Raw genomic sequence first — 45,731 nt, 5'->3', positions numbered from 1 at the left:
GGATAAGAGACAGGTCTGATGGCGGGCGTCGTCGAACGCGACGGCCTGTGGCGGGCCCAGACGCCTCAGGCCTTCCGGCGCGATACGATAGAGGCCGCTTACGCCGCCTGGACCGGAACCGAGGCACCGACCGACGAAGCCGCGGTCGTCCAACGCCACGGCGGCCGCGTCGCCCTGGTCGAGGGCGATCCCCGCCTGATGAAACTGACCTATCCCGAGGATTTCGCCATGGCCGAGGCCCTGTTGTCGCAACAGACCCGCTACCAGACCCGGATCGGCTCCGGCTATGACGTCCACCGCTGGGGTCCGGGCGGTTCGGTCTGGCTCTGCGGGATCGAGGTGCCGCATGACCAGACACTGATCGGCCATTCCGACGCGGACGCCGGTCTGCACGCCCTGACCGACGCGCTTCTCGGCGCCATCGCCGAGGGCGACATCGGCGATCACTTCCCGCCGACCGATCCGAAGTGGAAGGGCGCGTCTTCCGACCTCTTCCTGCTGCACGCCGCCCAGCTTGTCGCCGCGCGCGGCGGTCGGATCGTCAATGTTGACGTCACCCTGATCTGCGAACGCCCCAAGGTGAAGCCGCACCGCCAGGCCATGCGCGAACGGATCGCCGGCCTTTTGGCGCTCCCGCTGGACGCCGTCAGCGTCAAGGCCACCACGACCGAGGGTCTGGGCTTCACCGGCCGGGGGGAAGGCCTGGCCGCCCAGGCGGTTGCGACGGTCGAGACGCCCGTTTCCGCCTGAACTACCGGACCGCGTACTGCATCTGGCGGACCAGGGCTCCGAACAGATTGACATAGTCGTCGGTCCACGGCCGCACCCCGGTCGCCTCCAGAGTGCGCCAGCGCGGATCCTGGCGATAGGGCGCCAGGGCCGCCTCGCTCTTGCCGACGATCAGCGCCTCGGTCGAGGATTCAGACATGGAGGCGGCGTCCCGCCGTTCGATATAGATCTGATGCAGGGCCGGCGCCTCCAGGGCCGCCGCCGCCGCCTCGGCCGGCAGGGTGATCTCCAGGTTCCGGTTCGACAGGTGCAACACCACCACCCCCTCGGGCTTCAGCAGTCGCAGATAGCCGGCGATGGCCTCGACTGTCAGCAAATGGGTCGGCACCGCATCGGACGAAAAGGCGTCGATGATCAGCAGGTCATAACTGCCCGGCGCTTCCCGTCCCATCGTCAGCCGCGCGTCCCCCAAAACCGTCCGGACCGGTCCCTCGGCGCAGCCGTTGATGAAACTGAACCAGCGGGGGTCGCGCGACAGGCGGTCCACCATCGGATCAATCTCGAAGAAGCTCATTCGGTCCTGGGCCCGCTTGTAGGCGGCCATGGCCCCGGATCCCTGCCCCACCACGCCGATGACGGCCCCATCCGGCCGTCCGGCCTGGGTCATCAGGGCCGCCTGACCCAGTGGGGTGGAGGTGGCGTAATAGAGGGTCGGCATGCAGCGATACCGCGCCGCCTGCGCCTGGGCGCCGTGCAGGGTGGTGCCGTGCATCAGCACATGGACCGGTCCATCCAGGCCTTCGATCGGCGTGCTGGCCACCCGCATCACCCCGAAGAAGCTCCGCTCGGTCAGCACCCAGTCATAACCGCGCGCCACATGATAGCCGGACCAGACCATGGCCCCGATGACCACGGTGAACATCATCGCCCGATCCCTCAAAAGGAAGGCGAACAGGGCCGCCACGCCCAGCACCGCCTGGGCGATCCGCACCAGCTCATGGTCCGGCACGACAGCGCGGATGTCAGGCGCATAGCGGACCAGGGCCAGGCCCAGCGGCCCCGCCACGGCGATCAGCACGCCGACGACGCAACAGATGATCTCCCACGATCGCATCTCGCGCCGCCCCCAGGGCCGCAACAGGCCTACGGCCACCAGGATCAGTGGATATTCCCACACCATGTCGAACACGACGGGCGCGATCAGGGCGTTGAACACCCCGCCCAGCACGCCCCCCAGCGACAGCAGCAGATAGAATTCCGTCAGCCGGCCCGGCGCGGGACGACGCTCAGCCATCCGTTGGTGGCACATCAGGGCCGTGAAGAAGAAGGCCGTAAGATTGACCCCGAAGACGAACAGCCACTCCGTCGTCCGGAACGCCGCCAGGGCGGCGCAGGCCGCCAGGGTCCCCGCCTGGATCGCCAGGGTCAGATGCAACGGGATGATCGGCCGCGCCTGGAAGGCGATGACGAAGGTCAGCAGATAGAGCGCCAGCGGAATGACCCACAGGAAGGGCGCAGAGGCCACGTCGGTCGACAGGTGCGCCGTCACTCCCAGCATCAGGCTGGACGGCGCCGCCGCCAGCAGGATCAGCAGCCCCTTCTCGCGCCAGGCGATGCGCGGTCCGGCCGCCAGCGGGGCGGGCTCGGCCGCAACAGTCTCCCGCCGACGCCAGACGACAAGGCCCAGCCCCACAACCATCAGCACGAACAGACCGTAGCCGAGACTCCACCCCCACCGCTGCGCCGACAGGCTGACCAGGGGCTCGATCAGGACCGGATAGGCCAGCAGGGCCAGAAAACTGCCCAGGTTCGAGGCGGCGTAGAGCACATAGGGATCGCTGCGCCCCGCCCGCCCGGCGCTGGCCCGCGCATACCAGGCCTGCAACAGCGGGGCGGTCGCCGACAGCACGGCGAACGGCGCCCCGAGCGACAGGGTCAGGGTCGCCAGCATCCACAGGGTCGGCGCCGAGGGATCAGGATCGCCCAGCAGGCCGCTGATCCGCAGCGGCAGGAACAAGGCCGCGATCAGCAGCAGACCCAGATGGACCGCCACCTGTCGCTGCATCGATCCGATTCGTTGCAGCAGATGGGCGTAGCCATAGCCGGCCAGCAGCGCCGTCTGAAAAAAGACCATGGCCGCATTCCACACCGACGGCGATCCCCCCAGGGTCGGCAGGATCAGCTTGGTCGCCATCGGCTGCACCACGAAGACCAGACAGGCAGAGGTGAAGACGGCGACGGCGACGGCGAACAGGATCGCGGTCGCGCGGGCGGGCCGGTCGAGGGGGAGAACAGGAGCCTCGGCGACATTGGTCATGGCTCTGGTTAGAGCGGGACTCGCGGCCTATGAAAAGATCATGTTCCCCGAAGACATTCAGCGCCTGGCGCAACAGATCGTCGCAACCGCATCCACGCGGGGGCTGATGCTGGCCACAGCCGAAAGCTGCACCGGCGGTCTGGTCGCCGCCGCCCTGACCGCCGTTCCCGGCTCGTCCGCCGCCCTGGACCGGGGCTTCGTCACCTACAGCAACGACGCCAAACAGCAGATGCTGGGCGTGCCCGAGGCCACGCTGATCGCCCACGGCGCCGTGTCCGAACCGACCGCGCGGGCCATGGCCCAGGGCGCCGTCGCCCATTCGCGCGCCGCCGTCAGCGTGGCCGTCACCGGGATCGCCGGCCCCGGCGGCGGCTCGGACGACAAGCCGGTCGGACTGGTCCATTTCGCCGCTCAGGGACCCGGCGGCCTGATCCATCGCCAGGAACGATTCGGCGACATCGGCCGCGACGCGATCCGTCTGGCCAGCGTCCGGATCGCCCTGTCCCTGCTGGCCGACCGCCTGGCGTCGTGACCGACCTCCAAGAGGTTGAAGCCTCCGTCGTCGATGCGCGCGGCCACGTCTGCCCGACGCCCAGCCTTCGATTGATGAAGGCGATGGAGGGCGCTGCGCCGGGGCGTCGCTTCATCCTGCTGGCCACCGACCCGATGGCGCGGATCGACGTGCCCTTTCTGATGACCCAGAAGAACGGCCGCGTGATCGCCGCGGACGAGGTGGACGGCGTGATTCGCCTTACGGTCGAGGCGGGTTAGGAGCGCGACCGGCGACTGGCCCGCCCCTCCGCCAGATCGACCACATCGGCGGGAACCGTCGGGGTTTGAGCCTTGGCGGCTGCATCGGCCTTGGCCGCAATCTCCATCTCGGTGGCGAAGGCGCCGCCGTAGAAGATGGCGTTGACGTTCCACGACAGCCAGATCAGCAGCACCACCACCGCGCCCACAGACCCGTAGGTCGCTCCCAGGGGCGCGATCTGCTCCACATAGATGGCGCAAAGCCAGGACGAGATCACCGACATCAGGGTGGCCACCAGCCCGCCGGTGATCGCCGGCAGCCAGGCGACGGGCGACCTGTGGCTCATGGCGTAGCGGTACAAAAGGGTCAGGCCGACCGCGAGGCCAAGCGCCGGCAGGAAGGCGTCCAGCGGCAGCAAACCGCCATCGAACTGGTCCGTCATCGGCGACGCCGTATGGGCCAGGATTCGGGCCGTCACCACAGCGCCTGACACGACCGTGAAAAGCGCGAAGGCGAAGACGGCGACGAAGAAGGCCAGAAGGTTGAACTTGAAGAAGCCGTGCGGCTCGGTTTCATCATGAATGAGATTAAGGCCCGCCAGCAAGGCCTTGAATCCACGATGGGCAGCATAGGCGCCGACGAACAATGCAAAGGCGCTCTGGGTCGAGATCGTCCGCGCAGAAGCATTGCTCAACCGGGCGATCTCATCGCGGAATATCGTCTGGGCCGCCCGAGGCAACAGGTCCGAAAGGGCGGCGGCCTGAGCGCTGACCTCATTGATCGACAGACCCAGCTTGTAGAAACCGATCAGAATGGCGATGGCGGGAAACACGGCCAGAAGGGCGAAGAATGACACGCCGCCGGTGTAGAGCATGACGTCACGCCCCCAGCTGCGGGTGAAGGCGCGCACCGAAAGACCGCCCCAGAATCCAGGCGCCTTCAGTACCGATCGGGTCAGGTGATCACTCAAGCCGGTTCCCACAACCGTTGAACAGGCGGCGAAACCTAGACCATTCCATCGGCAAGGAAAACACCATCCGCGCGAGCCCCACTTTTCCCCGTCGCCCCACGCCAAGACATTGCTTCGTTAAGGGACGCATCGCTATGGTCCCGCGGCCTTCAAGGGGCTATGGGCGCTGCGACGTCCGGGGGAGACGACCAACTTGGCTTTCGATGCGCGTGTATTGATCCTGGCGGCCCAGGACGGTCGGCTCGGGCCGCTGGTGGCTGGGCTGGACGCCCTCGGCTGGACCACCGTCACCGCTCGCGACCTGACGTCGGCCGAGGCTGTCTTGCAGGACTTCCCGCTGGACGCCGCCGTGGTCGATTTCGATTCGCTCACCGACGACGTCGTGGCGCGGCTGCGGTCTGCGGCCGAGCCGCGCAGTCTGCCGATCATGGTTGTCGGCGCGCCGCGCGGTTCCGTCATGGACGCGGATCTGGCCGTGACGCTGCCGCCCCACCCCGCCCAGGCGGCGCTGAGGCTGGAGCAGATGACCCGCGCCGCGATAGCCGAAGAAGAATTCCATCTGCGCCGCGCCACCTTCGCCGCTCGCGGCATTGATCTTGAGGCCGGCGGCGACGAACGGGCGCCGCTGCGCGTCCTGGCCGCCGGCGTGGCCGAGCGCCGGTTTCTGGCCCTGTCCAACGCCCTCACCGCCTCCGGCGTCGAGGTCGTCGCTGCGCCCACCCCCTACACCGCTTTCGACTATCTGCACGAAAGTCCGTTCGACGCCGCCGTCCTGTGGGGCGCCAAGGACAACGCCCCGGCCTTGTCCATCGCCTCGGGCCTGAAGCCCAACCCCCGCCTCTACCACATTCCCCTGATGCTCTATCTCCGGGACGGCAACGAGATCGGTCTCGACGAACTGTTCAATCGGGGCTTCGCCGACGTCGCCACCGCCGACACGCCCGAGGATGAGACGGCCGAGCGGCTTCTGGCCCTGGCGGGGTCTCACCGACGTCATCTGACCATTCGCAAGGCTCTGGATTCGGTCCGGGCGCTGGCGGAAATGGACGCCTCGACCGGCCTGTTCACGCCTGAATTGTTCGCCGCCCATCTGGCGCGCGTCGCCGACGCCTCACGCGCCCGTCGCCGCCCCCTGTCGGTCTGCGTGCTGCGCGTGAAGGAGAACGAGGCCGTGGCCGGGGCGCGGCAGGGCGGCTGGCTGGATCGGGCCATGCCTCAGATCGGCGCCATGGTCTCGCGGCTGGTCCGGGTCGAGGACACGCCCGCCCGCCTGGCCAAGGAAGTCTTCGCCCTGGCCCTGCCGGCGACCCGGGGCGAGGCCGCACGCCTGGCGGCGGAGCGCATCGCCGCCGTCATCGGCTGCACCGCCTTCGACGCCGGTCCCGACCGCTCCCCCTTCGTCGCCGAATTCGACGTGGGCGCCGCCGAGATGCAGCCGAACGAAAGCGCCGCCGCCCTGCTGGAACGCGCCTCCGCCGATCTGTTCGACAAGACGCGGTAGGAGTCGACTGTATGCCTGATGTTCCGACGATGTGCGGAATGCTAGCTGTTTACCGCCAGACAAAATAGAATAAGCGCCCCGCACCTGCCTAGAAGAGAGAAGTCATGATAGCAGCAGCTGCACTAGCAATCCTACTTCAGGCACATCCCGCGAGCGAAGCCCCTACTTCGTTTGCTGAACTCGGACATCTCCGAGGCTGGTTTAGTACCTGTGCGGCCTATGGATGGCGATTGAATGAGCAGCAGTTGCAGCGTTGGCAATCGGCTCTCATCCTGCAAGACACCATAGCAATCCCACAAGGTGAAGATCCTATAGCAGTCATGGAAGCGAGCACTGATCAGTTCGAGGCGGACCTCATCCGCTCATTCCGAGCTAGCGCAAAGTCTAGAACCGAACTGCGTGCATGGGCCGACCGCATTCGCAGCGGGTGCGATAGTGCGGCAGAGAATTTCTCATCTGTGTTGTCCCGGACGCCACAAACTGACGCCAAATGGAACGAGTTTGTCCAAACGGCTGAAAGCAAAATCCCACAACGCTGAACGCCGACGTCCGGTTGATAGAACGCACTGCGGCGGGGCCTACGCCCCCGCCACCCGCGCCAGATCGGCCGTGATCCGCTCCGCCACCTTCAGCCGCTCTTCCGCCGTCGGCCAGTCGCCCGACACCACGATCTTCTGATCTGGCCGGATCTTCCAGAAGGCCTGGTTCTTCTGAATCAGTCCAACCAATCCAATGGGATTGGGGAAGCTGTTGTCGCGCAGGGTCAGCACCGCGCCCCTCGGCCCGATGTCGATCTTTTCGATACAGGCCCGACGGCAGTTCGACTTGATGCCGACGATCTTCAGAAGCTGCTGCGCCTCGTCCGGCAGGGGGCCGAACCGGTCGATCAGTTCGGCGGCCAGGGCTTCGCGATCCTCGGCCTGTTCCGCGTCGGACAGGCGGCGATACAGGCTGAGACGGACGTTCAGGTCCGGGACGTATTCCTCTGGAATCAGGACGGAAGCCCCGACGTTGATCGACGGCGACCAGCCACGATCCACATTGGCCCCCTCGCCCTTCTCGCGCAGCTCGGCGACCGCGTCTTCCAGCATCTGCTGGTACAGTTCGACGCCGACCTCGCGGATATGGCCCGACTGTTCGTCGCCCAGAAGATTGCCGCCGCCGCGCTGGTCCAGGTCGTGGCTGGCCAGCTGGAAGCCGGCGCCTAGATTGTCCAGCGACTGCAAGACCTGCAACCGCCGCTCGGCCGACAGGGTCATCGGCTTCACCGCGTCCGTGGTCAGATAGGCGAAGGCCCGCGCCTTGGAGCGGCCGACCCGGCCCCGGATCTGATACAGCTGCGCCAGGCCGAACATGTCGGCGCGGTGCACGACCAGCGTATTGGCCGTCGGAATATCCAGCCCGCTCTCGACGATGGTGGTCGAGACCAGCACGTCGTACTCCCCCTCGTAGAAGGCGCTCATCACCTCCTCCAGCTGGGTCGCCGACATCTGGCCGTGGCCGACGACGAACTTCACCTCGGGCACCTGCTCGCGCAGGAATTTCTCGATGGCTGGCAGGTCCTTCAGGCGCGGCGCGACATAATAGGCCTGACCCCCGCGATATTTCTCGCGCAGCAGGGCCTCGCGCACCAGCACCGGATCCCACGGCGTCACATAGGTCCGCACCGCCAGACGATCGACCGGCGGGGTGGCGATGATCGACATCTCGCGAATGCCCGACAGGGCCATTTGCAGAGTGCGCGGGATCGGCGTGGCGGTCAGGGTCAGCAGGTGAACGTCGGCGCGCAGCGACTTCAGCTTCTCCTTGTGCTTGACGCCGAAATGCTGCTCCTCGTCGACGATGACCAGGCCCAGGTCGCGGAAGCCGACCTGTTCGGACAGCACCGCATGGGTGCCGACGACGATCTCCACCGAGCCGTCCTTCAGCCCCGCCCGCGTCTCTGACGCCTCCTTGGACCCGACCATCCGCGACAGCTGCCGCACCTTGACCGGCCAGCCGGCGAACCGTTCGGTGAAGGTCTTGTAGTGCTGACGCGCCAACAGGGTCGTCGGCGCCACAATGGCCACCTGCTGCCCCGTCATGGCCACGACGAAGGCGGCCCGCAGCGCCACCTCCGTCTTGCCGAAGCCGACGTCGCCGCAGATCAGACGATCCATCGGCGTGCCCTTGCCCAGATCCTCCAGCACGTCGCCGATGGCGTTCAGCTGGTCGTCCGTCTCCTCATAGGGGAAGCGGGCGCAGAATTCGGCGAACAGGCCCGGCGGCGGCACGACCGCGTCGGTCTCGCGCAGCGCCCGCTTGGCGGCGAGCGCAATAAGCCCCTCGGCCATGGCCCGCAGGCGCTCCTTGGCCTTTGACTTGCGCGCCTGCCAGCCGGCGCCGCCCAGCTTGTCCAGCTGCACCCCATCGGCGTCCGTGCCGTACCGGGTCAGAAGATCAATGTTTTCAACCGGCAGATAGAGTTTGCTCTCACCGGCGTACAACAGCTCCAGGCAGTCGTGCGGCGCCTGCTGGATCTCCAGCGTCTTCAACCCCTCATACCGCCCGATACCGTGATCCAGGTGCACCACCAGGTCGCCAGTGGTCAGGGCCGAGGCCTCGGCCAGGAAGTTCGAGGCCCGCCGCTTCTTGCGCGGCCGCGCCAGTCGGTCGCCCAGGATGTCGGTCTCGGAAATGACCGCGACATCATCCGTCGCAAACCCATGCTCGACCGGCAGGACGCCGCGCAGATACAGATCCTTCGGCGCGGCCAGCGCGTCAGCCCAGTCGCGCACGGCGACGATATGATCCAGGCCGTGGTCGGCCAGCATGGTCGCCAGCCGCTCAGACGAGCCTTCGGTCCACGAGGCGAACAGCACCCGCTTGCCGTCGGCCTTCAGCGCCGCCGCATGGGCCGCCACCGCCTCGAACAGGTTGACGCTGTCCTGCGACCGCTCGGCCGCAAAGGTCCGGCCCAGCCGGCCGCCGGCGTCCTCGCCGCCGCCCGAGAACGGCGTAAACCGCCGCACGGCCCGCCCCGCCAGGGCCTGGTTCCAGTCGCCGGCGTCCAGATACAGCGACCGGGGCGGCAGGGCGCGATTGGCCGCCGCGTGCCCTTTGGTTTTCGACGCTTCCGTCCGCCCCTCATAGGCGTCAGCGATCAGGTCCCACCGCTCGGCCCGCGCGCTCTCGGCCTGATTGTCGAGGAAGATCTGCGCCTGATCCGGCAGATAGTCGAACAGCGAATCCAGCGTCTCGTAGAACAGCGGCAGCCACTGCTCCATCCCCTGACGCCGCGCGCCCTCGCTGATGGTCGCATACAGGGGATCGTCGCCCGGCGCCCCGAACAGCTTCAGATAGCCAGTGCGGAAGCGCGAAATCGCCTCCGCATCCAGCAACGCCTCCGACACGGGCGCCAGCGACACCGCCGTCATCTGACCCGTCGATCTCTGGGTCTCGGGATCGAAGGTGCGGATCGACTCAAGTTCCGATCCGAACATGTCCAGCCGCACCGGCTCCTCGAAGCCCGGCGGGTACACATCCACCACCCCGCCCCGCACGGCGAACTCGCCCCGCTCCGACACGGTCGAGGCCCGGACATAGCCGTTGGCGGCGAAATACCGCTCCAGCGCCTGGATATCCAGATCGCGCCCCACCTTGGTCTCGAACCCCGCCTGGGTCGTCACCGACCTGGGCGGCGTCCTCTGCATGGCCGCGCCGACGGTCGTGACCACCAGAACCGGCGCGTCCCCCGTCTTGCGCTGGGCCAGCCGCGTCAGGGTCGCCATCCGCTGGGCGGCGATCCCCGCCGTCGGGCTCAGCCGGTCATAGGGCAGGCAGTCCCAGGCCGGATATTCAAGAATTTCGATATCTTGCGAGAAGAAGCGGAACGCCTGAACAAACCCGCCCGACCGCTGATAATCGCGCGCCACGAAGACGCCGACCCCGCCGCTGGCCTTGATCCGCTCGGCGACGACCAGGGCGTCCAGCCCCTCGGGCGCCCCGCCCAGATCAGCGTCGGTGCGGTGCTGCACAGTGACCTGTTGATCCATCAGCCGATGCCCTTGCCGACCTCTGCGGCCACATGCTCGCGCATGAAGGCGCGGACCTTGGCCATCACCGGCGTCTCGAACTCGGGCGGCGTCGGGTCACGTTCGATGATCCAGCCGTAGAGCCACTGATCCTCCTCGTCGATCAGCAGCTCGAGCTGGTCCAGTTCAGCGTCCGTCAGGGTCGGCGCCACCTGGTCCGAGAAGGGGCCCAGCACCATATCGGCCTCGCGGAAGCCGCGCCGCCAGGACCGGAACTGGATTCGGCCCAGCCGCTGTTTGCGCTCCAGGGCCGCCTGGTCGCCACTGTCGTCTTGGGGATGCGCGTCGATGTCGGTCACAAGGATCCTTGCCCGTTGAATATGCCAGGTGCGCTCAAGCAGAGAGCCGCCGCGCGGCGCGCGATCGCGCACCCGGAATGGAAGAAGCGCAGATAGCCTTCCTGAACGGACTTCGCCACCCGTCATGGTCACGCTATGTTCCCGGCGATGCGTCCGCAGATTCTCTTTCCCCTGTTCGCCGAGGTCTCCAGCCTGAAGGGCGTGGGCCCCCGCATCCTGCCCCTGGTGCATAAGGTGGCGGGGCCGCTGGTGCGCGATCTGGTCTTCCTCAGCCCCTCGGGCGTCATCGTGCGCCGGCCCATGGAGGCCGCGACCGCCGTGGACGGCGAGGTCGGGATCTTCGAGATCGTCATCGACCGCCTGTTCGTCCCCAGCCGCCCCGGCGCCCCGCTGAAGGTCCGCGCCAGCGACGCGACCGGCTTCGTTCACCTGGTCTGGTTCGGCGGCTCGCCCCAGCATATCGACCGGCTGCTGCCGCGCGGCGAGACCCGGCTGGTCTCGGGCAAGGTCGAACGCTTCAACGGCGAGGTCCAGATCGTCCACCCGGACATCGTCACCCTGGACAAGGCCGCCGACATCCCGGCCTCCGAACCCGTCTATCCGGCGACCCAGGGCTTGACCTCGCGCCAGCTGCGCAAACTGGTCCAGGCCGCCCTGCCCGCCGCCCCCGACCTGCCGGAATGGCAGGACCCCGCCTGGCTGAAGAAGCAGAACTGGCTGTCCTGGCGCGCCGCCCTGGACGCCCTGCACGCCCCGGCGGGCGAGCTGGACCTGACGCCCGACGCCCCCGCCCGCCAGCGCCTGGCCTATGACGAATTCCTGGCCCATCAGCTGGCCCTGGCCCGCCGCCGTCGCGCCCGCGAGATCAAGCCCTCGCCCGTCATCGCCCCCGGCTCCGCCTCAGACCACCTGCTCCAGGCCCTGCCCTTCACCCTGACCAACGCCCAGGCCCAGGCCGTCGCCGAAATCCGCCGCGACCTGGCCTCCGGCAAACAGATGGGCCGGCTGCTTCAGGGCGACGTCGGCTCGGGCAAGACCGCCGTCGCAGCCCTGGCCCTGGCCGACGCGGCCTCCAGCGGCTTCCAGTCCGCTTTGATGGCCCCGACCGAAATCCTGGCCCGCCAGCACTACGAGAAACTCGGCCCCCTGCTGGAGGCGGCCGGCGTCGCCTCCGTCCTGCTCACCGGCCGCGACACCAACGGCCAGCGGCGCGAGAAACTGGCAGCCCTGGCCTCCGGTCACGCCCAGGTCGCCATCGGCACCCACGCCCTGTTCCAGGACGCCGTCCGCTTCGACCGCCTGGCCCTGGCCGTCATCGACGAACAGCACCGGTTCGGCGTCAGCGAGCGCCAGCGGCTCCAGGCCAAGGGTGATCCGCGCCTCGGCGCCGTCCACCTGCTGACCATGTCGGCCACCCCCATCCCCCGCACGCTTGAGCTGACCCAGTACGGCGAGCTGGAGGTCAGTCGCCTGATGGAGAACCCGCCCGGCCGCACCCCCGTCACCCCCGCCGTCGTCCCCCTGGCCCGCATCGGCGAGGTCGCCGCCCGGCTGAAGACGGCGCTGGACGCCGGCGCCCAGGCCTATTGGATCTGCCCCCTGGTCGCCGAATCCGAAGCCATCGACCTCGCCGCCGCCGTCGACCGCGCCGACGACCTGCGCCGCCTGCTGGGGGTCGAGGTCGGCCTGGCCCACGGCCAGATGCCCGGCGCCGAGCGCGAAGCCGTCATGGCCGACTTCGCCGACGGCCGCCTCCCCCTGCTGGTCGCCACCACCGTGGTCGAGGTCGGGGTGGACGTGCCCAACGCCTCCATCATGGTCATCGAACACGCCGACCGCTTCGGCCTGGCCCAGTTGCACCAGCTGCGCGGCCGCGTCGGTCGCGGCTCGAAGGCCAGTTCCTGCATCCTGCTGTACGGCGGCCAGGACGGCGCTCTCGGAGAAACCGCCAAGGAACGCCTCGAGACCCTGCGCCGCACCGAGGACGGCTTCGTCATCGCCGAGGAAGACTTCCGCCTGCGCGGCGGCGGCGACCCCCTGGGCCTGAAACAGAGCGGCTTCCCCGCCTACCGTTTCGCCGACCCGATCCGCCACCGGTCCCTGATGCTGGCCGCCGCCGACGACGCCCGCCTGATCCTCAACCGCGACCCCGACCTGGCGTCCGAACGCGGTCAGGCGGTTCAGGTGCTGGAGGAGTTGTTCGACTGGAAGGGCCACAAGTCGGGAGCGGATTGAAGGGGACGCCCACGCCCACGTCCGTCATCCTGGGCCTTGCGCCTAGGATCCAAAGACTCGACCGGCTAGAACGCCCCGGATGTTGCGCCTGTCAGAACTCAAACTGCCCCTCGACCACCCGCCGGAGGCCTTGCCCGCCGCGATCGCCGCCCGCCTGGGCGTGCCGCCGCACGATCTTATCTCCTGGTCGATATGGAAGCGGGCGCACGACGCCCGCAGAAAATCCGCGATTCTGAAAGTCTACATCCTCGACGTCGAGGTGAGGGATGAAGCGGCGGTGCTGACCCGCCTTGCGGACGACGTCCACGTGGCGCCGACGCCGGACGTCGCCTATCGCCCGGTCGCGGTTGCGCCCAGGACCGAGCGCCTGCGGCCGGTCGTAATCGGGGCCGGGCCGTGCGGCCTGTTCGCCGGGCTGATCCTGGCCGAGATGGGGTTTAAGCCGATCATCCTCGACCGCGGCAAGGTGGTTCGGCAGCGGACCAAGGACACCTGGGGCCTGTGGCGGAGCAGCAAGTTGGACCCGGAATCCAACGTGCAGTTCGGCGAGGGCGGCGCGGGCACCTTCTCCGACGGCAAGCTCTACAGCCAGATCAAGGATCCGCGTTTCCTGGCCCGCAAGGTGTTGACCGAATTCGTCGCGGCCGGGGCGCCGGAGGAAATCCTCACCGAGGCCCACCCGCACATCGGCACCTTCCGCCTGGTGACCATGGTCGAGGCCATGCGCGAGAAGATCGAACGGCTGGGCGGCGAGTACCGCTTCGAGCACCGGGTCACGGACATCGATCTCGACAAGGGCGCCCTCCGGGGCGTGCGCCTGCACACCGGCGAGACGCTGGAGGCCGACCACGTCGTCTTCGCCATCGGCCATTCGTCGCGCGACACCTTCCAGACCCTCTACGACCGCGGCGTCCATATCGAGGCCAAGCCGTTCTCGATCGGCTTCCGCATCGAGCATCCGCAGTCGTGGATCGACCGGGCCATGTTCGGCCCCTGCGCCGGCCACCCTGATCTGGGCGCGGCGGCCTATACGCTCTCGCACCACTGCTCGAACGGCCGCACCGTCTACAGCTTCTGCATGTGCCCGGGCGGCACCGTGGTCGCGGCCACCAGCGAGCCCGGCCGCGTCGTGACCAACGGCATGAGCCAGTATTCGCGCAACGAGCGCAACGCCAACTCCGGCTTCGTGGTCGGCATCTCGCCCGAGGATTACGGGAGCGACCACCCGCTGGCCGGCATCGAACTGCAACGGGATCTGGAGACCCGCGCCTATGCGGCCGGCGGCGGGGACTATTTCGCGCCGGGCCAGCTGGTCGGCGACTTCCTGGCGGGCCGCCCCTCGACCGCGCTGGGCGAGGTCGTCCCCAGCTACAAACCGGGCGTCCGCCCGACCGACCTGGCGCCCCTGATGCCCGACTATGTGATCGCCGCCATGCGCGAGGCCCTGCCCGTCTTCGGCCGCAAGATCGCCCGCTACGACGACGCCCAGGCGGTTCTGACGGGGGTCGAAACCCGCAGTTCATCCCCGATCCGAATGACCCGCGGCGCCGACTTCCAGAGCCTGAACGTGCGCGGCCTCTTCCCTGCCGGCGAAGGCGCCGGCTACGCCGGCGGCATCCTGTCGGCCGCCGTCGACGGCATCAAGGTGGCCGAAGCCGTCGCCCGGTCGATGGTGGCGGAGGGGACGGCGTAGGCAAAAGGCGGCGCATCGCCGCAATCATGCGACAATCCGGACCTCGCCCGAGGGAGCTGATCGGCTTTCCGGCCGCTAGCCTAAGACAGTTCCCGACCCAAGTCGGAAGTTTGCAAGTCAGAACCTCCCGTAGCAACCTTATCGGGCGAATGATCAAAGGCAGGCGTATGAAGCGCGGAACTTGGAGGGCGAGATGGCGAGACAACCCGCGCATGATCCGGCGGAGGCAGTAGATCGACTACGCCACTCCACGCGGCGGATAATGAACGCGGTACGTTGGGCCCGAGCGGTCAACGCGGTCTGGCGCACTTTCAATCGCCATGAAGCTCGGCAAGAAATAGCTGATAGCCCCGCATCCCCTGCGGCGCACGTGTATGAGCGGACAACGCTCGATGCCCAGATTATGATGATAGCCCGCGTGTTTGACACGCCAGGCCGTCCCAATATCCTAACCCAAAATCGGATGAGTTTTCCGGTTTGCCGGACGCTCATGGAGCAGCCCGGCGTAATGGAGTTCTTGCTGGGCCAATCGGAGGATTGGAACGAACTCGGAGCAGCCAATCGAGATCGCCTCACTGCAAGACATGAGGCGTTTATCGAGGTGCTGACGACGCTCAACAATGAGGAGCCGAACCGTGTCAATCTGGTCCGGGCGTTCCGAGACGAGAATATAGCTCATGAGCTGCGATTCGACGTTCTGCCGCAGCGTCCGCAGTATGATCACATCCACGGGCTGGTGGATGAAGCCTCCGTGCTTATCAGCCACCTCGTGCTCATCGTGGAGGGTGCGACTATTCGTTGGCAGGACGGCGACGTGGACGGAAGCGTCACGTGGTTATGGAACGCAGTCGCTGATGCGAGCCGACGCTCCGACTAGTGGAGAAAGTTCCGATATCGACGTCCGCGTCCCACCCTCTGCCGAACTCAGGAGCGCCCGCTCGTCGGCCGCACTTTGAAAGTCCGGTTTCGGCGCTGAAGCCCATGATGCAAACTGACCATTGCGGACTCTGAACCCCGATAAGCTTAACGAGCAGCGAATCGCCGCCGAACTCGCGAAGGCAGTATCTTCAGCCAACTGACCAAGCCTGCGAACAACCCGTACTTAGTGACCTCCCACTCCCGCTTGAGCAAAGTCTGAGCCGTCGACAAGGCGTCATCGATCTTTCCGATATATTCGTCGTGACTCCCAACTCTCACAAGATCGTCCAGCTTCCCTTTTAGGCTTAAGTGCAAAGACTCTGACGGATTTAGCCGCAAGAGAACTCTCCGATGCGCCGCCATCGATAGATGGGCCTGTTCTGTCAGATCCGCCGCGCCCGCAAGCGTAGTGCCTGTGTCTCGCACTAATTTGGCGATCCGATCGGACGTCGCGAAGACTTCTGCCAGATCGTCTCTCAGGGCATTTATCCAAGCTTGGCGAAGCTGGGCTATAGCAACGCCGCGAGCGATCAACGCAGCGACAATAGATCCAATGCCGAACACGGCAAGAAAAGCTGTCCAAGTCGAGTTCATCTTCCCCCCAGCCGATAGGCCGCTACGCGTTGGCGTTGTCGCCGCTCCCTGACAAGCCGTCTAGCTATACCGTGGACTCCAGTAAGCTTCGCGGGGTGAAACCGCAAAAATATGCGTGTCCGCTACCCACCCCGAACAGACAGCCAGCACGTCCGCTTTCCAGCGCGGCCCTACTGAAAGCAAATGTTAGGAGAGCGGTTCGCATAGATGAACCAAGAACGGCAAACGAAGCTCTCCCCTCCTAATTTCCCGAACTGAACCTAATACTTTCAACACCCTAACGCGCCCCAACCGCCATCGACCAACCACGCATCCAGACTGTGTTAGCCTCGTCGTCCGGTCTTTGACATCGGGCGCGCGCCGCAGTCCGCCTGCGCCGTCCGCTCCCCATCAACGCCACAATCGTCGCCCCTGGCGCCTTTGGCGCCTTTGGCACGGTTGTCACCCTGTTTTCGCGCCAAACCGACCGGCCTCAGCCGATCCTAACGCCACAGCAGTCGCCCCATGGCGCATTTGGCGGTTTGGCGGTTTGTCACCCTGTTTTTACGACAAACCGACTGGCCTCAGCCGATCATGCAGCGCCAGCCGTCGAACCCGACCTCGACATTCGCCGGAACAATCGCCGACAGTTCCTTGTAATCCATGTCGATATGCAGGTTCGTCAGCACGGCCCGCTCGACATCCGCCGCCGCAATCCACTCCAGCGTCCGGTCCAGATGGGCATGGGTCGGATGGGGGGTGTAGCGCAGGGCGTCGACGATCCAGACCTGACACCCCGCCACCGCGCGGATCGCCGCCTCGTCCAGGTCCGACACGTCGCTGGAATAGGCCATGTCGCCCAGCCGATAGCCGACCGACCGGATCGGCCCGTGCCCCTGGTCGAAGGTCACGACCGGGATCGCGCCCCCCGGCCCCTCCACCGACCAGGCCGTCCCGTGCGGCGGAATGACCTGGGCGTCCAGCAGCGGCGGATAGCCGAACTTGCTCTCGAAGATATAATCGAACCGGTGCGACAGGGACGTCAGGGTCGCCTCGTCCATCCAGGCCGGGATCCGCTTGCGCGCCCGCGTGGCGAAGGTCCGCAGGTCGTCGATCCCATGGGTCTGGTCCGCATGGTCGTGGGTATAGAGGACGGCGTCCACATGCCGGGTCTCGCTCGCCAGCATCTGTTCGCGCAGGTCCGGCGAGGTGTCGATCAGGATGTTGGTCATCCCCTCCGCCCCGGTCTTTCTCGCCAGCATCGAGCAGCGCGTCCGCCGGTTCCTCGGCTCGGCCGGGTCGCAGACGCCCCAGTCGCCATCGCCCCGCGGCACCCCGCCCGAGGATCCGCTGCCCAGGATGACGACTTCGAAGCTCATGCCGATCTCGGTATCCGGTCAAAGAGGCCGAAGAAGGCCTCGGTGGTTCTCTGGCCCGCCTCCTCGGCGCTCCAGCCCCGGATCTCGGCCAGCTTGTCCAGCACATGGCTGATATAGGCCGGCTCGTTGCGCCGCCCCCGATGCGGGATGGGCGCCAGATAGGGGCAGTCGGTCTCGACGATTATACGCTCGGCCGGCATGTCCCGGATCACCGCCCGCACATCCTCGGCCCCCTTGAAGGTGGCGATCCCCGAAACCGAGAACCAGGCCCCCAGTTCCGCAGCGATTCTCGCCAGTTCCGCCCCGCTGGTGTAGCAGTGCATCAGCATCTTGAACGGCCCGGCGGCGTGCTCCTCCTTCAGGATCGCCCCCATGACCTCATCCGCCTCGCGGGTATGGATCACCAGCGGCAGACCGGTCTCCCGCGCCGCCGCCACATGCTGTCGGAACACCGCCGCCTGGATCTCTCGCGGGCTGAAGTCATAGTGGAAGTCCAGGCCGCACTCGCCGATCCCCACCACCTTGGGTCGCTGCGCTAGCTCCACCAGGGTCGCCGCCGTCAGGTCCGCCGCATCCTTAGCCTCGTGCGGATGGACCCCGACCGTGCACCAGATGTCGTCATTGGCCATGGCGATCCCATGGGTCGCCTCGAAGGTGGACAGCTTGTCGGAGATCTCGACCATCAGGCCGACCCCGGCCTCGCGCGCCCGGGCGATCACCGCGTCCCGGTCCTCGTCGAACTGGGGCGCGTGCAGGTTCACATGGCTGTCGATCAGCATCAGCCCATCCGCTCCTGCTGGGCCTGGACCCGCCTCAGGTCCGCCAGCGCCCCGGCCAGCACATCGGCCTTGTCCAGGTTCAGCCCCGCCGCCCGCTCCGGCAAGGGCTGCAGCCGCTCCCAAAGCTCGGCCCAGCGGTTCGCCGCGCCGGACGGACTGCTCAGGGCCTGCATCCGCACCGCCGCGATCAGCCGGTCCATCAGGGTCTCGAACCGCTCCTGGCCTTCCGCGCCCCGGAACTTGTCGGCGATGGCCAGGGCCTCGGCCCGGTCCACATCCCCCTCGACCCAGCGCCGCGCCAACTGGTCCATCTCGAAGGTCGCCCCCGACGCCAGGGCCAGGGCCGCGCCCGGCGATCCGCCCGCCATGGCCGCCGCATGCTCGGCCTCCTCCGGCTCGGCCCCCGTGCGGTTCCGCACCAGGGCCTCCAGCCGCTCCGGCGTCCAGATGGGGAAGCTCAGCCGCCGACAGCGCGACCGGATCGTGGCCAGCAGCCGCCCCGGCGCGTGGGTCACCAGGAACAGCACCCCCCGCTCGGGCGGCTCCTCCAGAACCTTCAGCAAGGCGTTGGCCGCATTGATGTTCAGGTCGTCGGCCGCATCGATGATCGCCACCCGGTGCTGAGCCTGGGACGGGCTCTTGGAAAAGAACTCGGGCAGGTCGCGCGACTGATCGACCGAGATCGACTTCTTGGTCTTGCCGCCCTCGACCAGCCGTTCCAGCACCAGCAGGTCGGGATGCGACTGGGCCGAGATCAGCCGGCTGACCGGATCCTCGCGCCGCGCGCCCAGCGGCCCGCGCGCCGGATCAGCCGCCGCCCCCAGCAGCCGCCGCGCCGCGCGATAGGCGAAGGTCGCCTTGCCCGTTCCTTCGACCCCGCACAGCAGCCAGGCATGGTGCAGCCGTCCCCGCTCCCAGGCGTCCAGAAAGGCCGCTTCCGCCGCAGCGTCGGGGACCAGGTCGAACCGGTCGCGGGGATGATCGTCGCTCACAGCAACCGGTCCTGGACCGCCTGCCAAACCCGCGCCTCGACCTCGTCCAGCGATCCCACGGCGTCGATCAGCACGCACCGCTCCGGATGGGCCTCGACGATCCTCAGAAAGCCCTCGCGCAGTCGCTTATGGAACGCCAGCCCCTTGGACTCGAACCGGGTCTCGAACAGGCCGCGCCCGAACGCCCGCTCCAGCCCCACCTCGACCGGCAGGTCGAACACCAGGGTCAGGTCCGGCTGATCGTCTCCGACCACGCCCGCATCGATCTGTTCGATAAAGCTCTGGGCAACCCCGCCGCCGGCGCCCTGATAGGCCCGGCTGCTATCGGCGAACCGGTCGCACACCACCCAGTCGCCGGCCTCCAGCGCCGGCCGGATGGTCCGCTCCAGATGGTCCGAACGCGAGGCGTACATCAGCAGGGTCTCGGTCATGGCCGACCAGGGCTCGGCGTCGGTGGCCACGACCAGGTTGCGGATCACCTCCGCCCCTTTCGAACCTCCCGGTTCACGCGTCCGCACCACAGCGCGATCGCCCAGGACGGGCTGCAGCCGCTCGACCAGCCGTCCGACCTGAGTCGACTTGCCGGAGCCCTCGCCGCCTTCGAAGCTGATGAATTTTCCACGGGTCACGCGCCTTCATGGCGCGCGCGGCCCGCCGGACGCAAGCCCGTGCGCGCGATCAACTGCCCGATATCAACAGGGCGCCGACATAACCCTTCGCCACGACGGATTGGCGCGCAACCTCGGCCGCGTTGGCGCTCTCCCACGGACCGACCACGACATTATACCGCCCGCCATTCCGGTCGGCGCGCACCCATCCGCTCAAATGCTCCGCGATTCGGCTCGCCTCGCCCTGGTCCGAGAAAGTCCCCGCCTGCACCCAGAAGCTCGCGACCTCCGCAACGACAGCCACCGGAACGGGCGAAGGCGCGGGCGCCGGGGCCGAGCTTGGCGCTCTGGCCGGCCCTTCCGCCCGCAGGATCGTCCCGCCGCCCTGTCGGGGCGCGCGGCCCAGATACCGGACCCGCACCCGCCCGACGCCCTGCGACAGCATCCCCAGCTCCTGCGCCGCCTCCCGCGACAGGTCGATGATCCGACTGTCAACGAACGGGCCCCGATCATTGACCCGGACCACCAGCCGACGACCATTTTCCAGGTTGGTGACCTCGACCAGCCCCGGCAGCGGCAGGGTCTTATGCGCCGCCGTCAGCTGGTGCATGTCGAACCGCTCGCCGCTTGAGGTCGGCCGCCCGTTGAAGGCGTCCCCGTACCAGGAGGCCATACCGACCTCCTCGTAGTCCGGCTGCTCCTTGGGCGTGTACCAGCGTCCGCGCACCTGATAGGGCCGCATCGTCCCCGACACGATCGGCGCCGGATCCTTGACCACGGGAATTCCGCTCGCGCCGCCTTTGCCGCCGACGGTCGAACAGGCCGCCAGCAGCGAGAACAGGCCCAGGATCAGGCCGCTGCGCATCCATTGTCCGGTCGTCATCGGTCGCACCTCGCCTCGATCCTCAAAAACAGGATGACCGAAGACATTTCCGCTTTGGTTAATGCGCCGTTCGCCTGCTATGGCGTCCGCCTCCGCTCAGCGCGGCAAGGAAGTGTGGCCGAGTGGTTTAAGGCACTGGTCTTGAAAACCAGCGACGGTGAGAGCCGTCCGTGGGTTCGAATCCCACCGCTTCCGCCATTCCTGCCGACGATCCCACTGAGAGACCAGGTTCAGGTCACGCGACGCTTCTCAAGCTTCCGGGCCAGGGTGCGGCGATGCATGCCGAGGCGGCGAGCGGCTTCGGAGATGTTGAAGTCCGTCTCCACCAGGGTCTCGTGGATCCGTTCCCATTCCAGGGTCTTGATCGAGGTCGGGCGGCTGGTCAGGGGCGTCGCGGCGTCGCCCGACGCCTTGCCGAAGGCGGCTTCGATGTCATCGGTGCTGGCCGGCTTGGCCAGATAGTGACGGGCGCCCAGTTTGATCGCCTCCACCGCCGTGGCGATACTGGCGAAGCCGGTCAGGACGACGATGTTCATGTCGGCGTCAAAGGCGCGAAGGGTCGAGACGCACCCCAGGCCGGAGGCGCCGCCCAGTTTGAGATCGACCACGGCGAAGCCCGGCCGGTGAATTTTCAGCACCTCGGCCATCTGATCGGGGCCGTCCGCGCTGACCACCATATAGCCCCGCCGTTCGAAGGACTTGCGCAGGGTGCGCGAAAAGGATTCGTCGTCCTCAACGATCAACAGGGTCGGGGTTTCATCAGTCATCGGACATCTCCTGCGGCGCCAGGGCAGCGATGGGGAGGATCAACCGCACCTCGCCGCCGCCAGCTGGGGGATTGGACGCTTCAACCGCGCCGCCCAGCGAACGCATCACATTCACCAGAAGAAACAAGCCCAAACCCGCGCCGGGGCGATCCTTCGTCGAATTATAGGGTTTGCCCAGCCGCTCCAGAATCGTGGCTGGAAAGCCGGGCCCATTGTCGCGGATCGCAAATTCCAGCTGCCCGTCGCGAACGACCGGGGACACGAAGATGCGGCGAGCCCCCGCCTCCACCGCATTGTCGAACAGGACGCCGAAGACCTGACGCAGGGCGGGGTCGGCGATGACGCTCGGATCGGGTCCGGTCCATGCCGTGACCTCGACCCGGACACGGGCGTCACGGGCGCTCCAGCCCTGAACCACCTCGTTCAGAAACCGGCCCATGGTCGTGCGCATCGGCGCCTGGCCTCTCGCCTCGCCCGCCGACATCAGGATGCCGGTGACGATGGCCTTGCAGCGTTCGACCTCGGCCTGCATCACGTCCATGTCCTGCTTCAGGTCCGCATCAGCCTTCAGCATCGGCATCCTTCGCCAGTCGCTCAGTATGACCGACAGCGACGCCAGGGGCGTGCCCAGTTCGTGCGCCGCCCCCGAAGCCAGCAGGCCCATGCGCACGATGTGATCCTGTTCCGTCGCCTGCTGGCGCACATCGGCGACATATGCGTCGCGGGCGCGCAGATTGTCGTTGATCCGCGTCATGAACAGCACCAGCAGCACCGCCATCAGCAGGAAACAGATCAGGCTGCCCTGCATATAGAGGCTCAACAGAGCATCCTCGCTGTCGGGCGGCAGGTTCAGCGGCCGGTTGAATACGCCAAGGCCGGCGAAACACAGACTGGTGACGCCGATCAGCGACCAGGCGTAGACGGGGGCCAGAAGCACCGCGCCGAGCACGACCTGCAGCAGATAGAGGGCCACGAACGGATTGGCCGCGCCGCCGGTGAGGAAAAGCTGCCACGTCAGGGCCGCGACATCGGCCAGCAGGGCCAGCATGAGTTCCTGATCCGAGATGGCGTCCCGGCGCTGCGTCAGCGGGACGCTGACCAGATTGACCAGGGCCAGGCCGGCGGGTGCGATCAGCAGCCAGAAGACCGGCAGGCGGATGCCCATGACAAAATGGACCAGCAGTATGGTGGCGACCTGACCGGCGACGGCCAGCCAGCGCAACTGGATCAGCAGGCGAAGATTTCGCCGGTTCGCGGTTTCCTGCGACACCGCCGTCTCGCGCCAGTCGCCGATGCCCAGCAGCCGTTGAAGCGTCTTGGTCATTGCGCGGATCGGCGGCGCCGGACTTCGCGGACCAAGAGCCCGAAGCCGACAAGGGTCATCAGGGCCATGCCGAACCAGGTCAGGGCGTAGACGAGATGGCTATTGGGAAATTTCACGATGGTCAGACCGCCCCTGGGCCAGCCGTCGGGATTGGGCGTCGCGTCGGCGTCTATGAAATAGGGCGCGACATTGGACAGCCCCCGGGCCGCAGCGATGGCCGCAATGTCGCGAGAGTACCAGCGGTCGCCCGCCGGATCATTCGTGCGCAGAAAACCGCCCCTGGGTTCTGTGATGCGCAACAGGCCGGTCACCTGTTGTTCGCCCGTCGCCTGCCCGCCCGGTCGATCCTTCTGCAAACGACGCTGTGGCGTGACGAAGCCCCGATTGATCAGGATCGTGGCGCCGGCGTCGGTCTGCAGCGGCGTCATGACCCAGAATCCGGCGCCGTAATCCGTGACGGCCTGGACCAGGGTCTCCCGGTCATGTCGGAAAACGCCCCGCGCCGTGACGTGACGATACTGGTCCGTCTCTCTCGACACCGTCGGCCAGGCGTCCGGCTCCGGCGCGGGTTGCGGCGCGGCGTGCACACTCGCTTCGACCTGGGCGATCAGGTCGGTCTTCCACGCCAGTCGCTGCAACTGCCATCCGCCCAGGGCGACGAAGCCCGCAAACAGCAACGCCGCGCCGACGCCGGCCCAGAACAGGGTCGGCGACAGACGCGGCGCGATTGGGCCTTGGGCCTTGATGGCGATCTCCCGGGCCTGTCCTCAGGAGGACATCTGGCTCATTTCGTGGGTGGCGGGCATCATGTTGGTGTTCAGGTGGTACATCACCCACAGCGAACCCGACAGGGCGATGACCACCACGATGATCGTGAAGATCAGGGCCAGCATGGTCCAGCCGCCCTCCGACTTGGAGTTCATGTGCAGGAAGTAGATCATGTGGACCACGATCTGCACCACGGCGAACGCCATGACGATCAGGGCCGTCGCCTGGGGCGGCAAGGCGCCGGTCATCACCAGGGCGAACGGGATGGCCGTCAGGATCACCGACAGCACGAAACCGATCATATAGCTCCTGAAGGAGCCGTGATTGTGCGCCTCGTGACCCAGGTGGTCCACCTCGTGGGACTCGGGCGAGTGATCGTTCTTGTCGGCGCTCATCGAACCATGCCCAGCAGATAGACGAAGGTGAAGACGCCGATCCAGATGACGTCGAGGAAGTGCCAGAACATCGACAGGCACATCAGGCGGCGCTTGTTGGCGGGGATCAGGCCCTTCCAGCTGACCTGAACCATCAGCGTCACCAACCAGATGATGCCGAAGGTCACGTGCAGGCCGTGGGTGCCCACCAGGGTGAAGAAGGCCGACAGGAAGGCGCTGCGTTGCGGCGTCGCGCCTTCATGGATCAGGTGCGCGAACTCGTAGAGTTCGATTCCCAGGAAGGCCAGACCGAACAGGCCGGTGATCGCCAGCCAGATCAGGGTCTGGGGCCTGTTGTTCTTGTCCATCGCCAGCATGGCGAAGCCGTAGGTGATCGACGAGAACAGCAGCATGGCGGTGTTGACCGCCACCAGCTCCAGGTCGAACAGCTCCTTGGGTCCCGGCCCGGCGGCGTAGTTGCCGCCCAGGACGCCGAACACGGCGAACAGCATCGCAAAGATGAGGCAGTCGCTCATCAGATAGAGCCAGAAGCCCAGCATGGTGCTGGAGCCTTCCTCGTGATGCGGCTCCTCTTCCAGATGGAAGACGTTCGGGTCGATCTCAGTCGCGGTCGCGCTCATGGATCAGGCCTCCGTTCCGGCCAGGGCGCGCGTGCGCGCCTCTTCGGTTTCGCGCACCTCACCCTCAGGGATGTAGTAGTCGCGCTTGTAGTTGAAGGTGTGGGCGATCGAGACCGCCAGCACGCCCACGAAGGTCAGGGCCGCCAGCCACCAGATGTACCAGATCAGCGCCAGACCCATCACCAGGCACAGGCCCGAGATGATGACCCCCGTGCCCGTGTTCGAGGGCATGTGGATGGCGCGATAGCCGGAAAGCGGACGCTGATAGCCCTTCTTCTTCATGTCCCACCAGGCGTCGGAGTCATGGATGACCGGCGTGGAGGCGAAGTTGTAGGCGGGCGGAGGTGAAGAGGTGGCCCATTCCAGGGTGCGGCCGCCCCACGGATCGCCCGTGATGTCACGCAGCTTGTCGCGATTGATGATGGAGACCGCGAACTGGATGAACATGGCCGCGATGCCCAGGGCGATGACGCCTGCGCCGATGGCGGCGATGACGAACCAGATCTGCAAGGACGGGTCGTCGAACACCCGCATCCGGCGGGTCACGCCCATGAGACCCAGGACATACAGGGGCGCGAACGCCAGCCAGAAGCCCGGCACCCAGCACCAGAAGCTGACCAGCCCCCAGAACTTGTTGAGTCTGAAGCCGAAAGCCTTGGGCCACCAGAAGTTGATGGCGGCGAACAGGCCGAACAACACGCCGCCGATGATGACGTTGTGGAAGTGGGCGACCAGGAACAGCGAGTTGTGCAGCACGAAGTCGGCCGGCGGCACGGCCAGAAGCACGCCGGTCAATCCGCCGATCACGAAGGTCAGCATGAAGGCGACCAGCCACATCATCGGCAGTTCGAAACGGATACGGCCCCGATACATGGTGAAGAGCCAGTTGAAGATCTTCGCCCCCGTCGGGATCGAGATGATCATCGTGGTGATGCCGAAGAAGGAGTTCACCGACGCGCCCGAACCCATGGTGAAGAAGTGGTGGAGCCACACCAGGTACGACAGAATCGTGATCACGACCGTCGCGTAGACCATCGAGGTGTAGCCGAACAGCTTCTTGCCCGAGAAGGTCGAGGCGACTTCCGAGAAGACGCCGAACAGCGGCAGGATCAGGATGTAGACCTCAGGGTGGCCCCAGATCCAGATCAGGTTCACGTACATCATCGGGTTGCCGCCGAAGTCGTTCGTGAAGAAGTTGGTGCCGACATAGCGGTCCAGCGTCAGCAAGGCCAGGACGGCGGTCAGGACCGGGAAGGACGCCACGATCAGGACGTTGGTGCAGAGCGACGTCCAGGTGAAGATCGGCATCTTCATCATGCCCATGCCCGGCGCCCGCATCTTCACAATGGTGGCGATCAGGTTGATGCCGGACAGGGTCGTCCCCACCCCCGCGATCTGCAGCGCCCATATGTAATAGTCCACCCCGACGCCGGGGCTGTAGCCGATGCCGGACAGCGGCGGATAGGCCAGCCAGCCCGTGCGGGCGAACTCGCCGACGAACAGCGAGGCCATGACGATGATGGCCCCGGCCGTCGTCATCCAGAAGCTGAAATTGTTGAGGAAGGGGAAGGAGACGTCGCGCGCGCCGATCTGCAGCGGCACGACATAGTTCATGATCCCCGTCACCATCGGCATGGCCACGAAGAAGATCATGATCACCCCGTGAGCGGTGAAGACCTGATCATAGTGGTGCGCGTTCAGATAGCCTTCGGATCCGCCGAACGCCATCGCCTGCTGCAGGCGCATCATGATGGCGTCGGCGAAGCCGCGCACGAACATGATCAGACCCAGGATCATGTACATGATCCCGATCTTCTTGTGGTCCACGGTCGTGAACCATTCCTTCCAGAGATAGCCCCAGAGCTTGAAATAGGTCAGGGCGCCCAGCAGGGCGACGCCGCCCAGCAGGACCACGATCATGGTCACGACCAGGATCGGCTCGTGCAACGGCAGAGCCTCGAGCGTCAACCGCCCGAAGATGAGTGGAATGAGGGTGTCAGCGTTCATCGACTGTGTTCGCTCAGGCGTTGGGGGAGGAACGGACGTCGGTCGAAACCGCCCCCGTCGATTGTTTGTCTGTGGACAGCGACGCCATCGGCACGCCCTGGGTCAAACCCAGGCCCGACAAAGGCGCCAGGCTGACAGGGGCGCTGGCCGCGTCAAGTTCGGCCCGGCGGATGCGATTAGCGGCCGCAGCCTCGGCCTGCAGCGGCGTGCAGATGGTCATGACATAGCTGTCGTTCGAGCCGAAGATCGCCGCGTTCTTTCCGCGACCGGCGTACTTGTCATAGACCAGCGGCATGGTGTTGCGCACCGAGGCCATGGTCAGGCCGCCCTTGCGGTCGATTTCCATCATCTCGCCCATGCACATCTTGCCCGGCTCGACGCACATGTTGAGGATTGCGTCCCACAGGCCGCCGTCGACCGTGGAGAAACGCATCGCCGGCACCTTCTCGCTGGGCTTTTCCAGTTCGAGGTAACGGTCGCGATCCAGCGCCTGACCGCCCTGGCGAACCCCGGCGATCCAGCCGTCGAAGCCTGCCTGGTCCATACCGTGGAAGGCGAAACGCATGTGCGAGAAGCCGTCGCCGGAATAGTTGGCCGAGAAGCCTTCATACTCGCCCGGACGGTTGATGACGGCGTGCAGCTTCGTCTCCATGCCCGGCATGGCGTAGATCTGGCCGGCCAGGGCGGGAATATAGAAGGAGTTCATCACCGAGGACGAGGTGATGTGGAAGCGGATGGGGCGATCCACAGGCGCGGCCAGTTCGTTGACGGTGGCGACGCCGTACTGCGGATAGATGAACAGCCATTTCCAATCGAGCGCGACCACATTGACCTGCAGCGGCTCAACGCTTTCGTCCACCGCCTGCCCCGGCTTGATCCGGTCAATGGGGCGGTAAGGATCGAGAAGGTGAGTGCCGGCCCAGGTCAGGGCGCCCAGGCAGATGATGATCAGCAGGGGCGCAGCCCAGATCACGACCTCCAGATGGGTCGAGTGATCCCAGTCCGGTTGGTATTCCGCGTCCTTGTTCGACGCCCGGTACTTCCAGGCGAAGAATACGGTCAGCGCCATCACTGGAACGATGATGATCAGCATCAGCAGGGTGGAGATCATCAGCAGGTCGCCCTGCTGCTGGGCGATGTCGCCGGCGGGTTTCAGCACGACCAGATTACAGGCCGACAGAAGCGCCACCATGGGCACGAGCAGGAGTAGGCGCAGACGGCGCAAGGCGGCTCCAATCGGGAAACATCGGACAACAGGGAGGAGTCGCGACGGTTGGCGTTCGAACTGGGCCGGATAGTCAGCTTCGATCAGAAACGACATTGGACAATCTGTCCTATCCTCAGATCGCGACTTTCGTCGCAAAGGGCGCCCGGTCATAATGCGGCATTACCGACGCATGCCCAAATCTCAAATATCACGGAGCGATCCCAGCCCATGTCCGTCTCGACGACCCCTTCGTCAGAGTCGCTGGAACGCGACGCCGCAGCCCTCCACTCCGATCACGGCAAGGTGGACGCCGGCGAAATCGCCATCGGCGTGATCATTGGCCGGACGTCGGAGTTCTTTGACTTCTTCGTCTACGCCATCGCTTCCGTGGTCGTGTTTCCGCAACTGATCTTCCCGTTCGCCGGGCCGATCGGCGGCACGCTGCTGTCCTTCGCGATCTTCGCACTGGCCTTCCTGGCCCGCCCTTTCGGCACGGCCCTGTTCATCGCCATCGACCAGAAGTTCGGGCGCGGCGCCAAGCTTACCATAGCGCTGTTCCTGCTGGGCACCTCGACCGTCGCGGTGGCCTTCCTGCCCGGCTATGAAACCATCGGCATCGCCGCCGCCGTACTGCTCGCTGTCTTCCGCATCGGTCAGGGCGTCGCGCTGGGGGGCGCCTGGGACGGCCTGGCTTCGCTTCTGGCGGTCAACGCCCCCGAGAATCGCCGCGGCTGGTACGCCATGATTCCCCAACTGGGCGCGCCCATCGGCCTGATCGTCGCCTCTGCCCTGTTCGCCTTCTTCCTGAACACCCTGTCGGCGGCCGACTTCCTGGACTGGGGCTGGCGCTATCCCTTCTTCGTGGCCTTCGCCATCAACGTCGTGGCCCTGTTCGCCCGCCTTCGCATCGTCGTGACCCCCAGCTTCCAGAAGCTGTTCGAGACCCGCGAGTTGCAGCCCACTCCGGTCCACACCGCCATCAAGGCGGAAGGCCCCCGGATCGCCATCGGCGCCTTCGCCCCCCTGGCCAGCTTCGCCATGTTCCACATGGTCACCGTCTTCCCCCTGTCCTGGGTCTTCCTGTTCACCCAGGAAACGCCGGTCCGCTTCCTGCTGATCGAAATGGTCGGGGCCGTTTTCGGCCTGCTGGCCATCCTCGCTTCGGGCGTTTTGGCCGATCGCTACGGCCGACGCGCCCTGCTGGCGGTCACCGCCGCCGGCATCGCCGCCTTCTCGGGCTTCGCCCCCCAGTTGCTGAACGGCGGGGCGATCGGCGAGCTGACCTTCATGATCTCCGGCTTCATCCTGCTGGGCCTGTCGTTCGGTCAAGCCTCCGGTCCGGTGGCGTCCAGCTTCTCCCTAGCCAACCGCTATACATCGTCGGCCCTGACCTCGGACCTGGCCTGGCTGTTCGGCGCCGGCTTCGCCCCCCTGGTCGCCCTGTGGATCTCGAGCCAGTTCGGCCTGATCGCCGCCGGCGCCTATCTGCTGTCCGGCGCGATCTGCACCCTGGTCGCTCTGTGGCTCAACCGCGAACTGGCCCGCAGTTCCTCGGACAAGACCCCCGCCCCCAAGGCGTGATCCGCTTCAGCCGGATCGGAAAGCCCCGGTCTCGCCAGGCGGGACCGGGGCTTTTTTGTCGCCGCCGCGGCGGTGCGTCAGCGGCGGTCGTGCGGCAGACCGAACCTGTCGACGATCCGATATTCTATCACGGGTCCAGCACGGCTGCCTCCGGCTTCGGCTCTGCCGTGTTCAAGCCCGGCCAATCGCCCGAGCAGGTCGGTCGCAACGCCGCCGCCTTCGTGACGGCCTGGAACGGGCGGCGCGCGGAACGGCCTCTAGATCGCTTCGGCCGTCAGACGCATGACCAGGGTAAGGTGTTCGCCTGGCGCCAGTCGCGCCAGCCCGCCGGCCTCGCCCGGCGTCCCGTTCAGAATGTCCGGTCGGTGCGTCACCGGCTCGACACAGAAGAAGTCGGCCCCGACGGGAGCATAGACCTGGACCCAGTCCGCGCCCGCGCCGCCGTTCAGCACGATGCGGTGCCCGTCCCCGTCCAGCAGGGCCTCGCCGGTCCAGCCGGCGTAGGCGTGATCGACAAAGGGGGCCTCGGCCAGGGCCAGGCCGTCGCCCCAGTCCGCCACCGCATCCGGCGCCGCCAGCCGTTCGGGAATTCCGCGCGCGTCGGTCAGCCACACCCCCGTCGCCGAAAGCCTGAGCCGGGTGTCTGGATGTCTGGGGAAATAGGGATGCAGGCCCAGGCCGGCGGGCATGACCGTATCGCCGGTGTTGGTCACCGACAGGCTGATCTCCAGCCCCTGGTCCGTCAGCCTGACCGCCTGACGCGCCCGCCACGGCCAAGGCCAGCCGCCTGCTTGGGCCGCAGCCTGGTCCGACCAGTCCAGCCTCAGGTCGGCGCTCGCATCGTCGACGGCCTCGACCGCCCAGGGCTTCAGCCAGCCGTCTCCGTGATGGGCGTGGGGGGCGAACCGGTCCAGCGCGGTCAGCCTGACCTCGCGCCCCTCGAACACGAACCGCGCGTCGGCGATCCGGTTGGCGTAGGGGACTAGCGGGAAACAGGCGGTTTCCAGCAGGTCGGTCGCCCCCTTCGGCGTTGGCCGCAACACCGATCGGCCATGTAGGCTCAGGTCTAGGATCGCGCCGCCCAGACCCGGCGTCAGGGAGGCGCGCCAGTCTCCGGCGCGCAATTGGATTACGGCTTCGGCGCTCACGGACGGACGCGGTTCTGCGGCCGGTCCGCCTCGACCGGCTGGATCATGGTGAAGACGCCCGTTTCCGGGTCGAATCGATGCAGGCCGCCACCGACGCCGTAGACCAGCGAACCGTCCTCGGCCGGCAGGGCGAAGCCGGTCTGGTCCGGCGAGTCCCACAAGGCGGTCTCGCCGCTCCCGGACGTATAACGATGCAGCTTTCGACCCTTGATGTCGACGAACCACACCGCCTTGCGCTCGGCGTCCCATACTGGCCCCTCGCCCAGCTCCGCCCGGACGTCCCAGACCAGTTCCGGGGAGGTCGGCTTCGTTTCGCTCATGATTCGGCCCGCCGAATTGAAGGTGTTGATCTGGTGGTGGAAATCCGTCGCTGTAAGACGCTGTGCAGGCGACGCCCCAAAACCCGCGCTTCCGAACGCGCGAACGGCGTCAGATCAGGCCTTGGCCCTTGGGCAGTTCGGCGTAACGGTGCACGCGCGTGGCCATCACCAGGCCGAAACCGATCATCACCGTCAGCATCACCGTGCCGCCATAGGACAGCAGCGGCATCGGCACCCCCACGACGGGCGCCAGCCCCATGACCATCGCGCCGTTGATCAGCACATACATGGCGAAGGTCGCGGTCACCCCCGACGCGGCCAGACGGCCGAAATGGCTGTGCGACAGGGATGCGATCCGCAGCGAGATCAGGATGATCGCCGCATAACAGGCCAGGATGGTGAAGGAACCGACGAAACCGAACTCCTCGGACACCGCCGCGAAGATGAAATCAGTGTGTTTTTCGGGCAGGAATTCCAGCTGGCTCTGGCTGCCCAGGCCGAACCCCTTGCCCAGGAAGCCGCCGGAGCCCAGGGCGATCTTGGACTGCATGATGTGATAGCCCGTGCCCGACGGATCGGCCTCCGGGTTCAGGAAGGTCAGCACCCTGTGGCGTTGATACTCGTGCATGCCGAACATCACATAGGGCGGAATCAGCGCCACGGCGGCGGCGCCCACAGCAGCGATGATCTTCCAGCTCAGCCCCGCCATGAACATAATGGCCGCGCCGGTCAGGCCGATCAGCATGGCCGAGCCCAGGTCCGGCTGGTGCGCCACCAGCAGGAAGGGCAGGCCGATGATGGCGACCGGATAGATCAGCTTCCAGTGGAAGCTGGCCTCCTTGGCCGAAGCGCCGTGATACCAGCGCGCCAGGGCCAGAACGACGCCGATCTTCATGATCTCGGACGGCTGGATGCGCGTCACGCCGAGGTTCAGCCAGCGGGTAGCGCCCATGGCCGTATAACCCAGGCCCGGAACCTCGATCAGGGCCAGCATCAGCAGGGCCACCCCATAGACCGGATAGGCCAGGCCGAACCAGAAGCGGATATTGACCATGGACAGGGCCAGCATCAGGGCCACGCACATGCCGAAGCGGATCAGGTGTTTCGCCGCCCACGGCGACCAGGACCCTCCGCCCACGGAATAGAGCATCAATGCGCCGGTGCCGGACACCACGCAGATCAGAGCCAGCAGACGCCAGTCGATCTGACTGATCTTGGTCGAAACGCGCTCGCGCTCGCCGGGACGGGACAGGGCGGAAGCGGTCATCAGCGCGGCTCGGACAGATAGGGGCGTGGACCCGTGGTGACGGTCGGCATCTGACGGGTGCGACGTGCCGTCTCAGCCCCCACGACATCCGGCTCGGGAGGCGCAGCGCCTTCTAGTTCGGCTGCCTCGGCCGAGGCTGTAGGCTCCGGTGGTGGTGGTCGCGTCATACGCGCCACCATGTCCGGGTCCTTAAGCAGCACTGTGCGCATGATTTCGCGCGCACGTGGAGCCGCAGCGGTCGATCCGGCCAAGCCGCCATGCTCAATGATGACGGCGATAGCGTAGCGCGGCTCGTCCACAGGGGCGAACGCCACAAATAGGTTGTGGTCCTTCAGCGCCCAGGTGACGTCGGCGCTCTTGCGAGAGCCTGTTCCGTAGTTGCGCACCTGCGCCGTGCCTGTCTTGCCGGCCATCTTGATGTCGCCGAGCCCTAGCTGGCTCTGGCGATAGGCGCCGCCCCCGACGTCATTGGCCACCGCCACCATGCCCTGACGAACGATTTCGAGGTGTTCGGGCGGGAAGGGCAGATCGGGCACCGCAGCGCCGCTGGGTTGATCCACCCCGCCGACCGACTTGATCAGACGCGGCATGATCGCCTTTCGTGCATTGGCGAAGCGCGCGGTCGTCACGGCCAGTTGCAGAGCTGTGACGTTCACGTCGCCCTGCCCGATCGCAACCGACAAGGTCTCGCCTGGATACCAGGTCCGAGAATCAGGGTTGGGATTGTTCTTGTTGTAGTTCGCCTTCCAGGCCCGACTGGGAATCGATCCGGCCTTCTGGTTGCCGACCCCGATGTCGTAGGTCTGCATGAAGCCGATCTTCTTGCCGACCTCCTGAATCTTGTCGACGCCGGCCCGATTGCACATGTGATAAAAATAGACATCGCACGACGTCTTGATCGCATCATGCATGTTCATGGGGCCGTGGCCGCCGGGTTTCCAGCAGCGGAACGTCCGTGACCCGAAGCGATAGCCGCCGGTGCAGACCACCCGCTCGTCAGGATCGACCCCAGCCTCCAGCAAGGCCAGCGAGGTTGTCAGTTTGAACGTCGACCCGGGGTGAAAGACGCCGCCGATGGCCTTGTCGAGCAGCGGCTTGCGCTCATAATCGCGGAGAGCGCTGTAGACGTTGGAGGGAATACCGCCAACAAACAGGTTGGGGTCGAACGAGGGCGCGGACACCATGCAGAGGATGTCGCCGTTGCGGACGTCCATCACCACGCAACCGCCGGACTCTTCGCCGAACACCTCCAGCGCCCGGTTCTGGACATCGGCGTCCAGAGTAAGAACAACCTCCTTGCCCGGCACGGCGGTGCGTGAACCGCCGATATCCTCGGCCACCACCCGGCCCCGGGCGTCCACTTCAACCCGGTTGCCGCCCGGCTCTCCGCGCAGGGCTTCGTCCAGCGCTTTTTCGACGCCTTGGCGTCCGATCCGGAAACCGGGGTTGAACAGCAGCGGCGGCACCGTCTCGCCCTTATCGCGGATCGCCTTGACGTCGCGGTCAGACACCTTGGCGACATAACCGATCACATGGGCGAAGGCGCCGCCGAACGGATAGTAGCGGGCCTCGTTCATGTCGGCCATGACGCCGGGCAGTTCGTTGGCGTACTGGTTGACCTTGGCGAACTCTTCCCAGGTCAGGTCGCTCTTGACCGGCACCGGGTTGAATTTGGGCGAGGCGTTGACCTCGCGGATGATCGCGCGTCGACGTTCCAGCGTGTCGGGCAGCAGACGGCCCAGAAGATCCAGCGTCTGATCCAGATCCTTGGTCTCGTCACGGATCACCAGCACCCGGAAACTGGGCCGGTTGCCGGCGATGACCACGCCGTTGCGGTCCTTGATCAGGCCGCGCGGCGGCGGGACCATGCGGAAGTTGAACTGGTTCTGCGACGACAGGGTCGCATATTCCTGGGCCTGGACGACCTGAAGCTGGGCCAGCCGCCCCACCAGGGCCGTGACCCCCAGGGCCGTCAGCCCGCCGAACACGAAGGTGCGGCGCAGGAAGGAGCCCTGGCGCTCGTTGACGTCGGCGAAGAAGATGGAGGGTTCGCCGCTCATCGGAACCGGATATCCCCGTCGTCGAACCGTTCCAGCATCCAGTCGGCGATCGGATACAGGATCAGGGTCGGCAGAATCTGGCCGATCAGGGCCAGGATCGCCGGCGGATTGCCCGCCCTCACCGCCACGATCACATAGGCGACCAGGAAGGCGGCCAGGGTGCAGGCCATATACCAGGCGAAGCGGATCACCCCCTCATGCCCAGCCAGCAGATTGCGCGACAAAAGGATCACGACATAGACGCCCATCAGACACAGAGCCCAAAGGCCCAGAGGTCCGTTCCACAACAGGTCCAGGAACAGACCAAGCCCGAAGAGTACTGCGGGCGCCGTCATCGACGGCCGGATCAGCGGCCAGGCGAAGGCCAGCACCATCGGAAACACCGGCTCCGGCAGCATCAAGCCGAACAGTTGCACAGGCGTGGCGAAGATGATGGTGGCGGCGATCGCCGCCAGGGCCGGATAGACGATCCATTGCAGAGGTCCGACGACGCGGACCGCGACCGGACGTCTCACGTCACGCCCTCCGGCGCCTGTGCGGGCGTTGGTTGTGGAGACGTCGCCGCCGATGGCGCCTCGGCGGCGGGTCGAGTTTGCGCCGGACGAGTCTGAACGGGACGCGCCTGGGGCGCCGCCGGTGTTTTTGCAGGCGGTGTCGCGGCGACGGCGGCGGCGGCGCGCGCCCGTGCCGCTTGGGCCTCCGCGGCCGCCTGACGGCGTGCTGCCGCGTCGCCTATGGCGCCCGCCTGTTCAGCGTTCGGCGGAGGCGCCGTGGTCAAACCGGCCAGGGGCGGCGCATTGAGCGCATTCGGATCGATCAGTTGGCCGAAGTCCTGGAACAGCAGAACCCGCACATAGTCGATGGCGCCGCGATCACTGAACAGTTTCACGCGCCAGCTGCCGTCGATCCCCTTGGCCGCCACGCCGATGGGAATGCCGCGCGGCAGGCCGCCGCCATCGCCGGAACTCAGGATCCGGTCGCCCGCCTGCACAGAACCGGCCCCGCGCACGAACTCCAGCCGGGGGTTGTCGCTGCCGTCGCCGGTCAGCAGGGCGCGGGCGTCGGTGCGGTCCACCAGAACCGGCGTACGGGACGCGACGTCGGTCAGCAGCACCATGCGACTGACGCCGCCGGTGACGCCGGTGACGCGGCCGATCAGACCGTGCTCGTTAATGACCGGATTGCCGATCCGCACGCCTTTCGACGCGCCGACATCCACCAGCTTGGCGCGATTGAAGGGGCCGCGGGCATCCGAAATGGCGCGCGCCGTGACCATGGGCACGGCCGGTTCGGTCCGCAGACCCAGCATGGCTTCATAACGGGCGTTGACGTTCTTCAAGGCGATGGCCTGGTCGCGCCAGGGCTCCAACTCGGCCACCTCGGCCCTCAGCCGCCGGTTCTCGGACACTGCAAAGAAATACCCGCCGATGTAATCGGTGACGGCGCCGACCCAGCGCACCGGCGCGGCGAAGACGCCGCTGACCGGCCCGGTCACAGAGGCCGCAGCCCCCCGCGCCGCGCCATAGCTGGAGCCGCCGTCCGGCGTCGTGCGATCGCTGACAAGAAGAAGAGCCGCGCCCGCCATGGCCACGACTGCGACCACCGCGGCGGTCCAGGCCAGCGGCACCTTCAGGTTTTCAAAAGGGCCGTCGCGAAACGCCACGGGCGACCTTCCACATAAGGGGTTGGAATCGGCAGGCGCCCCTGCCGTCATGCCTGCCTATCGCAAAATCGGGGCCAGAATGGAACCGTTGATCGCGAAGGCCCGAAAGGATTTGCAGCCAGGTTCTCACCCGGCTGCAGACGAATTGATCAGAGCGCCGAGTCGAGCACGCCCTTCATCCAGCGCGGATGTTCCAGAACGCGGCCGCAACCGATGGCGACGCACGACAGCGGATCGTCAGCCACCGAAACCGGAAGGCCGGTATGGTCGCGGATCTCGATGTCCAGGCCGCGCAGCAGGGCGCCGCCGCCCGTCAGCATGATGCCCTTGTCGGCGATGTCGGCGGCCAGTTCCGGCGGGGTGGCCTCCAGCGCGACCTTCACCGCCTCGATGATCTGGGTCACCGGCTCGGCCAGGGCTTCGGCCGCCTGACGTTCCGAGATGCGGACCTCGCGCGGCACGCCCTGCATCAGGTCGCGGCCCTTGACCTCGATCGACAGGCCTTCGCCGTCGGCCGGGATACGGGCGGTGCCGATGTCCTTCTTGATGCGTTCGGCGGTCGTCTCGCCGATCAGCAGATTATGGTTGCGACGCATGTAGCTGATGATGCTGTCGTCCATCTTGTCGCCGCCGACGCGGACCGAACGCGAATAGACGATGCCCGACAGCGACAGGACAGCCACTTCCGTCGTGCCGCCGCCGATGTCGACGACCATCGAGCCGGTCGGCTCGTGGATCGGCAGGCCTGCGCCGATCGCGGCGGCCATCGGCTCGTCGATCAGGCCCACGCGGCGCGCAGAGGCGTTCAGGCAGGAGTCGTTGATGGCGCGACGCTCGACCGCCGTGGCGCCCGACGGCACGCAGACGATGATCTTCGGGTTCACGAAGCCCTTGCGGTTATGCACCTTGCGGATGAAGTGCTTGATCATCTCTTCGGCGACTTCGAAGTCAGCGATGACGCCGTCACGCATCGGGCGGATGGCTTCCATGTGGCCCGGGGTGCGGCCCAGCATCTGCTTGGCCTCTATGCCTACGGCGTGGACGATCTTGCGTCCGCCGACATTGCGTAGGGCCACGACCGAAGGCTCGTTCAGGACGATGCCCTTGCCCTTCATGTAGATCAGGGTGTTGGCGGTGCCCAGGTCCATCGCGATGTCGTTGGAGATCGCGCCGAAAAGGGAAAAGCTCATGGGAATCGATACCGTTGTTCTTTGACCGAGGGCGTCAGTTTCGCAGTTGACCTGGCGACGCCCCGCTGCCCTGACATCCCCTTGCCGGACAGCTTCCTGATCGTCTTCGCCACGTCTACCGTTGGCCCGTGTGCCCGTATGAAACAGGGAATACAACCCCCTTAGCGCACCGTATCCAAGTTCACCCCCAACCCTGTGGAACAGCCGCGCTTGGGGGTGTTCACGTTAGCGTCATGAGGGTGGGAAACAGCCTGTGAAACATGCTGCCTTTCGCTTGCCGGATCAGTCGCCGCGCGCGACTTCGCGCCGCTTCACCCATTCGCGAACACCCAGCATCAGAGCCAGCCAGGCCAGGGCCACGCCCGCCAGTATGGCCGAGGTCCAGATCCCGTCGCCGCTGACCGCCGTCATGAAGGATCCGCCGAAGAAGGCCACCAGGGCCGTCTTGGGCAGCACTCCGAGCGCGCAACCGGCCAGGAAGCCGGGAAACGACGCCCGCGCCGCGCCGAACGCCATGTTGACGACGATGAAGGGCGCCGACGGCACGTTGCGGATCATGAAGCTGGCGTAGAAGGCGTTCTGACCCACGAACCGAGTCAGCCGCCCCACCGTCCTGCCCCCGTGCCGTTCAAGCAGGCGCGCCGTCGGCCCGCGCCCCATCCAATAGGTGACGGCGGCCGAGGCGACCGTGGCGATCCAGCTGTACAGAAACCCGAACCACGGCCCGAAGGCCACGACGCAGGCGGCGATCAGGATGAACTGCGGCGCCCCGAAGAAGGCCGCGACTGTGAAGACGACGATGGCGGCCGGCAGTCCCCAAGGCCCATCCCTGAACCCGCCCAGCCAGGCCTCCAGCCTCACCTCGGCGTCCAGGCCCAACTGGCTCTTGCCCACGGCGAACAGGGCGATCATGGCGCCCAGCAGAAGGGCCGTCGCCAGCACGGCGCGCCAGCGACGCGCCTCCATATTCGACAGGAAATCGATGATCCAGCGCATCAGGAGCGCCGCTTATCATCCTGTCCGGCGATTAGCGAGCGTCGGCGGATTGTCCCGAACGGCGACGGCGCGTAAGGAACCTCGCCTTCCCCGGCACGAACCTTCCAAGATCGACGGGATACCCATGTCCAGCCTGCAATCTTCCGCCCTCGCCCGCGTCAAGCCCTCGGCCACCATCGCCGTGACCGCCCAGGCCCGGAAGCTTAAAGCCGAGGGCCGCGACGTGATCGGCCTCGGCGCCGGAGAGCCGGACTTCGACACGCCCGAGAATATCAAACAGGCCGCGATCGACGCGATCCATCGCGGCGAGACCAAATACACCGACGCCGACGGCATGCCCGAGCTGAAGAAGGCCATCGTGGCCAAGTTCGCGCGTGAGAACGGTCTGAACTATGACGTGTCGCAGATCCACGTCGCGCCGGGCGGCAAGCCGGTCATCTTCAACGCCCTGGTCGCCACCCTGAACCCCGGCGACGAGGTCATCGTGCCCGCCCCCTACTGGGTCTCCTACCCCGACATGGTCCTGCTGGCCGGCGGCGAGCCCGTCACCGTGGTCGGCGAGGAGAAGGACGGCTTCAAACTGCGTCCCGAGGTGCTGGAGGCCGCCATCACGCCCCGCACCAAGTGGCTGATCCTGAACAGCCCGTCCAACCCGACCGGCGCCGCCTACACCCAGGCGGAGCTGCTGGCCCTGGCCGACGTCCTGCGTCGCCACCCGCACGTCTGGGTGCTGACCGACGACATGTACGAGCACCTCGTCTATGGCGACTTCGACTACACCACTATCGCCCAGGTCGCGCCCGACCTGATCGATCGCACCCTGACGGTCAACGGCGTGTCCAAGGCCTATGCCATGACCGGCTGGCGCATCGGCTACGCCGGCGGGCCGAAGGCGCTGATCGACCTGATGCGCAAGGTGGCCAGCCAGACCACCTCCAACCCCACCAGCATCAGCCAGTGGGCGGCGGTCGAGGCCCTGAACGGAACCCAGGACTTCATCCCCGAGCGCAAGGCCGCCTTCGAGAAGCGTCGCGACCTGGTCGTCTCGATGCTGAACCAGGCGACCGGCCTCACCTGCGCTGTGCCGGAAGGCGCATTCTACGTCTATCCGTCCATCGCCGGCCTGATCGGCAAGACGACGGAATCGGGCGTGGTCATCGACGGCGACAGCACCTTCGCCGCCGAACTGCTGAACGCCGAGGGCGTCGCCGTGGTCCAGGGCGAGGCCTTCGGCCTGTCGCCCTATTTCCGCATCAGCTACGCCACCTCCGACGCCGTGCTGGAAGAAGCCTGCACCCGCATCCAGCGCTTCGCCGCCTCGCTGCGCTGACGATTCCGTTCCACTGCCCGTCACCCTCGGGCTCGTCCCGAGGGGTGACGGGCGAGAGGGTGGGAATCGCGTAGAGCGCGATCAGGTTCAGAACACCGTCACCTTCGCTGGGTTCGCCTGATCGCGCGTGCCCGCCGACGTCGCCATGCCGTTCTTGACCAGGGCGATCCCGACCGAGCCCTCGCCGCCGGTCTTGGTCAGGGAGCAGCGGCCGTTGTCGCCGGGCAGGCGGCCATGGCGGCTGCCTCGGCCATCCTGAGTCATGATGTTCATCCAGCGGTCCCGCTCATAGGGACTGACCCAGACCGTCACAGGGCGAAATCGACAGACCAGGGTCCAGGACGCGCCCTGGGGTGCGGCGACCGACCAGTGCAGTCCCTGATAGGCGTCCTTGCCAACATGGGTCTGGGCCTCGGCGCCCATGCCCAGGCCAAGCGCCAGAAACGCCGCCAGCACGAAACTTCGCCTCATCACGCCCTCCCCCGTTTCCGGGAGAGGATGCGATGATCAGGGCCGGCTGGCCATGCCCAGTTTGATCGGCTTGGCGTCGTCGGCCAGGGCGCCGCGCTTGACGCCCCACAGCAGGATGATCGGCGCGCCGACATAGATGGACGAATAGGTGCCGATGATGATGCCGAACATCAGGGCGATCGAGAAGCCGAACAGGGCCTCGCCGCCGAAGATCGCCAGGGCCGCCAGCACCATGACGGCGGTCACGCCGGTGATGATGGTCCGCGACAGGGTCTCGTTCAGAGACAGATCGATCACCTCACGCAATGGCATGGTCTTATACTTGCGCAGGTTCTCGCGAAGACGGTCGAACACCACCACGGTGTCGTTCATCGAATAGCCGATGACGGTCAGGATGGCGGCGACCATGTTCAGGCTGAACTCCAGCCGGAACAGCACGATCAGACCGAAGGTCAGCACCACGTCGTGCAGCAGGCCGATCACGGCGCCGAAGCCGAACTGCGGTTCGAACCGGAACCAGATGTAGAGGAACATCAGGCCGATGGCGACGCCCAGGGCCAGCAGGCCCGAGGTGAACAGCTCGCCCGAGACCTTGGAGCCGACGACGCTGACGCCCGAATACTGGACCTCGCCCACGGTCTGGCTGATTGCGGTCTCGACCTGGTTGACCACCTGGGTCTGGTCGCGGCCTTCCGGCACCTGGAAGCGTAGAATGGCGGTCGAGCCGTCATCCACATTGCTGTCGCGCCGGGCGATGCCCTGCACCTGGACGTCGCCCAGGTTCAGGCTGTTGACCGCCTCACGCACGCGGTCCAGCTCGATAGCCTGACCGGCCGGCTTGGACACCTCCATCGAGGCGCCGCCCCGGAAGTCGATGCCCATGTTCAGGCCGGGAACGAAACACGCCACGATCGAGGCGACGCACAGAACCACCGACAGCACCGCGGCGAACCGGGCGTATTTGACGAAATGGAAATTCGTCTTCTGCGGCAGCAGTTTGATGAAGGGCCATCCACGCATCGCCATCACTCCGCGATCGGCAGTTTTTTGGGCTTGGCGGTCTTGAGCCAGTAGGCCAGCAGCACCTGGGCCACCAGAACCGACGAGAACACCGAGGTGAAGACGCCGATGCTCAGCGTCCAGGCGAAGCCGCGCACCGGACCGGCGCCGAAGACGAACATGATCGCCGCCGCCACCAGGGTGGTGACATTGGCGTCCAGGATCGTGCCCCAGGCCTTGGAGAAGCCGGCGTCCATGCTGGCGATCACGCTGCGGCCCGACCGGGCCTCGTCACGCATCCGCTCATAGATCAGCACATTGGCGTCCACGGCCACGGCGAAGGTCAGGATCAGACCGGCGATGCCCGGCAGGGTCAGGGTCGCCTGGGTCAGCGACATGGCCGCCACGATCAGCACCCCGTTCAGCACCAGGCCGATGACCGACACGCCCCCGAACAGGAAGCCGTAGGCCAGGATCATGAAGACCACGATGATGGCGAAGCCGACGGCGGTCGACAGGGCGCCCGCCGTCACGGCGTCGGCGCCCAGTTCGGCGGTGACGGTCCGGCGTTCCTCGACGTTCAGCGGCGCCGGCAGGGCGCCCCCGTTCAGCAGGTTCACCATCGTCGCGGCTTCCTGGATCGAGAATTGGCCTTCGATGATGCCCGAGCCGTTGGTGATGGCGCTATTGATGCGCGGCGCCGAGATGACCTTGCCGTCCAGGATGATGGCGAAGGGCTTGCCGATGTTGGCGGACGTCGCCTCGCCGAACCGGCGGGCGCCCGCGCCATCGAAGCGGAAGCCGATAGCAGGCCGACCGCTTTGGTCAGCATCGACCGAGGCTCTCGTCAGGTTCTCGCCCGAGACGAGCACCCGCTTCTTGACCAGATAGGGCGTGCCCTGCTCGTCCATAAGCAGTTCGGCGTCCGGCGGAACCCGTCCGGCCATGGCGTCCGTCACCGAATTCTCGGTATCCACCATCTGGAAGGTCAGCTGCGCCGTCTGGCCGATGACCTCCTCCAGCTTGCGAGGATCGCTCTCGCCCGGCGCCTGGACCACGATCCGGTCGGCGCCCTGGCGGGTTATCGAGGGTTCGCGCGTGCCCAGGCTGTCGATCCGGCGGCGCACCACCTCGATCGACTGGTCCACCGCCGTCGCTCCCATGCCGGCCAGGGCCGTGTCCGTATAGGCGAAGCGGATCCGGTCGCCGCCCACACGCGTCGCCGTGCGCTCGACCTGCCCTGAGGGGCCCGCGGCCCCGGCCAGCTGGCGCAGGGCTTCGAAGGCCGCCGTCTGCTGCCCCGGATTGGCCAGGGTCACGATCACCCCGCCGGCTTCGCGCTGGAAGCCGTTGGTGGCGATCCCCTCGCCGTTCAGCGTGACCCGTACATCCTCGATCAGGTTGGTGACGCGCTTTTCGCGCATCGCCGGCACATCGACTTCCAGCAGCAGATACGACCCGCCCTGCAGGTCGAGCCCGAGGTTCAGGGCGTTCTTCGGCAGCCAGCCGGGCAGCGCCTCCCGCTGAGCCGAGCTCAGCAGGTTGGGGAAGGCCAGCAGGCAGCCGAGGATCGCCGAGGCGACGACGAGGATGACTTTCCAGCGCGAGAGCTGAATCATGAGGGCGGTCTCGGTTCAGCGATACGCGAAGTATCAGGCCTTGGAATCGTTGGCGGCGATGGCGGTGCGGTTGCGCACCTCGGCGATCATCGTCTTGACCACGCGCACATTGACGCTGGGCGCGATCTCGACATTGACCTCGGCCTCTTCGACGCGGGTCACCTTGCCGATCATGCCGCTGGACAGCACGACGGTGTCGCCGCGCTTCACGGCGCCGATGGCCGCCGCATGTTCCTTGGCGCGCTTCTGCTGCGGACGGATCAGCAGGAAGTAGAACAGGATGAAGATGGCGACGATCGGCAGGAACTGCATGATCACGGCCATCATGCCGCCGTCAGCTGGGGCGCCCATGGGTAGTCTCCGAACACAAGGGGGACAGCCCTCGCCGGCCCCCATTAAAACGAGGCGCGGAACCTAGGGCTCCGTCTCGCGGATTGCAACGCGGCTAAACGTTCAGCGTGGCAATACGGTCAGGGGATCGACCGCGACCGGGTCGTCGCCGCGCATCTGACGGGTTTCGAAATGGATCGACGGGCGTCCGTCGCCGGCCGTCAGACCGACCGTGCCGATCTGCTGGCCCGCACGCACGTCGTCGCCGTCCTTGACCGTGGCCGAACCCAGATGGCCGTAAACCGTGCGCCAGCCGCCGTTGTGGACCACCAGCACCGTCAGCCCCTGCCCCACCAGATCGTCGCCCACATAGGCTACGCGTCCCCCGGCCGAGGCCACGACCGAGGCGCCGGCCGAGGCGCCGATGTTGATCCCGTTGTTGCGCTCGCCCATCCCGACCGGGCCGAACCGCCGCAGGATATCGCCGCGCACCGGCCACAACAGGGCGATGGGACCGCCCGCAACGGGCGTCGCGGAAGGCGCGGCGCTGACCGGCGGGCGAGCCGCGCCGACGGCCGGGGCCGTCGGACGGGTTTGAGCCGGAAGCGCGGCGTTGCCCGAAGGCGGAGGCGGCGGCGGAGGCGGGGCCATGCCGCTGTTCGGCACCAGAACTCCGGCCGGCGAAGGCCCGGTCGCATAGGGGTCGCGGCCTGTATCGACCGCCGCATCGGGAAGAATGATTCGTTGGCCCGTCGTGATCGCGCCGCGCGGCCCCAGGCCGTTCAGATCGATCAGGGTCTGAACCGGCGTCTGGAACCGCCGGCCGACGCCCGAGATGGTGTCGCCCGGCTGGATCTCATAGGCGGCGCCCGGCGTGACCACGCCCGAGGGGGTCGGCGACGCCGGATAGGAGGACGCGGGAGGAACATAGGTCGGCTGCGTCGGCGTCGCAGCGACCGGCGGCGGCAGATATCCCCCATCCACCTGGCCGACCGGCGCCGTCGCTTGCGGCTGCGGATAAGGCTGAGCCTGGGGAGAGGTCGGCTGACCATACGGACCTTGCTGCGCCGGCGGCGGATAGGCGCCCTGCCCGCCCACCGTCGGTCGCGTCGAATACTGCGGCTCGGACGGATAGGTCATACAGGCCGCCGCGCTCAGCGACGCCCCCGCGATTACAACCGCTCTGATCCAGCCCGATATCACCGCCACCGGCCGCTCCTTAGATGGTTAAACTGCCCGCCCGGTGTGCCCGCTCGCGCCGCTTAAGCCAAGCCCGCAATCATCGCCAAAGTTGGGCGGGAAGGTTAACGGCGAGACGGCGTGACTCGTGAGAGGTGAATCGTGAAGTGAATCGAGGGCGACATTCAGTCACGACAAACGATTCACCATTCAAGCCCACCTACCCCTCCTTCGCCGTCCCCTCGACCAGGGGCACGAACCGCACCTCCGTCAGGCTCTCGCGCCGGAATGACCCGTCGCCCTGACCGACATAGCGGTGCAGCATCTGCACCGAGGTCCGGCCAACGGGCGCGACCAGAACACCGTTCGGCTTCAACTGTTTCAACAGTTCGGTCGGCTCGGCCGGAGACGCCGCCGTCACCATGATGCGATCGAAGGGCGCCTGTTCGATCCAGCCCAGGCCGCCGTCGCCATGTTTGGTGATGACATTGTCGATCTCCAGCGTCCGCAGCTTGGCCTCCGCCTCGACCAGCAGGCTGCGATACCGCTCCACCGAATAGACATAGCGGGCCAGCCGGCTCAGCACCGCGCACTGGTATCCGCTGCCGGTGCCGATCTCCAGCACCCGGTGGCGGGGCTGGACGTCCAGGGCCTGGGTCATCAGGCCGACGATATAGGGCTGGCTGATGGTCTGGGCGCAGTCGATGGGCAGGGCCTGGTCTTCCCAGGCCTGGTCCAGGAATTTCTCGTGCACGAAGACCGCGCGGTCGATGCTCTCCATCGCGGCCAGCACCTGGGGATCCGTCACCCCTTGCTGGCGCAGCGACAGGATCAGCCGTCCGGCGCGGTCGTCGTGCAGGTTCATTTTCCTCCCCCCCTGGGGGAGGGGGACCGCGACGCCCTTGCGTCGTGGTGGAGGGGGCGCGAGACAGCCGGCCTCATCACGCAGCGCGCTCCGTCTTCTTCGGCGGCGCCCCGCCCAGCACCTTCTTCAGGTCATGGACGCTGGCCATGTGGGTCAGGTCGATGTGCAGCGGCGTGACCGAGATCCGCCCCGCCTCGATGGCCCTCAGGTCGGTGCCCTCGGCATGCTCCTGCTTCTCGCCGCGGAAGCTCATCCAGTAATAATCCCGCCCGCGCAGGTCGGTGCGCCGCACCGCGTGCATCTCGCCCACGTCGCGGAACCCTTGCGTCGTCACCTCGATCTGCTCGACCCGTTCCGGCGGCAGGTTGGGGAAGTTCAGGTTCATCACCACCCCATTGGCCCATTTCTGGTCCAGCAGCTTGCTGATGATGGCCGGGGCGAAGGCCTCGGCCGTCTCCCAGTGGGCCACCACCTCGTCATGGAACCGCTCCAGGCTCTGGCTCAGGGCGATGGAGCGGATGCCGAAGGCCATGCCCTGAAGCGCGCCCGCCACCGTGCCCGAATAGCTGACGTCCTCGCCGATATTATGCCCCCGGTTGACGCCGGACAGCACCAGGTCCGGCCGCTCCGGCATCAGGTCGTTGACCGCCAGGATGACGCAGTCGGTCGGCGTCCCCGTCACCGAAAACCGCCGCTCGCCGTGCCTGTGCACCCGCAGCGGCTCGCTCAGCGTGATGCCCCGGCCCTTGGCCGACTGTTCGACGGCGGGCGCGCACACCCAGATGTCGTCGCTCAGCGTCCGCGCGATCCGCTCAAGGGATTCAAGACCTTCCGCCTCGATCCCGTCGTCGTTTGTCAGGAGGATTCTCATGCCATCTCCCCCCCTTGGGGGGAGACAGGCGCGCATAGCGCGCCAGAGGGGGGC

General features: G+C 66.6%; 39 protein-coding genes, 1 tRNA gene and 1 pseudogene. 10 read left to right on the top strand and 31 right to left on the bottom strand.

The genetic code is table 11. From position 1 onward, the window contains the following. Positions 1–18: 18 nt before the first annotated feature. Positions 19–750, top strand: a pseudogene (ispF, locus tag ER13_RS03035) (2-C-methyl-D-erythritol 2,4-cyclodiphosphate synthase); the annotation flags it as partial. Position 751: 1 nt separating this feature from the next. Here ispF and ER13_RS03030 read toward each other — a convergent pair. Further along, on the bottom strand, positions 752–3,046 hold the full coding sequence (locus ER13_RS03030; RefSeq protein ID WP_035306310.1) for a spermidine synthase: 2,295 nt from the start codon (positions 3,044–3,046) through the stop codon (positions 752–754). Here ER13_RS03030 and ER13_RS03025 point away from each other — a divergent pair. Both ER13_RS03025 and ER13_RS03020 read left to right on the top strand, forming a co-directional pair. Beyond that, positions 3,045–3,578 (top strand): CinA family protein, encoded by a 534-nt coding sequence (locus ER13_RS03025; protein ID WP_154725520.1) that lies wholly within the window; start codon positions 3,045–3,047, stop codon positions 3,576–3,578. The genes ER13_RS03030 and ER13_RS03025 overlap by 2 nt on opposite strands. Beyond that, the gene (locus ER13_RS03020) at positions 3,575–3,817 is read left to right on the top strand and encodes a sulfurtransferase TusA family protein (protein WP_008260929.1); all 243 of its coding nucleotides are present in this window, start codon (positions 3,575–3,577) and stop codon (positions 3,815–3,817) included. Before ER13_RS03025 ends, ER13_RS03020 begins: the two co-directional genes overlap by 4 nt. Here the strand turns inward: ER13_RS03020 and ER13_RS03015 are convergent. Continuing rightward, complete coding sequence (locus ER13_RS03015; RefSeq protein ID WP_052004774.1) at positions 3,814–4,767, bottom strand: YihY/virulence factor BrkB family protein; 954 nt, start codon at positions 4,765–4,767, stop codon at positions 3,814–3,816. The genes ER13_RS03020 and ER13_RS03015 overlap by 4 nt on opposite strands. Before the next feature lie 193 nt (positions 4,768–4,960). Here ER13_RS03015 and ER13_RS03010 point away from each other — a divergent pair, with 193 nt between their 5' ends. Beyond that, the gene (locus ER13_RS03010; protein ID WP_035306305.1) at positions 4,961–6,268 is read left to right on the top strand and encodes a diguanylate cyclase; all 1,308 of its coding nucleotides are present in this window, start codon (positions 4,961–4,963) and stop codon (positions 6,266–6,268) included. Positions 6,269–6,846: 578 nt separating this feature from the next. On the opposite strand, the gene mfd is transcribed toward ER13_RS03010, so the two are convergent. After that, entirely contained in the window at positions 6,847–10,302 is a 3,456-nt protein-coding gene (mfd, locus tag ER13_RS03005) for a transcription-repair coupling factor (protein ID WP_052004772.1), read from the bottom strand. Then, on the bottom strand, positions 10,302–10,640 hold the full coding sequence (locus tag ER13_RS03000) for a succinate dehydrogenase assembly factor 2 (protein WP_035306301.1): 339 nt from the start codon (positions 10,638–10,640) through the stop codon (positions 10,302–10,304). The genes mfd and ER13_RS03000 overlap by 1 nt, the downstream gene beginning before the upstream one ends. Positions 10,641–10,787: 147 nt before the next feature. Here ER13_RS03000 and recG point away from each other — a divergent pair, with 147 nt between their 5' ends. The 3 genes from recG (at position 10,788) to ER13_RS02985 (ending at position 15,445) form a co-directional block, all read left to right on the top strand. Next, entirely contained in the window at positions 10,788–12,875 is a 2,088-nt protein-coding gene (gene recG, locus ER13_RS02995) for an ATP-dependent DNA helicase RecG (RefSeq protein WP_035306322.1), read from the top strand. A 79-nt stretch (positions 12,876–12,954) separates the two neighbouring features. After that, positions 12,955–14,568: an NAD(P)/FAD-dependent oxidoreductase gene (locus ER13_RS02990; protein WP_035306298.1), complete on the top strand. Its 1,614-nt coding sequence runs from the start codon at positions 12,955–12,957 to the stop codon at positions 14,566–14,568. A 193-nt stretch (positions 14,569–14,761) separates the two neighbouring features. Then, positions 14,762–15,445, top strand: coding sequence for a hypothetical protein (locus ER13_RS02985; protein WP_155988061.1), 684 nt, complete (start codon positions 14,762–14,764; stop codon positions 15,443–15,445). Between the two features lie 1,198 nt (positions 15,446–16,643). Here ER13_RS02985 and ER13_RS02980 read toward each other — a convergent pair. From ER13_RS02980 to ER13_RS02960, 5 genes are read right to left on the bottom strand one after another with little or no spacing between them, the layout of a single operon-like run. Further along, complete coding sequence (locus ER13_RS02980) at positions 16,644–17,438, bottom strand: MBL fold metallo-hydrolase (RefSeq protein WP_035306294.1); 795 nt, start codon at positions 17,436–17,438, stop codon at positions 16,644–16,646. Beyond that, the gene (locus ER13_RS02975; RefSeq protein ID WP_035306292.1) at positions 17,435–18,217 is read right to left on the bottom strand and encodes a TatD family hydrolase; all 783 of its coding nucleotides are present in this window, start codon (positions 18,215–18,217) and stop codon (positions 17,435–17,437) included. The genes ER13_RS02980 and ER13_RS02975 overlap by 4 nt, the downstream gene beginning before the upstream one ends. Continuing rightward, positions 18,217–19,209 (bottom strand): DNA polymerase III subunit delta', encoded by a 993-nt coding sequence (locus tag ER13_RS02970; RefSeq protein WP_035306289.1) that lies wholly within the window; start codon positions 19,207–19,209, stop codon positions 18,217–18,219. Before ER13_RS02970 ends, ER13_RS02975 begins: the two co-directional genes overlap by 1 nt. Further along, positions 19,206–19,838 carry a dTMP kinase gene (gene tmk / locus ER13_RS02965; protein ID WP_035306287.1) on the bottom strand — a complete coding sequence of 211 codons (633 nt, stop codon included), beginning with the start codon at positions 19,836–19,838 and terminating at the stop codon, positions 19,206–19,208. Before tmk ends, ER13_RS02970 begins: the two co-directional genes overlap by 4 nt. 49 nt (positions 19,839–19,887) lie before the next feature. After that, positions 19,888–20,700 carry a septal ring lytic transglycosylase RlpA family protein gene (locus ER13_RS02960; protein ID WP_035306284.1) on the bottom strand — a complete coding sequence of 271 codons (813 nt, stop codon included), beginning with the start codon at positions 20,698–20,700 and terminating at the stop codon, positions 19,888–19,890. A 108-nt stretch (positions 20,701–20,808) separates the two neighbouring features. On the opposite strand from ER13_RS02960, the gene ER13_RS02955 reads away from it, so the two are divergent. Continuing rightward, positions 20,809–20,898, top strand: a tRNA-Ser gene (locus tag ER13_RS02955). A gap of 32 nt (positions 20,899–20,930) precedes the next feature. Here the strand turns inward: ER13_RS02955 and ER13_RS02950 are convergent. The 7 genes from ER13_RS02950 to cyoA all read right to left on the bottom strand — a co-directional run bounded on the left by ER13_RS02950 (position 20,931) and on the right by cyoA (position 27,806). Continuing rightward, the gene (locus tag ER13_RS02950) at positions 20,931–21,467 is read right to left on the bottom strand and encodes a response regulator transcription factor (protein WP_035306281.1); all 537 of its coding nucleotides are present in this window, start codon (positions 21,465–21,467) and stop codon (positions 20,931–20,933) included. Next, positions 21,460–22,791: an ATP-binding protein gene (locus tag ER13_RS02945; RefSeq protein ID WP_008261611.1), complete on the bottom strand. Its 1,332-nt coding sequence runs from the start codon at positions 22,789–22,791 to the stop codon at positions 21,460–21,462. The genes ER13_RS02950 and ER13_RS02945 overlap by 8 nt, the downstream gene beginning before the upstream one ends. Then, on the bottom strand, positions 22,788–23,468 hold the full coding sequence (locus tag ER13_RS02940) for an SURF1 family protein (protein WP_035306279.1): 681 nt from the start codon (positions 23,466–23,468) through the stop codon (positions 22,788–22,790). The genes ER13_RS02945 and ER13_RS02940 overlap by 4 nt, the downstream gene beginning before the upstream one ends. Before the next feature lie 90 nt (positions 23,469–23,558). Further along, positions 23,559–23,954, bottom strand: a complete 396-nt coding sequence (cyoD, locus tag ER13_RS02935) for a cytochrome o ubiquinol oxidase subunit IV (RefSeq protein ID WP_035306277.1) — start codon at positions 23,952–23,954, stop codon at positions 23,559–23,561. After that, positions 23,951–24,574, bottom strand: a complete 624-nt coding sequence (cyoC, locus tag ER13_RS02930) for a cytochrome o ubiquinol oxidase subunit III (protein WP_035306273.1) — start codon at positions 24,572–24,574, stop codon at positions 23,951–23,953. The genes cyoD and cyoC overlap by 4 nt, the downstream gene beginning before the upstream one ends. A gap of 3 nt (positions 24,575–24,577) precedes the next feature. Continuing rightward, complete coding sequence (gene cyoB / locus ER13_RS02925; protein ID WP_035306270.1) at positions 24,578–26,581, bottom strand: cytochrome o ubiquinol oxidase subunit I; 2,004 nt, start codon at positions 26,579–26,581, stop codon at positions 24,578–24,580. 13 nt (positions 26,582–26,594) lie between these two features. Next, on the bottom strand, positions 26,595–27,806 hold the full coding sequence (cyoA, locus tag ER13_RS02920; RefSeq protein WP_052004777.1) for a ubiquinol oxidase subunit II: 1,212 nt from the start codon (positions 27,804–27,806) through the stop codon (positions 26,595–26,597). Between the two features lie 210 nt (positions 27,807–28,016). On the opposite strand from cyoA, the gene ER13_RS02915 reads away from it, so the two are divergent. Then, positions 28,017–29,369 (top strand): MFS transporter, encoded by a 1,353-nt coding sequence (locus ER13_RS02915; protein ID WP_008260602.1) that lies wholly within the window; start codon positions 28,017–28,019, stop codon positions 29,367–29,369. Positions 29,370–29,626: 257 nt separating this feature from the next. Here the strand turns inward: ER13_RS02915 and ER13_RS02910 are convergent, their stop codons facing one another. The 8 genes from ER13_RS02910 to ER13_RS02875 form a co-directional block, all read right to left on the bottom strand. Further along, a complete protein-coding gene (locus tag ER13_RS02910; RefSeq protein WP_154726178.1) occupies positions 29,627–30,517 on the bottom strand; it encodes an aldose 1-epimerase in 891 nt (296 codons plus the stop codon). Then, complete coding sequence (locus tag ER13_RS02905) at positions 30,514–30,837, bottom strand: SMP-30/gluconolactonase/LRE family protein (protein ID WP_008259108.1); 324 nt, start codon at positions 30,835–30,837, stop codon at positions 30,514–30,516. Before ER13_RS02905 ends, ER13_RS02910 begins: the two co-directional genes overlap by 4 nt. Before the next feature lie 109 nt (positions 30,838–30,946). Then, positions 30,947–32,104: a rod shape-determining protein RodA gene (rodA, locus tag ER13_RS02900; RefSeq protein WP_008259084.1), complete on the bottom strand. Its 1,158-nt coding sequence runs from the start codon at positions 32,102–32,104 to the stop codon at positions 30,947–30,949. Beyond that, positions 32,104–34,164, bottom strand: coding sequence for a penicillin-binding protein 2 (gene mrdA, locus ER13_RS02895; protein WP_035306267.1), 2,061 nt, complete (start codon positions 34,162–34,164; stop codon positions 32,104–32,106). Before mrdA ends, rodA begins: the two co-directional genes overlap by 1 nt. Next, a complete protein-coding gene (locus ER13_RS02890) occupies positions 34,161–34,679 on the bottom strand; it encodes a hypothetical protein (RefSeq protein WP_035306265.1) in 519 nt (172 codons plus the stop codon). The genes mrdA and ER13_RS02890 overlap by 4 nt, the downstream gene beginning before the upstream one ends. Beyond that, positions 34,676–35,827 (bottom strand): rod shape-determining protein MreC, encoded by a 1,152-nt coding sequence (mreC, locus tag ER13_RS02885; protein WP_035306262.1) that lies wholly within the window; start codon positions 35,825–35,827, stop codon positions 34,676–34,678. Before mreC ends, ER13_RS02890 begins: the two co-directional genes overlap by 4 nt. Before the next feature lie 149 nt (positions 35,828–35,976). Further along, positions 35,977–37,017: a rod shape-determining protein gene (locus ER13_RS02880; protein ID WP_008260883.1), complete on the bottom strand. Its 1,041-nt coding sequence runs from the start codon at positions 37,015–37,017 to the stop codon at positions 35,977–35,979. 282 nt (positions 37,018–37,299) lie between these two features. Then, complete coding sequence (locus tag ER13_RS02875; protein ID WP_052004768.1) at positions 37,300–38,013, bottom strand: TVP38/TMEM64 family protein; 714 nt, start codon at positions 38,011–38,013, stop codon at positions 37,300–37,302. 124 nt (positions 38,014–38,137) lie between these two features. On the opposite strand from ER13_RS02875, the gene ER13_RS02870 reads away from it, so the two are divergent. Beyond that, positions 38,138–39,343 carry a pyridoxal phosphate-dependent aminotransferase gene (locus ER13_RS02870; protein WP_008263621.1) on the top strand — a complete coding sequence of 402 codons (1,206 nt, stop codon included), beginning with the start codon at positions 38,138–38,140 and terminating at the stop codon, positions 39,341–39,343. An 87-nt stretch (positions 39,344–39,430) separates the two neighbouring features. Here ER13_RS02870 and ER13_RS02865 read toward each other — a convergent pair whose 3' ends face one another. The 7 genes from ER13_RS02865 to surE form a co-directional block, all read right to left on the bottom strand. Continuing rightward, the gene (locus ER13_RS02865) at positions 39,431–39,814 is read right to left on the bottom strand and encodes a hypothetical protein (RefSeq protein ID WP_008261029.1); all 384 of its coding nucleotides are present in this window, start codon (positions 39,812–39,814) and stop codon (positions 39,431–39,433) included. Positions 39,815–39,850: 36 nt separating this feature from the next. Continuing rightward, positions 39,851–40,840, bottom strand: coding sequence for a protein translocase subunit SecF (gene secF / locus ER13_RS02860; RefSeq protein WP_035306257.1), 990 nt, complete (start codon positions 40,838–40,840; stop codon positions 39,851–39,853). Continuing rightward, on the bottom strand, positions 40,840–42,432 hold the full coding sequence (gene secD / locus ER13_RS02855) for a protein translocase subunit SecD (protein WP_035306253.1): 1,593 nt from the start codon (positions 42,430–42,432) through the stop codon (positions 40,840–40,842). Before secD ends, secF begins: the two co-directional genes overlap by 1 nt. Positions 42,433–42,465: 33 nt before the next feature. After that, positions 42,466–42,783 carry a preprotein translocase subunit YajC gene (yajC, locus tag ER13_RS02850; RefSeq protein WP_008262385.1) on the bottom strand — a complete coding sequence of 106 codons (318 nt, stop codon included), beginning with the start codon at positions 42,781–42,783 and terminating at the stop codon, positions 42,466–42,468. 102 nt (positions 42,784–42,885) lie between these two features. Further along, positions 42,886–43,902 (bottom strand): peptidoglycan DD-metalloendopeptidase family protein, encoded by a 1,017-nt coding sequence (locus tag ER13_RS02845; protein WP_081836104.1) that lies wholly within the window; start codon positions 43,900–43,902, stop codon positions 42,886–42,888. 259 nt (positions 43,903–44,161) lie between these two features. After that, positions 44,162–44,806, bottom strand: coding sequence for a protein-L-isoaspartate(D-aspartate) O-methyltransferase (locus ER13_RS02840; protein ID WP_035306252.1), 645 nt, complete (start codon positions 44,804–44,806; stop codon positions 44,162–44,164). 76 nt (positions 44,807–44,882) lie between these two features. Next, a complete protein-coding gene (gene surE / locus ER13_RS02835; protein WP_008261109.1) occupies positions 44,883–45,677 on the bottom strand; it encodes a 5'/3'-nucleotidase SurE in 795 nt (264 codons plus the stop codon). Between the last annotated feature and the right edge of the window lie 54 nt (positions 45,678–45,731).

The sequence above is a fragment of the Brevundimonas sp. EAKA genome (genome assembly GCF_000698025.1).
In the GTDB taxonomy this organism is placed as follows: domain Bacteria; phylum Pseudomonadota; class Alphaproteobacteria; order Caulobacterales; family Caulobacteraceae; genus Brevundimonas; species Brevundimonas mediterranea_A.
Note: the sequence above shows the minus strand (reverse complement) of the source record. Positions and strands in the feature narration are given on the sequence as shown.

Bases quoted from the DNA above. Each gene is read 5' to 3' on its own strand.
- ER13_RS03025 (WP_154725520.1), top strand. From the start codon at position 3,045: ATGGCTCTGGTTAGAGCGGGACTCGCGGCCTATGAAAAGATCATGTTC.
- ER13_RS03030 (WP_035306310.1), bottom strand. From the start codon at position 3,046: ATGACCAATGTCGCCGAGGCTCCTGTTCTCCCCCTCGACCGGCCCGCC.
- mfd (WP_052004772.1), bottom strand. From the start codon at position 10,302: ATGGATCAACAGGTCACTGTGCAGCACCGCACCGACGCTGATCTGGGC.
- recG (WP_035306322.1), top strand. From the start codon at position 10,788: ATGCGTCCGCAGATTCTCTTTCCCCTGTTCGCCGAGGTCTCCAGCCTG.
- ER13_RS02990 (WP_035306298.1), top strand. From the start codon at position 12,955: ATGTTGCGCCTGTCAGAACTCAAACTGCCCCTCGACCACCCGCCGGAG.
- ER13_RS02985 (WP_155988061.1), top strand. From the start codon at position 14,762: ATGGCGAGACAACCCGCGCATGATCCGGCGGAGGCAGTAGATCGACTA.
- ER13_RS02980 (WP_035306294.1), bottom strand. From the start codon at position 17,438: ATGAGCTTCGAAGTCGTCATCCTGGGCAGCGGATCCTCGGGCGGGGTG.
- ER13_RS02975 (WP_035306292.1), bottom strand. From the start codon at position 18,217: ATGCTGATCGACAGCCATGTGAACCTGCACGCGCCCCAGTTCGACGAG.
- ER13_RS02960 (WP_035306284.1), bottom strand. From the start codon at position 20,700: ATGACGACCGGACAATGGATGCGCAGCGGCCTGATCCTGGGCCTGTTC.
- ER13_RS02950 (WP_035306281.1), bottom strand. From the start codon at position 21,467: ATGACTGATGAAACCCCGACCCTGTTGATCGTTGAGGACGACGAATCC.
- ER13_RS02945 (WP_008261611.1), bottom strand. From the start codon at position 22,791: ATGACCAAGACGCTTCAACGGCTGCTGGGCATCGGCGACTGGCGCGAG.
- cyoD (WP_035306277.1), bottom strand. From the start codon at position 23,954: ATGAGCGCCGACAAGAACGATCACTCGCCCGAGTCCCACGAGGTGGAC.
- cyoC (WP_035306273.1), bottom strand. From the start codon at position 24,574: ATGAGCGCGACCGCGACTGAGATCGACCCGAACGTCTTCCATCTGGAA.
- cyoB (WP_035306270.1), bottom strand. From the start codon at position 26,581: ATGAACGCTGACACCCTCATTCCACTCATCTTCGGGCGGTTGACGCTC.
- ER13_RS02915 (WP_008260602.1), top strand. From the start codon at position 28,017: ATGTCCGTCTCGACGACCCCTTCGTCAGAGTCGCTGGAACGCGACGCC.
- ER13_RS02905 (WP_008259108.1), bottom strand. From the start codon at position 30,837: ATGAGCGAAACGAAGCCGACCTCCCCGGAACTGGTCTGGGACGTCCGG.
- rodA (WP_008259084.1), bottom strand. From the start codon at position 32,104: ATGACCGCTTCCGCCCTGTCCCGTCCCGGCGAGCGCGAGCGCGTTTCG.
- mrdA (WP_035306267.1), bottom strand. From the start codon at position 34,164: ATGAGCGGCGAACCCTCCATCTTCTTCGCCGACGTCAACGAGCGCCAG.
- ER13_RS02880 (WP_008260883.1), bottom strand. From the start codon at position 37,017: ATGAGCTTTTCCCTTTTCGGCGCGATCTCCAACGACATCGCGATGGAC.
- ER13_RS02875 (WP_052004768.1), bottom strand. From the start codon at position 38,013: ATGCGCTGGATCATCGATTTCCTGTCGAATATGGAGGCGCGTCGCTGG.
- ER13_RS02870 (WP_008263621.1), top strand. From the start codon at position 38,138: ATGTCCAGCCTGCAATCTTCCGCCCTCGCCCGCGTCAAGCCCTCGGCC.
- ER13_RS02865 (WP_008261029.1), bottom strand. From the start codon at position 39,814: ATGAGGCGAAGTTTCGTGCTGGCGGCGTTTCTGGCGCTTGGCCTGGGC.
- secF (WP_035306257.1), bottom strand. From the start codon at position 40,840: ATGGCGATGCGTGGATGGCCCTTCATCAAACTGCTGCCGCAGAAGACG.
- secD (WP_035306253.1), bottom strand. From the start codon at position 42,432: ATGATTCAGCTCTCGCGCTGGAAAGTCATCCTCGTCGTCGCCTCGGCG.
- yajC (WP_008262385.1), bottom strand. From the start codon at position 42,783: ATGGGCGCCCCAGCTGACGGCGGCATGATGGCCGTGATCATGCAGTTC.
- ER13_RS02845 (WP_081836104.1), bottom strand. From the start codon at position 43,902: ATGACCTATCCGTCCGAGCCGCAGTATTCGACGCGACCGACGGTGGGC.
- ER13_RS02840 (WP_035306252.1), bottom strand. From the start codon at position 44,806: ATGAACCTGCACGACGACCGCGCCGGACGGCTGATCCTGTCGCTGCGC.
- surE (WP_008261109.1), bottom strand. From the start codon at position 45,677: ATGAGAATCCTCCTGACAAACGACGACGGGATCGAGGCGGAAGGTCTT.